This window comes from Micromonospora sp. NPDC047707 (assembly GCF_040704235.1).
In the GTDB taxonomy this organism is placed as follows: domain Bacteria; phylum Actinomycetota; class Actinomycetes; order Mycobacteriales; family Micromonosporaceae; genus Micromonospora.
Window position 1 is genome coordinate 86,821 of sequence record NZ_JBEYSU010000015.1, and the last position, 57,671, is coordinate 144,491.

Below are 57,671 nucleotides of genomic sequence, written 5' to 3' on the forward strand. Positions count from 1 at the left end.
CCGCACCACCAACGGCACCCTCGCACACCGCTTCTTCAACGACAACAACGGCACCCTCGGCACCGACAACTGGGGCGGCTCACTCCCCACCTGACCGCCGGCGGCAGCGAACGGGTCCCGCCACCAGGCGGGACCCGCGACGCTACGACCCGCCGAGCTCATCGCCGGCCATGCTCCGGTCGAGCCGCCCCACTCCGGGACTCCGGTCGGCGCGGCACGCTGATCATCGAACGATCCGCAGAGGACGACGAAATCTAGTGAATAGGAGCGGTGTGATGCGAGATTGTGGCGGGCGCCGGGGCGCCCAGGTCCGGCGAGTTCTTCTGCTGGCAGCCCTGCTGGTCATGGGGCCGCTTGCCTTGGTCGCGCCAGTCGCCGCCCCGACGGCCGTGTCCGCGGCGGGACCGCCATCCGCAGCGGCGATCGGAAAGAAGCCCGAAGCCGCGGACGCTGCCCGCCCGACCTCTCAGGTGGTTCCCGCACCGCTGCTGCGCGACGGTGTCGGCCTGTACCCGCGAGCGATCCGGCTGGCGCACTCCGGGTCGGCCAACGGACGGGTGATCGCCAGCGTGGTGACCTTCGCCGGGAACAACGGTCGTGGCGCAATCTACGAGAGCCGCGACGACGGAGCCAGTTTCACCCTGATCGGAACGGTCGCCGACGCCGCCGCGTCGAACGGCCGGGGGCTGTGCTGCGCGAGCATCTACGAGTTGCCCGCTCCCGTGGGGCGACTGCCCGCGGGCACACTTCTGTGGGCCGGTTCGGTCGGCGCGGACACGCCGAACAGGCGGATGCAGACCCGCATCTCGGCGAGCTTCGACCACGGCCGCACCTGGTCCTACCTGACAACCGTGGCGACGGCGGGCAACGACCGGGGAATGTGGGAGCCGGAGCTGACGATGTCCAGCAACGGGCAACTCGTCTGCATCTTCTCCGATGAGACGCAACAGCCCAGGCACAGCCAGACGCTGGTGCGTTCGGTGTCCTCGGACGGGGTGAATTGGAGTACGCCCACGAACGTCGTGGCACTCGCGGACCCGAGCGCACGACCGGGGATGGCCATGATCCGCCGGCTACCGAACCGCACCTACTACATGACCTACGAGATCTGCGGCCCCAACCACGGCTGCGCCGTGTACTACCGGACCTCCATCGACGGCATCGGCTGGGGCGTTCCGGCGAACGCCGGCACTCGCGTCCGTACCGCCACCGGTCGCTACTTCGCCCACACACCGAGCATCACCTGGATCGACAACGGCACGCCCAACGGCCGGATCGCCCTGGTCGGGCAGATCCTGCGCCGGCCGGACGGGTCGGTTGCACCGGAGAACGGCAACGCGGTGTTCCTCAACACGGAGAACGGCACCGGGCCGTGGTACGAGATCCCGGCGCCCGTCGCGGTGCCGAACCCGTTCAACAACTACTGCCCGAACTACAGCTCCGCGCTGCTGCCCACCGCCAGCGGCACGGCACTACTGGAAATCGCCACCAACTACGCCGCAGACGGCGTCTGTAAGCCGTACTATGCGACCGGACCGAGCGTGGGTAGCGGCACCGCCGACGGCATACGGTCCGGCGCCCTGTACCGCCTGATCGGCGTGGGCGGCGGCAACTGTCTGGACGTTTCCGCCGACTCGCGGAGCCCGGGCGGCAACATCCAGGTGTGGACCTGCAATCGACTGGGCCCTCAGGACTTTCTGTTCAGGGCGAGCCAGTCCGGCACCTTCACACTACGAGGCCGAAACAGCGGCCTGTGCGTCGGCGTGACCGGCGGATCGACGGCGCCGGGAGCGAACGTCGCACAGTACCCGTGCGACTCCAGTCGGGGACAGAACTGGCGGGTCGTCGGCGTGGGCCGCGGCTACTACACCCTGGTCAACCAGGGCAGCGGTCACTGCCTGGACGTGGCGGGCGGGTCCCGACTGCCGGGAGCGAACGTTCAACAGTGGCTCTGCAACTCGCTGTCGCCACAGATCTGGTACGCGGATCCACGGTAGCGGCGCCGCCCCGACGGCATCGCCAGGCGTTGTCCCACAACCGGATCACCGCCGGATATCGACGCGCCACTTGTCGGCGAGGTCGTCGGACGCCCCGGGCCGCCGTCCGTTGACGGCGGTGTGGCCGGATTGATGTCGCTACAACCTTCAGTTGGGTCTGCTGGGATGACCTGCTGCCGGATGACCGGGTTTAGGTACGGGTTAACCGCACCCTCGTCGGAGTGCCTGTATGGGCAAATGGCGCAACACGAAGTCACCTCACATCGTTCGCCTGGCCTGCGCCGGTTTGATGGCGAGTCGACATCCGCCCTGAAGTGACGCGCTCCCACGGGCATACCTCGACTTGCGGGTTGCACGAGTCGGCGTAATGTGCCGTTCGCGCGATTCGCCTCATGAGTCGTGACCTTTAACGAAGACGCCCCTGCCGGGCTCTCCGTAGATGACGCCCTTGGCGTGAAGCACCATCAGGGCGCGCTGCACGGTGGCGATGGAGACGCTGTAGAGGACGGCCAGTTGGCTGTACGACGGAATCTTCGACTCGGGTGGGTACTCGCCAGTGGCGATTCTCGCGGCGATGTCATCAGCGATCTGGCGGTAGGTCATTCGTCGGGGCATGTCACTCCTGGGTTGGCGCCCCGATGAGATCACGCGCACTACGTTCACTCAACCTCCCCGTTGACTTACTGAACTAAGTGCACATACCGTAACGGGCGAGCGGCCGTCCTGTGTACCTGGGTTGGCGCCAGAGGGCCACGGGGCCCGCTCAACGGCCGGGAGTCGGGTCGGACCCGGCTCCCGGTCCCGCCTCTGCGAGGAGTCCTCAGCAAATGTCCTACCGCTCAGCTCCGCCGCCACCGTGGCAGGCACCCGGACCTGAAGATCCGATCGCGCCCACGGTTCCCGAGGTGCCGCGCCGGCTGGCACGGGCACCCGCACCACCGCGACGAGAGTGGTGGCCGTTCGCGTTGTTCGGTGGCATTGTCCTGCTGGTCCTGGCATTCACCTCGCTAGTCGTCGCGCTGGCGGCCAAATGACCGCTGGCCCGAGCCACTCACCACCCCAGCCGACCCCTGTAGCGATCTCGGGTCCACACCACCCGCGCCGGGGCCGTTGCTCCTGACATCGACCGGATCCTCCGCAATCGCGAACAGGGGATGCCCACCGTGTACGCCTTCAATGTCAGCCTCACCTTGTGGGTCACCCCGACCGGTGACATGGCCCTACCAGTGTTCGTCACCCGCCTGCAGCGAGAACTGCTGCGGCTACAGGGCTCTGGCGGCGTCGGTACGCCGCTTGTCACCGGCGACATTGGCACCTACACCTGCGAGGTGACCGTCAACGTCCAGGCCATGGACGTCACCACCGCTCCGATCGTAGCCGGAAGGACAATCGCCTTCGCGGCCGACAACGCCGCCCCGAACTGCCGAATCGACATCGTCCGTGTCGCCGTGCAGAGCGCCGAAGCCCCATCCAACATCCACGCCGATTCCCCTCCGGCATCCTGACCGCTAGCCGAGAGGCCGACGCTGTTCGCGCCCTCTGTCCACCGCCGGCAGCCCCAGGGCTTGGCCAACCTGTCGCCGTACAAGACGCAGGACTTCACCGCGCTCCCGCTGGTCATCCTGACCGTGACGCGGGACCATCTCGCTAAGGGCTGTGGCACGGATTTCGGGGAGGTTCAGACCTCCTTCGAAGAAGCCCTGACCAGCAATTTTCCGCTGGTCAGGGCTTCGCATCTGTCGGGACGGCCGGATTTGAACCGACGACCCCTTGACCCCCAGAGAACTAGCGTGCCTGCCGGCGTCTGCCGGACGACACCGGCTCATGCCGAACATGCAGCTCAACGGCCAGGTCGGGTCCGAGACACGCCAAGCCTTCTCGGGCCTTCCCGGACCGTCCGTGAGATGGCTGTGAGATATCGCACCGACGGTGAGGTGCTGGAGAACATGAGCTAGCGCCTCTCCGCCGTGGGGTAGACCTGCGTCCAAAAACCCGCCCCGAACGCTCGTGCAAGCGCTGCGGAACGCAGCTACAGCACTTCCAACACGCCTTAACTGTCCTGTCTGCCGTCGACCCGCCCACCGGGGAGCGGGCCGTCGCCCGGCCCGCCTCACCCGGCGGACCGTGACGCCCCGCTCGTACGCTGGCAGGCCGGGTGGCGGTCTGCTCGGCTTGCCCGGGTCGACGGCAGACAGGAGGAAGCACCGCCACCACCGACGGCGCCGGCGGCTGCGGACGGCCTCCCCCGCCTGGAGCCGGAGTGCCCGCCGGAGGCGCCGTAACCGTAACGAAATCACCCCCGCCAACTCGCCGACGTACGCTCTCCATTGGCGGGGATCCAGGAATGCAACCAAAGGCGTGTGTAGAGAGCTCTGGCTGCGGCGGCTGGGCGTGCGGGTAGACACAGGTATTGACGATTTCGCCGCATGACCCTTCCCTTTGTCTCGTCTACTCCTGAAACCAGACCCTGTTCGTCCGGCCGGCGGTGTCGACGCCATAACGACGGAGCATGTCGGCCTCTTCACCTCGACCAATCACGCGAAGAAGGGCGACGAGGCCGTCCAAGGCCGACTCCCCTGCGCCGGCAGCCAGGGCTAGGCGCCAGTGTCGCTCCGCCTCCGCCGTGTCGCCCTGCTTCTCGAGGAAGGGGGCGATCCAATAGTGGGTCATCGAATGGACGTCTGGTGCAGCCTGGCGGAGGATCCTTAGTGCTTCCTCTGTCTGACCGTGTTCATCGAGAAACCGAGCGTATTGCAGGACAACGGCGTTCGGCTCCGCACGGTGAGCCTTGGCATAAACTGCCATCGCCTCGTCCATGCGGCCTGCAGCCTCCAGCATCCACACGAGGCCGAACCAGGCGTCGCGGGCGCCAGCCTCGAATCGCTCGCGGCACAGCGCCAACCCCTCTTCGGCGCGGCCATGGTCACGCATGGCCATCGCCAGCGAAGTGACCTTGACAGATGAAGGGTTGTCACGGAGTGCCTCTGCCCAGATCCGAAGCCCTTCGTCGGCCGCTCCGTTATCGGTGAGAAATCGGGCCAGTTCGAGACGTGCGGCCACATCCCCACCAGCGGCGGCCGCTCGCAAGACTTCCTCCGCCTCATCCAGGCGGTCGAGCTCCTTCAGCAGTTGTACGAGCTCAGACCTGGTCCATGGCCGGTCGTCCGCCACAGCCTCGTACCGAAGCCGAAGCGCCTCTTCGACTCGTCCCAATCGGAGGAGGAACGGGACCAGATTAAAGTAGGGATCGCCTTCGGAGGTACCGACCGTGCCGTAAAGGAGGCGCACCGCGTCATCGGTCCTGCCGGCCTCGTGCAAAAACTCTGCCAGGACGTTTGTCGCGAGAGAGGAAGCATCATCGGCTGTCCTCTGGAGCAGCTCGATGGCCTCTTGGAGCCTGCCTTGTTCGCGCAGCAGCTCCGCGAGGACACAGCGGAAGACTTCATCACCTGCCGCCGCGCCCGCGAAGATCACCTTTTGGGCTTCCTCAATCCGCCCCAGATCGTGGAGAACCTTTTCGAGCTCACGCCACGACTCGGGTTCGCCGAGGTGGGTGGCCTCCCGCCACGTCTGCTCGACCTCTCGGAGCCGGCCCTGGCCGCGCAGCAGCTCGGTCAGCTCATGGCGAGCGCGTGCGTATCCAGCCGCGACGGCCGCTCGTAGGAGATGTTCGGCATGCTCGAACAGACCTCGGCGGCGCGCGAGGTGGGCCGCCCGGACCAGTTCTTCTCCATTGGTAACGCACGTCCGATAAGCGAGCCAGGCCGACTCCGGTGGGACGCTCACCTCTCGAACGCGCCTCGCATGATCGAAGAGGAAGTCCTCGACGTGGTAACCCGTCGCCGTCCCCATCCCCGTGCTCGACGGGGTTAGCGCCGACGCAGCGCCACGCACTTCTTCCATCGCGTACCGCAGCGCAACTTCGAACCAATCGCTGGTGGCCCGCGCTCGCTGCCCGGCCGACAGGTAATCCGGCACGGCCGTGCGCAGCAGCTCCGCCGACAGCGGTGACCAGATGCCCATACGCCGAGCGTCGATCGCCGCGGTGAGCAACGCACGCGCGTAGGGATCCGGTGCGCCCTCCCACCGCCCGATCAGTTCGGGTCCGGCCGCAAGGGCCTGGGTCAACCCGTATTCGGAGTCAATGACAGCGGCCAGCCGGGGGTCGGCAGCCGCCTTGGCCACGGCACGGTCTCGCTCCGACGGAGAGAACTCCGGCGGGACCATGAACGTCTCAGCGAGGTCCAGGACCTGCTGGCCATCGCCGGCAGCGCTCTTCATAGAGTGGAACAGGTCCGGCCAGAGTGTCGCGATCACGAGCAGCGGACCCTTGTCGGCCTGCAACCGGCGCACCGTGTCCGGCGACAGGCCGCCCGCCAGATAGCGCTGGATCTCATCCAGCCAGACGACCGAGCGTGCTACGGGTTCAGCAGCGAACGTAGCGCACTCCGCCGCATCAGCCGGATGGAATATCCACCAGTCCGGAACTTCGGCACGCAGCGCTTCAAACGCGGATCGCGTCTTGCCGACGGACGAAGGTCCGACGAGCAGCAGGAATCTGCCCGCCCCCTCCGAGCCGGCCCGGATCGAGGCACGCAGGCGCGCATCCAGGTCGCGCAGGACGTAGCTCGGCAATTCACCCTCGGCACCCGGAATCTCGATAGCCCTGTGCACGCCGATCAGGCGTGGCCGCGCATCCCGGACCCGCGGCATCCGCCATCGCCCGGGCTCTTCGGCCGTGAACGCTCGATGGCGCGCACCAAGCCACTCCCTGGTCCCGGACGGAGGGACGCCGCACATCTGGAGGAACTGCAGCAGCGAGCTCTCTTCCGGCACGACCTTCCCACGACACATATCGTGCACCGTGGACTTCGCCAAGTTCGTTGATCCACTGCGAGCCAGTCGTTCGATCTTCGGGTAGGTCAACCCGGCTGCTATCCGCAGCGCGTCGAGGCGATCGGCGAGCTCGCGGCGGGTCTGAATCTCCTCTGGTCCCATCCATCTCCCCGGATCCGGCAGCGACCGTCGGATGCTTCGGACAGCGTACGGGATCGCCCGCCGTCACCTCGAAATCCGGTTAGTCGGCGTCCGGATCTGTCCGGGACTGCTGCCGGATCCGGTCGGCGCCACGAATCGTGATGGCATTCCGGCGCCGAACAGCACTGCCGACCAACGATTCGTCTGGAGGAGTCACATGAAGAGGCGGCCCCGCCCATGCAAGACCGAACGCGACCACACTTCCGCAGCGATCAGTGGCGTCCTGTCCGGCGCTACCCGGGCAATCTTGGAGTGGCTGATCCGGACTCTGGCGAGTTGAGCGGCCATCAGGCGCAGCGGCTCGATAAGGCGGCGCAGCACCGCCGCGGTCAGCTCGTCGGCTGGGAGGCAGACCACGATCCGCTGTTGCCATCGACCCGCCCTCCGGGGAGCAGGCCGGCGCCCGGTCCGCCACTGCCCGCGGACCTCGGCGCCTCGCGCGTACGCTGGCGGGCCGGGCGACGGCCTGCTCGGCTCGCCCGGGACGATGGCAGACAGGATCCCGCACCGCCACCACCACGGAGCCGGCGGCCGCAGACGGCCTACGCCATCCTGGAGCCGGAGCGCCCCCGCCGGAGGCGCCGTAGCCCGAGTCCGCGCGGCGCGCCAGCACGCTGACGCAGGCGACACCCTCCCCTACACCGCGCCTGGTCATGTCTTATAGCACCACCTCCCGACCTGAAGGCGTACGTGTCGGCGGCTGCACCAGCAGAATCTGTCGGGTGGCCGCTCCTCGTGCGGGGACGACCCGAGCGCGCTGTCCATTATGGTCAGCATGGACGGGCAAGCCGCGTACGAGGACGACGCCCCGGCCGGACTGCATCAGTGTGAACGACGAGGGGTGGCCCCCGCGCGTGCGGGGCGACTCGCTGGGGACCGACAGGCTCGGCTGCCTGGACCTGTGCGGGACTTTAGATGAAGGCCGGTGTGAAGACAGTCAGATTGACAGTCTGCTCAGACTCGTGACTCAGCTCGCTGATCCCGATTGCCCCTCGGATTCGGTGAGGAGCAATTCCCATTCCTTCTCCAGCGCTTGGCTGATGCGATGGTCGCGGGCGATGGCTTCGTTGAACCAGGCGATGGTGGCGGGGGCCATGGCGAGAATCTGGTTGTAGTTGAGGGCAGCCGGGTTCATGCCAAACAGTAGCCCGGTCTTGAGAAGCGTGCCTGAGGTGGCGATGGTGTGCCCGAGCAGCAGCATGGACGTGAGTTTGGCGTGCTCCAGTTTCCGTTGCGGTGCGGTACCGCCGGTGGCGTAGCTTTTGAGAAGCCAGTACCCTCGGATGATCGCGGACACGACGCCAGGCGTGATGCCCATTGTGAAGAAGTGGCGCAGGTCGTAGCCGTTCGTATACATGTAGCGGGCGACGTCGGTCCAGGGCACCTTGACGCCGGAGGGGCCTAATGCGAATGGGGAATTGATCTGTCCGAGTTGAAGCAGGCTGAAGAACGGGGGCTGCAGGCCGGCAGAAGTGTAGACGTCCGAGAGAAGATGGCGCACCTGAGTGATGAGAGCGTTGATCAGGTCGATCGGGGTGGCGTCGGTGGCGACCTGGATCAGTTGCCCTGCCTTGTCGATGTAGGTGCCGGTGCCGTGCATGAGATCTGCCACGCCGTAGAGGAAACCCAGGGCCGGATCGCGGCCGAGGCTCTGGAGCCGGTGGGTAGCCGGCCGCATGCCGCTGACGAGGCCCCCGGTGGCCTTCGTGGTGGGGGCGTCGTAGGGTACTTTGGCGAGCTTCTCGAACCTCTTGAGGAATCGGGCGTGGATGTCTTGTGCGCGGTCACGGTCCTTGAGCCACGTGGTGAGGGGCGAGCCCGCCTGCTCCTTGCCGAGGAAGGTGGAGTCCTGGGGGATGCGGACGAGGATGATGTCAAGGAGGGTCGCGAGGGCTCCGGCAACCAGGACGACTGTCCAGTCGGTCTTGTCCCAGCTGACGTCGCCATGTTCCTCGGCGTAGCTGCGCAGGCTGCGAGCTATCTGGCTGGAGGGAAGAACCTGTTGGAGCGGGTCCCGGGTCAGATCGATACCCAGCAGATCCAACCGGGCTTCGGCAAGCCTGACGAGCTGATCGAAGTCGTCATCAGTCGGGACGATGGGCACGGCGTAACGGGGGTTGCTCGGTGCTTGGACACTCACGGTGGTCGCTGCGCTCGACGGGGACTCGGGGGCTGGTACGAGGAGGCCCATTGCGTGGAGGCGGGCGCGCACCGCGTCGAACTCGGAATCGACCGAGTCCAGGGTGTCGCTGACGCGACGTTCGCGTTCGAGGACATCCTTGAGGTCGAACTCAACCTGGTCGAACAGGTTACGCAGTTCGGTCAGCGTGACGGCCTGGTAAGCCACGACAGCGGCGGCAGCCGAGAGCTGGTCACCCGACACTGAGCGGCTCCCGCCGTTCGAAGGCCTCCTGACTGGTCTGCAGATTCACCAGGGCCAGCTCGAAGGCGGCCAACTCAGCCCTGAGCGCGGCCAGTCGCTCTTCGTTCCTCGTGGTCTGGGTGAGGTAGGCCTCCATCCGTCGAGCGAGCCCCGCGATGTCATCGGTGAGCTCGGCCATCGCCTGCTGGTGATTCTTGATGACTTGCTGAATCAGATGCTCGCGCCGATTCTCTCGTTCACGCTCGTTGGTGGCCAGCACCCAACGCGTCCCCTGATGGACCGCGACGCCGAGAATTACGACCGTGCCGATCCCGGTGGCCATCGCGCTCAGGCCCAGCAGGCCGCCGAACCCCAGGGCCGCCAGACCCGAGGTGATTCCCGCTCCGCTGAGGCCGGTGACGCTGCCAGCGAGACTGATCGCGGCGATCGGGGCGCCGAACGCAGCCGCTTTGGCGGCGATGTCCTTGGTGGTGGTCTCCAGCTGGCTGGTCGTGATCTTGCCGGAAGCGAAGTCCTCTTCGGTGATCACGAACCGTTCGGTTGCCTCCACCACCTTGTCGGCTGACTCGGCGAACACGAGTCCGGCGACCAGCACGATTCGCTCGCGCTCGGCGTCCGCAGCATGCCTGTCAGCACGCGAAATTCGCACCAGGTCGCGCACCAGCACCGTGAACACTGGCTCGCGCTGGTCCTCCTCGAGGAGGTCACGCAATTCCCTGGACAGCTCCACCGTGGCGTCGAGAACCCCTGCGCCGCTCGCTGCATCCCGTTGCGCCCCAGTGATGTCCCTGCGCAACTCCGATCGCGCTTCGCCGTCGAGGCCAATCGTCGATGCGAACAAGTACAGATTCGCGATCTCGCGAGGATCGAGGAGGCCGTCGACCAGCGCCAAGCTCACCAACACCCGGCAGTAGAGCAACTTCCCGTCGGCGCTGAGCGCGGACAAGTCGCCGAAATCGGCGGGGTTGCGGGACGACCAGGCCGACAGGCCGTCCTTGACTTCTTCGACCTTCGCCATCACCTGCTCGGCGGACTGCTTCACTTTCTCCTGTGCATCGCCAGCAGCATCGGCGACGAGCTGCCTCGCGACGTTCGTGCTGTCGGCAACCATCCGTCCAGCGGCGTCGGCGACGCCCTTCAGCCGTCCAAGCCCAACTTCACGAAGGTCCATCGCGATCCCTTTCACGTCTTTGGCGAGAGGCTATCGGTGACCACCGACGAGACGACGTCCTCCCGGCGGCCCTAGCCCATGTCCTCATCGGCCAAATTTCGATGCCCTACGGCTATGGCGCCGCCACCTCGCCGAGCGCCTCTATGCCTAGCCAGCCACTCGGAGCCGTGCCGCCGCCGTGCTCATCTGCACCACGGCTTCTGATGCGAGGGCACCCTCTGCGGGCTCGTCGCGCTCAGTGAGCTGTCGCGCTTGGTCGGCCTCGTCACCTCGCCACGCACCGCGCCGCCAGGTGCTCGTCGGACCCGGTCTGCGCCGGCAGCACGCCGCCGGACCCGGAGGACTCCCTGCACGGAGCCGCCTGCCACTGCTGCAGCGTCGCCTCCGAGACGTTCGTTTTGCAGGCCAACCGGTTCCTGGACCGCCGGTCCTGCTCACCCTGCCCTCCAGCGACGCCGGCCAGGTGCCCGGCTTCTTCGGCGCGGTGCTCGTGGTGTGATGGACCCCTTCGAAGGCTCGTGAGCTGCTCACCGAGTCAGAGTGCGACCGGCGCGCTGCGGGCGGGTGAGACGACCATTTGCTCGAGGACGGTGTCCCTGTCGCGCACCTGGCGGACGCACATCTCACGCCATTCTGCGGCAAGTCGGCTGAGCGGAGCCCCGCCGACGCTCACCACGCCATCATCACAGATGGCCACGCGCCAGAGCCCCACAGGCCGCTCCCTCGCGATCTTGGCCGCAGGTCACCTGGCAGTCGCGACACGGCGACGAGGGTGCCGTCTGGCGTTCGCCGGGCAGCACGATGATGTTGTCGTACAGCTCGTTCGCGGCAAACCACAGCGGCGTTCATGTGCAGCTGAACGTCTCGCGGCGACCATCGATTCGGATCATATTCAACCGAGCCCGACGCACCTAGAGTGGTGCGGTGCTAACCCTCGGCGTTGACCTGGCAGCCGCAGACGAGCGTACGGCGATGGCCATGGTCGAGTGGCTATCGGACCGCGCGGTGGTGCGGGACCTGGTCCTCGACGTCAGCGACGCTCGGATCGTTGAGGCGAGCCCGGACGCGGACAAGATCGGGCTGGATTGCCCGCTCGGTTGGCCGGAACCTTTCGTCGCGCTCGTTACGGCCCACCAGTCCGGCCACGTTACCGCTGGCGACGGCGGGGGTGCAGGGTGGCGGCGCCGCTTGGCCTATCGGCAGACTGACGAGGTGGTGCGCGAGGAGACGGGCATCGTTCCGCTCAGTGTGGCTGCGGATCGCATCGGACACACGGCGTTCCGCTGCGCAGGGCTCCTGTCGATGCTGGCCGCCGCTGGGCAGGATGTCGACCGCTGCGGCGACGGCAAGATCGTCGAGGTGTACCCGGCAGCGGCCCTAAGCGGCTGGGGGTTGACGCACCGTGGTTACAAGGGACGAGGTCAGCATGTCCAGCACGTCGACCTCGTGACGGCGTTGTGCGGGGCGACGCCCTGGCTGGAGCTGGGGGCGTTCGAGGCGCTGGTCCGGCGCAGCCACGACGCGTTCGACTCGGTGATTGCGGCGTTGGTTGCCCGTTCCGCTGCGATCGGCAAGGCCACCCGCCCGGACGAAGAGCAGCGGGTCATCGCGCGTTCCGAGGGGTGGATCGCTCTGCCTACCTGTCCTCCCAGCGGCCTTGTCGATGCCGCAAGAGCGTGAGCGGAGGGCATCCATGGCTTCAGGACTGAGTTGGCTGGACAGTTCTCGCGACGATCAGCAGCGCATGCGCGAGTTACTCAAGCTCTTCAGCGACACGGAGAGCCGGGACGAGTTGGGCATCGGCCAGGTCCGGGACGCGTTCAGCGACCTGCTGTTTCCGGGTACTTCCGTTATCCAGACCCGGGCTCGGTACCTGCTGATCGTGCCGTGGTGCTATCAGGAGGCGCAGCGGCGTGGGCTGCGCGGTGAGCGCCTCGCCGCGCAGGTCGAGCGCAACGAGCGGAAGGTGATCGACGCCCTGTTGCGCGGCGACGACACTGAGGGTGTGATCGGCCGACGGGCCGGTGTCGGGGTGCGGACGTTACCGTCGAGCATCTATGCGGCGGCACTGCTGCGGTACGGCATCCGCACTGGCGACGACAACACCGAATCCGATCGACGGTTGGCGGCCGGTCTGGTTGAGGCCGACGAGCTGACCGAGCGGTCGAGCGGAACCTGGCATCCGACCCTGCCAGCGGCACCGGGGAAGTTCCCGAACGAGGTCGTGGGTGGGCTGCGGCTGCATCCGGACGAGGCCCGTTGGCTGCGCGAGCGAATCCTTGCTGCCGCACCGAGCACGCTGTTGGCGTACCTTCTCGAGCCCGAGCATCGCCCCGGTTCAGACAGCGAGGCGCCGTGGAATGAGTCGGCAGCACTGGCCGCGCCGGAGCCGATCGGCTCGTTGGTGCGGGATGCCGCGTTGTTCTCGCTGGCGATCCACGGCGCGGCGTTGCTGTACAACCTGCTCATCGCAGAGCGGTACGAGAAGGCCGGATTGACCGAGCACGAGCAGCCGGTGGCCTTTTACCGCGACGCGCTGCTGGGGTGGAGCGATCGGGTGACGGCGGAACACGGACTCAAGGCTTGGGACCGATCGGGCATGTGGGGTCGGCTCATTCAGCAGAATCCGCGGATCGCAACGAATGCCGCAGCACGCCGGTTCATCGACCGATGGCTCGACGCGGTAACCAGCGGCGCCGCGGGCGACGCCGCCACCGACCAGAGCTTGCGAAACCTCGTGGCCGAGCGGGAACGGTCGGTAAAGAAGGGCCAGTCGCGGCTGGTCAACGACAAGCTGCTGCGCACGTGGAGTGGCGCGTCGGGCAGCCGGCAGCTGGTGTTCCGCTGGCCGCAGGTGCGCCGGATCCTTACCGACATCCACGATGGCTGCGTCGCCAACCTGCCGGAGGCTGCCGGTGCTCTCGCCTGATTCCCGCTCGTTGCTGCTCGACGCGCTGCGCCCACCGCCGGGCGCGCAGCTGTCCCGGGCCGTGGCGTTGACGTTCACCCTGGACCTGGAGAGTCTGCTGGTCACCCCCCTGGCGTTCGCCGCGCACGGTCTGCGTGAATCGACGGACCCGATCGCGGTCATGGAGGGCGTACGGCACTGCGCCGACCGCATCGACGTGTTCTGTCAGACGGGGCAGATCGTGGTGCCACCGACGAAGTCGGCGCTGTTGGCGTTCGTCGAGCCGATGGTGCACCAGGTGCGCCGGCCCAGGGCGGGTCACCTTTTCCACCCGAAGCTGTGGGCGCTGCGCTTCCACGACGAGACGACCGGCGAGACGTCGCTGCGGCTGCTGGTACTCAGCCGCAACCTGACCAAGGATCGCAGTTGGGACGTGTGCCTGCGCCTGGACGGTAACCCGGGCACTCGCCGGGTGGCGGGCAACAAGCCCTTGTTCGGCCTCGTGCAGCACACGTTGCACCTGACGGTCGCGCCACTGCCGGCAGACCGGCGGGCGGCGATCGAGGCGCTGGGCGAGGATCTGCGTCGGGCCGAGTGGGAGTATCCCGAGGGCGCGCGGGAGATGTTCTTTCATGCGCTGGGGGTGCCCCGTGCTCGTCCGCCGGACTTCGACGGCACGCGTCACCTGGTCATCTCGCCGTTCTGTACCCCAGGCGGTCTGGACCGGTGCGCACCGAGCGGCCAGCTGGCGCTGGTGAGCAGGCAGGAGACGCTCGACTGCCTGCCCGACGAGAGCCTGGCCGGATCCGAGGTGCTGGTGGTCAACGCCCTGGCCGGTTTACCGGCGGAGGGGTCGCCGTCTGGGCAGGAGGTGCTCAGCGGGTTGCACGCGAAGGTGTACGTGGTGGAGAAAGGTCAGCAGGCACGGGTCCTGCTCGGCTCCGCGAACGCCACCGATGCGGCGTTCGGCGGCAACGTCGAGCTGCTGGTGGAGCTGGTCGGTGGCCGTACCCAGTACGGCATCGACGCACTCCTAGGCCCAGGGGCGGGATTCCGGGAGATTCTCGAACCCTACGAACGCCACGACGTCACCGAACCAGAGCCTGACGCGGCCGACCTTCGCGATCTGGTCCGCGACATCGCGGCCATCCCGCTGTCGGCCACCGTCACGTCCGAGGCCGACGGCTACCGGATCCGGCTCACCTCTGAGGACTCCCTGCCCGATGCGCCGGGCGTGCGGATCACCGCGCAGCTGCACACCCGCCGCGGTGAGGCGGCCGTGCTTGCGCCGGGACAGCCGGTGGACGCCGCGTTCAGCGGCCTTGCTCTGGTCGACATAACCCCGTTCGTCGTGATCACCGCGGAGGACAGCACCGGCCGGGAACAGACCGTTGTCCTCGCCACCCTGGTCGGCGATCCCGCGCACCGGCTCGACCATGTCATCGCCCAGCAGATCGACACGCCGGAGAAGTTCCTGCGGTTCCTGCTGCTAATGCTCGGTTTGGGCACCGAGGCTGCCGCCGCGGTGAGCGGCGACGCCGGCGGACACGGCACCTGGCGCACCAGCGGCACGGGGATCCTCGAGCTGCTGATGAATGCTCTCGTCGACCGGCCAGAGCAGCTCGACGACCTGGCCCGGTTGGTCACCCGCATCGAAGCCGGCGGTGACAGCGAGCGGCTGCTTCCGCCCGGCTTCGTCGAGCTGTGGGGAGTCATCAGGCAGGCGCGGGACGCGATGACGGAGGCGGTGAGCGCGTGAAGCGGTACGACGCTGGCCCGGTCATGGCCGGCTTGAAGGACTTCCAGCGCGCCACCGTCGCGCACGTCATCGATCGGTACTTCGGCGCTGATCCGACCCGCCGGTTCCTGGTCGCCGACGAGACCGGGCTCGGCAAGAGTGTCGTCGCCCGAGGCGTAATCGCGGAGACCCTGCAGCGGCTGCAGGACGACGACAGCGTGGAGCGGGTCGACGTCATCTACGTCTGCTCCAATCAGGACGTGGCGCGGCAGAACATCGGCCGGCTTCGGGTCACCCCCGACGAGACCGTCACCCTGTCCAGCCGGCTCACCTTGCTCACCAAACATACGGACAAGCTCAACGCCCAGACCGCCGCCGCCGGCAAACCGATCAACCTGGTCGCCTTCACCCCCGGCACCTCCTTCGACCAAGGCTGGCGCACCGGTACGGCGGAAGAGCGCGCGCTGCTGTTCCTGATCCTCGAACAGGCGAGCTCCTGGAACGGTTGGCGGACTCGGGCCGCGCTGCGGGCATTGCAGGCGGGCGTCGCGTCGCCCGAACGGTTCGAGGAGCAATGCGACCGGCTGTGGGACCACCTGGACGGGAAACTCGACCCGACAATCACCGGCGAGTTTCTGCGCCGGGCCCGAAAGCGAGGCCTGCTCGACGACTTCGATTCGCTGCTCGACGGCATCGGCCGGCGCCCCGCCCTCCCCGACGCACTGCGGGAGAACGCCCGCAAGCTCACCGGCGATCTCCGTACGGCGCTGGCCACCGCCGGCGTCGAGGTCCTCGAACCCGACCTGATCATCCTGGACGAGTTCCAGCGTTTCCGGGAGCTGCTCGACCCGAACGGCGGCGAAGGTGCCGAGCTCGCCCGGCACCTGTTCGACTACCGGGCCGCCCGGGTGCTGCTGCTGTCGGCCACCCCGTACAAGCCGTTCACCTTCGCCGAGGAGGCAGCCGCCGGCGAGGACCACTACGCCGACTTCCGGCAGGTGCTGCGCTTCCTCAGCGACGACGAATCTTGGCACGCGGACGTGACGAAGGCGTTCGAGGCGTACCGGGACGCGCTGGTACGCGGCGAGTCCTGCGGCGACCTGCGCGACTGGCTTCGCGGCCTGTTGCTCCGCTTCATGTGCCGCACCGAACGGCCCCTGCTCGGCCAGGACGGGATGCTGCGCGAATACCTCAGCCCCGCCGACGATCTCGAGGCCCGCGACGTGCGCAGCTACATAGCGATGCGCAAGATTGCCAAGGCCGTCGGTGCCCCGATGACCGTCGAATACTGGAAGTCCGCACCGTACTTTCTGAACTTCCTCGACGGCTATCAGCTCGGCCACAAGGTCCGGGCGGCGCTCGACGGCCAGCCACATCCCGAGGTGCCCACGCTGCTGGCCTCCGCGCAGCTGCTCGACGCTGGCGCGATCAGCCGGCGAGAGCCGGTCAATCTCGGCAACGGCCGGCTGCGGCAGCTCGCCGCGGACACGGTCGACCGGGGCTGGTGGCAGCTACTGTGGCTGCCCCCGTCCCTGCCCCACCACGCGCTGGGCGAGCCGTTCGCGCCGGCGGCGCGCGACGGCATCACCAAGCGGCTGCTGTTCTCCTCCTGGAATGCCACCCCCACCGCGGTGGCGGGGCTGCTCAGCTACGAGGCGGAACGCCGGCTGGGCCGCCCCGGGGAGGGGCACCGGCACCTCGACTACCGCGTGGAGCAGGGTCGCCCGGCGGCGATGAGCGTCCTCGCGCTCTTCTGGCCGCATCCCGCCCTCGCCGCGCTCTGCGACCCGCTGGCCCTGGCGCGGCAGCGGCCGGACGAGACCGTACCCCTGGACGTGTTCGAGCGGGAGATCCGGGAACGTCTCCGGGCCCACGCCGCCACCGAGGTGGCGCCCACCGCAGCGAACCCCGCCGAGCCGTGGGAACTGATCTTCCGGTGGCCCGGCGCCGATCCCGGCGTCGAGGACGCGGCCGGAGCCCTGGGGGCCTCCGCCGACGGGGAAGGTCCGGTCACCGGCCTGGACCGGCACGTGGCCCTGGCCCGCGAACTGGCTAGCCAGGCCGCCCACCCGACCGTAGGCCAGCTCGACAGGCTGCTCGACAACGTCGCCGCGATCGGTCTGCACGGCCCCGGCAACATCGCCTGGCGGGCGCTGTCCCGGCTGACCCACCCCGACAGCGCCGTCACGCCGGAAGGGCACTGGCGGGCCGCCGCGCACCTGGCAAACGGGCTGCGCTCCCTGTTCAACCGGCCGGAAACCGCGCAACTGCTCGACGGCCTGGCGATGGGCCAGGTCTACTGGCAGGCGGTGCTCCGGTACTGCGCCGCCGGGGGCCTGCAGGCCGTCCTCGACGAGCATATGCACACGCTGCGCAGCACCGCGTCCGACACCCGATTGGACGACGACGGGCTGTACGACCTCGCCGAAGAGGCGCGGCAAGCGATCGCGAGCCGCCCGTCGACGTACGTCGCCTTCGACCCGCACCACCCCGGTCAGCCGATCAAGCTGCCCGGCCGGTTCGCGCTTCGCTACGGCGGCCGCGGCGAAGAACAGTCCCAGGTCGACCGCAAGGTGGCCGTGCGCCGGGCCTTCAACAGCCCGTTCTGGCCGTTCGTCGTCGCCACAACCAGCGCAGGCCAAGAAGGCATCGACTTCCACCAGTGGTGCTCGGCCGTCGTGCACTGGAACACTCCCGCCAACCCCGTCGACTTCGAACAGCGTGAGGGCCGGGTGCACCGCTTCGGCGGGCACGCCGTACGCCGCAACATCGCCGCCGCACACCGCGCCGACGCCCTGCGCTCCCCCGAGCCCGACGTGTGGAAAGCCCTGTACGACGCCGCCCGAGCCAACTCCGGGAAATTGGGCGACTTCGCCCCGTACTGGGTGTTCCCCGGTTCTGCGAAGATTGAACGGCATGTCCTGCCCTATCCACTCAGCCGCGACAAGGCAAGGTTCGACCGACTCAAAGCGGACCTGGTGAGGTACCGGCTGGCGTTCGGCCAGCCCCGGCAGGAGGACCTGCTACTCCTCCTGCAACGGCACGCCCCCGGCGAGGTCGGCGTGCCCGACATCCTTGATCTGCGCCCCAAGCCGGAAGATAACCGGCCGTGAGGGACATGAGCGCCCCCATTTGATCATCAGGGACGGTAGTCGTCGTGAAGGGCGACGCGGGAGAGTTCGTAGCCGTCCTGGGTGCGCCAGTAGTGCAGCCGGCGAGCGGCGGCTGATTCTCGCTGTAGCGCCACCCGCCAGCAGATCGCGCCGTCGGAGCGGCGGACGTAAGGGCTGCCCGCGTCGCCGGTGCGTAGTGGGTGCGCGTCGCGCCCGGGGAGGTGCTGCGCCTGACCTGTGAGCACCTCGACCACTACGGCGACGACCTTTGCCCGGCTGATGCCCTCAAGTTGTTCCACGGAGTCGAGGAAGCCAGCGGCCAGCGTGTACTTGGCGAGGGGCTTGTCGGCCTTCTCGGCGGCGGGAATGCGCTGCGCCCACTCACAGGTGACCTCGTAACGGAACTGTTCCTCTCGATCGAGGAACAGCGGGCCCTGCACGCCGGCTGTCTGGTCGACGCGGCCCTGTGCGCTCCTGAGCTGCTTGCCTAGGCGCTGCCGAGCCAGGTCGGCGCCGCGGTAGCGGGTCTGGAGCTGTTCGATGGTGCGGGTTGCCTGTGCGAGCTCGGCCTCCAATTCCCCGGCCCGAGCGCGTAGACCCGCCAGTTCGCCGGCCAGGGCCTTCCGGGTCGCCCGCTCGGCCGCGAGTTCATTGCTCAGTTGCAGGACCCGCGCCTGGTCTGCCGCGGGTATCGCATCCGCCCGTCGGGCCATCGCGGTCGGTTGCGACGGGGAGAGGCGTTGGGCCAGGTCAAACGGCGTCGGCTGTCGAGGCACGACGCTGGGCAGGTCCCCTAACGGCGGCGCAACCTTCGGGGACGATGACGGGGGCGGACCTGCAGCCTGGGGTTGCGTTTCTGGCTCGGGCAGGCGCAACCACGGAGGCCCACCCGGCAGCAGGCTCGGTGGTGGCTTCGGCACCTCCTCGTCGTCGATGTCGTCCAACCGCAACCGCAGCGGCTCGACCACAACGAGGCGGCAGGCGACGACTTCCCCGACGCTGAACAAGCCAACCAGGGTGTCCTTCTGATTGCTGGTGACCGCCTCCCGGCCGATCTCGACTGAAAGGCTGGGCAACAACCGCACGGTGACGATCTCGTCAGCCACGGCCACCACCTCGGCCAGAACGACATCACCAGCCTGATACGCCTCTCGAACGCCGCTCTGGGCGCTTGCGGCATCGGCGAAACGCAGCGCGGCCCGCAGGTCCAGCCGCCGCGACTCCGGGTCGTAGCTGCCACATACCTGTTGCCCCTTGGCCAGCACCCGATCAAGCGCAACGCCCGGAACGGTCAGCTCTTCCCACACCGTCGCCACGGACATGTCGTCGAACATGACCAGCGCTCGCGACCCGATGAGGCCCTGCACCCGCCCGGAGCGTTGCTGCGCTCCTGGACGAGAGCGGGGTTCGACCAGTCCGGCTGCCATGGCTGCTTGCAGCGCGTCGCTGATCAACTGATCGGTGATGCGTTTGCGGTCGTGCGGCGAGTAGGCGAATCGCAGCCGGCTGCGCTGAGGGTCGGAAACCCAGGCATGGTCGACCGGGTACACGCGACCCGCGCCGCCGTACACCTGGGTCATGGCCGGCATCACCCGCGAGAACGCCCACGAGATGTCGCTCGTGGGCATCAGCACGACCTCGGCAAGGTCACCGACCGCCTGCTTGATTTCGTCCGGATCACCGAACGGCTCGTCGTGCTCCCCCGGAATGGTCAGCACCACGACCGGCCACCGCCGCCCGGGCATCAACAACCAGTGCGCGAGCTCGCTGGCCTCAGCCTCCGAGGCGATGCGCCGCACTTCCGGCGGCGGCACGGCGGCGCCAACGCCCGACTGTCCCATCAAGCTCGACCTCCTCCCGGGAGGAATTCACTACGGATAAGCCGACCTCTGCAGTCGCCCCGCATCATGAGACGGCTGCATTCGGCGGGAAGCGGTGAGTGAGACACCGCCGACCGCACGTCACAGCACTGCAACGCCGATCAGCGTGAGACCGTCTGCTTCGCCATCCAGTGGCGCTCCAGCGATTTGTTGCAGCCCTGCACCGACGATGCCGTGCGCGTCGCGTCGCAGCCAGAGCCGTCCGACTGCGGCTTTGCCGTCGCGGCTGGCGAGGACGACGCGGCCCTCGTAGAGGTCGAGCTGGCCGGAGGGAACCGGTTCGAAGACCTCCCCGGGCGCCTCCGACACCAGGAATCGGCGGGTCGCCGTCAGGGCGGGTTGAACGTCGGACAGGGAGATCCGCAATGCTCCGGCCGGCGCGTGGTCGGTCTTGCCGAGTAGGCGGCCGAGGACGTCGGCTGCGACGCCACGGCGTAGTTGTTCGTGGTAGCGCTCGTTGCGGAACACTCGCAGGCATCTGTAGCAGCTGGTTTCGGGTCCGCACTCGCAGTTGCGGACTCGTCTCAGGGCCTTGTCGAGTACGTCGCTCAGTCGCTCGGCGATGCGCTGGACGTGGCCGGCTCCGCCCGGCACGGTGTCGTACAGCATGAGGACGCTGCGTCCGGTGTCGGTTTGGTAGATGGTGGCATCGATGTCGTCGCGGCTGATCTCGAGTGCGAGGACGGCGCCTTCGACCAGGGTGTACGCGATCGACCGCCAGGCGCTGTCGTCGAGTCCGGCCGTGGCTGTTCCGTCGATGCTCAGTTCGAGGACGTCTGTCTGGTACCTGTGTGCCAGCGACAGGTTCTCCACGCGACCGCTGCAGTCCCGTCCGCTGAGCGGGCTCTGGTGGCTGGACACTCCGTCGATGGTGGGGCGTCCGGACCCGCAGATCACGCAGATGAGGAAGCCGCGGCCCGCTGATCCGTCGCTGATGGCGATGAGTTCGCCTCTGGCGCCGGCTCTGATGGTGATGGTGCCGCCGGTCAAGTTCAGTTTGTCTTCGTAGAGTTCCGCGCCGGGTGAGACGACGTAGGTCGCGCCATGCCAGGCTCGCCGCGGCGCGCTGGTGGGCCGCCGGGCGCTGTTGCGGGCGGCGACGAAGCCGAAGACCGGGATCGTGTACTGGCGGGGCGCGCCAACGGGTGCGGCGCCACAGGCCGGGCAGGCATGGTCGAGGCGGTCGATGGAGTCGCGGTAGTGGCCGCAGCCGTCGCAGATGACGTAGTAGCGCCGTTCCAGGTCCCTACCGGGTAGTCGGTAGACGCCGGCGGACTTCCAGGTCAGCCCACCGGCAATGACCTCGGCGCCGGGCGCGTACTCGTAGATGGCCGAGGACAGGTCGCGGGACAGTTCCAGCTGCTTGGCGTGGTGGGCGTCGGCGAACGCCAGCCGTAGCTCCACGGTGTCGACCGGGAAGCCGTACTTCGGTAGCACGTTGCGGTTGGCGAGAAGCCCGAGGAGCTCTCGGCTCGTGATGGTCCTCATGACTCGGCTGTAGCGGGCGGCCTGATCGTCGTGTCGGGCGGCGAACGCTTCCTGTCGTTTCTGCTCGTAGGTGTAGACGTCTTGCTGCAGCTCGGCCCGCACCGATTCGAGGAGGTCGAGCAGGTGCGCTACCCAGTCGGCGGAGTCGACGCCGATCGCCGCCTGCACGTCGGTGGGTAGGACCTGCCGCAGCGAGTCGGTGATGTCCGTCGGCGCAGGGGTGAGGAAGTCGCGGACCAGCGTTACCGGAGCTATCCCGTTGTCGTCAGGCAGGAAGAACTCCCCTGCTGTGCGCCAGATCGTGCCGTGGATTCGGAACTGGTGGCGGAAGAAGGCGGCCATGGCCACGGAGTGGGCGTGTCGCCGGTCGATCCGCACGTTGTTGAGAGGTACGTACGGTGCGCGGACCTCGCCTGCGATCATGCGGTCCGGTTCGGCGAAGCGGGACAGGTCGTGTGAGCGTCGTTGGGCGTAGGTGACGACGAGAGCGGCGGCGTCCGTGCGGCGACCGGCACGGCCGGCTCGCTGAACGTAGTTCGCGGTGGTGGGCGGCATGTTGCGGAGCATCACGGCCTGCAGTTCGCCGACGTCGACGCCGAGCTCAAAGGTCGTCGAGCAGGACAGGGCGTTGATCTCGCCGCGGACGAACTGCTGTTGGATCTCCGCGGCCCGTTCGCTGGTCCACTGGGCGGTGTGTTCGAAGACGCGTAGTGGCACCGGGTTCATTGCCCGATAGACGGTGCGGTAGTGGTCGCTGTCGGTGTCGGCCGCCGGTTGGCTCCAGGGTTCCAGCGTGCCGTCGCATGCCATCGTCGGGCAGGTGCCGCGGACGTTGAACGGGGTGAGCTTGCGGCAGGTCGAGCACTGCCAGAAGGCGCTGTCGCCGCCGACCGGGGTGCAGGTGATCAGAGCAGGGTCGAGTTGGTAGACCTGACCGATGCCGCGTTCGGTGCTGCCGATCAGCCATTCCTTCTGCGGTCCTCTGGTCAGCAGCTGCCATACCCCGTCGAGGACCTGGAGGGGGTCGGCGTTGTTCGCAAGCCGGTTGATCAACCGGCGCAGGTAATCCAGGCGACGGTTGACGCCCTTGGTGGGCAGCCCAGCTGAGGACCTTTCGGCGGGCATCGGCGCCGGTGCCACGGACGTAGATGGGGCCGAGCCTGGGTGCGAACGCTTCGTCGCGGGGGTCGACCCCGTCGAGTACGGCGACCGCGCCTTGAAGCCGGATCGATCGGACGAGCTCGCCGATCAGTGCCCACGATTCGTCCGCCTTGAGGCCGAGGTCGGTCAGGGGACGGGGCGGCGTCCACGCCGGGTCGCCGGACATGTCCCATGCGAGGAGTCCGCGACCTTCGAGGGAGTTGCGTTCGTCGACGCCGACGACTTCGACCTGCGCCCACAGGGCGACCTGTCGTTCGCGTGCCTGCCGTGATTGGCGGCGTTCGAAGAGGCCGTAGCGGTCGGCAGCTCGGTTGGTGTGGTAGATGACGTCTTCCAGCCGGATTTCACCGTCGGTTTCGGCGGCAGCGAGGGCACCCTCGTGAAGCAGTCGTCGGTGCTGCACCCGGTGGTAGGAGTCTTCGAGGTAGGGCGCGAAGTATGCCGCGGACTGGCGGCTGTCGCTAAACAGCAGAAGCTTGCGGCCGCCTCCTGGCAGGCCTTGCTGAATGGGGTCGGGCGCTACCGGCAGCTTCTGGTAGAGGGCGGTGGCGAGGACGGCGGCGGAGGCCTCGTTTCCGCTAGAGAAGAGGCGGATGAGGCCGTCACCGCGGCCACCGCAGGCCAAGCAGGCGGTGAGTTCGTCCGTACGGTGCCGCAGGAAGCGAACCTGGCGCATGGAGGCGTTCGGGCAGCGGGGGCAGGTGGTTGCTGGGCCAGCCTGGAAGACGCCGCACCGGCTGCACATAGCGCCCAGCTCGCCGGCGGAGTTGCCAGCGTTGGTGGTCGTCTCTTCGTCTTCGTCGGTTGCCACGGTGTCGACCAGCGCCATCCATACGCGCTGTTCATCTCGCGAGCGTCGGGAACGGAAAACCATGTGCGCGCCGACCTGCTCCAACGTGCCGGCGAGGTACACCGTGCCGCAGCGGCGGCACGTGCCGAATTCGAAGGCAGCGTCGGCGCACTGCTCACACCGCTCGTGTCTGGTGAGACTGACGTGTGGGCCGTGGGGTCCGAGACAGGTGAAGGCACCCTCGGTGGCGCGGGCGAAGAGGTGGTAGCGGGCGGACAGCACAGGCGAGCCGTCGCTGTCGTGGATGCTGTTGGCCAGGGCCACCAGCGCTGCACAGGCGGACTGGTCGCCGGTTGTGAACAGCGCTCCTGCTGCCTCGGGCAGCGGTACCGGCCCGTGCGCGAGCAGTGCCCTGAGCCGGCGGACCCGCTGCTCGCGGGCCAGGGCGTCCGACGGGTCATCACTGACATAGCCGTGTTGCCGAGCGCGGTCCAGGATGGCGGCGGCGGGGTCGCCGGCGTGCAGGAGTTCGGCGTAGGCCGGCGCGGGCAGAGGTCCCCACTCCGGTCCGGACGGGTGCTCGACTCGGTCGGCGGTGACCACGTCCTGCCGGTTCTCGTCAGCAGGGTCGTACTCGAATCGGGCCGGGAACAGGGATGCGGCGAAGTCGGCGACCGCTCTCATGTCGCCACCGACGGTTGCGCTGGTGGCGATGCACTGGATCGGCCGCTCGGAGCCGACGCGGTCGACCAGGCGGCGTAGCAGCATGGCCAGTTCCGCGCCCCGGGCGCCGTCGTAGACGTGCGCCTCGTCGACGACGATGAACTGCCAGTGCCCGGCGTGTTCGCCCTCGAACAGGTCCATGTCGAGGGGACGCAGCAGCAGGTACTCGAGCATGGCGTAGTTGGTCAGCAGCAGGTGTGGCGGCCGCCGCTGCATCTCTTCGCGGCTGAGCAGTTCGTTGGGCAGTGGTCGCCCGTCGGGGTTCTGCCGCTCGAACACCTCGGCGGCCTCACGGCGGGTCTGTCGGGTCTCCCCCGTGTACCGGCCGAAGGTGATGTCGGGAGCCTCGGCCAGGAGACGGCGGAGCCGTTTCATCTGGTCGTTGGCGAGGGCGTTCATCGGGTAGAGCAGCAGTGCCCTGACGCCCGGGCCGAGTGTTCCTGCCGAACGTTCGGCCATGATGCGGTTGATGATCGGCAGGAGGAAGCTTTCGGTCTTGCCCGAGCCGGTGCCGGTGGCGACGACGAGGTTCCGGCCGGCGGCGGCCTTGCGGATCGCCCGCTCCTGATGCCGGTACAACGGTCGATCAAGGTCGAATCCGCTGCGGAGCGTGGCGATCCCGGGGTCCAGGACACCGGCATCGATGAGCTCGCGTGGGGTGGACGAGGTGACGTATGGCGGTGTCGCCTCCAGCAGAGGACCCTTGGTGATTTGCTGGTTGATCGCCTCGCTGATCGCAGCGTCCAGGGCCGCCGCCAGCCGCGGGTCCTTCGGCTCGACCAGGGTTCGCAGGTAGCGCTGGTAGGTGCCGACGATGGCGTCACTGGTGGCGATGGGGTCAAGGATCATCGGACGTCTCCGGATCCGATCAGGGTGAACTCGGCGAGCAGAAGGTCGATGGTGACCAGGCGGGGTGCGCTTCGAGCGAGGGTGGCGTGATGGGGCAGAGTGCGCGGCAGCAGCCGCTCGCAGCCGGTGTGTCCACGGGCAGCCAGTCGTGCGACGAAAGCCAAGACGAGCGACAGCGCGGGGAGTGCGCGCCAGCCCGTGGTGGGCCTGCGCGCTTGGACTGCGTCCGCTACGCGTTGCCCGCTGACGGCGTGCACCTGTTGACGCGAGACGAGGAGTAGCTCCTTGGCGGCACTGGAGACTCTGCCGAGGCCCGGCTGAACCCGCACCTCGAACAGGTGCCGGGCTGCCGTCAAACGCTCGTCGGCGTCGAGTAGACCGCCCGGCACGACGCGCATCGCCTTCCACAACCGGTTACGTACCTCGATCGGAAGCTCGGCCAGCCGTAGCGCGGACTCGTCGAACCGGCCGACGGTCTGGTAGGGGTCGTTGCCACCATCGAGCAGGTGCAGCGCCACTTCACCGCAGACGGCCGATACCTGCTCGCGTAGCTCCTCATTCCCACCTTGCTCGCCGAGTCGATGGGCGGTGGCGAGCATGCCGGCCAGAGGGCTAATTCCCCACAGCTTGGTCTCGTCACGCTCCCCGACGTACGCGTCGGGAGGCACGGCGATCAGGCCGGAGTGTACGAGCGGGGCGACCAGCCGGTCGGCCGAGGTCCTGGTCTTCGCCAGCGCGGCGAGGGCGTGTGCGGGATAGCGCCGAAGGATGGCGGAGAGCCCACGGACATCACAGGTCACCCTGCCGCGAAGGCCGTCCGCCCGGTGATACAGGTCAATCAGCAGTGGTGCGATGTCCGGGCGGTCGGGCAGGTCGCCAGCTCCCGCCAGGTAGCCCGACAGGGCGTCGTCGGCGGTGTCCTCTCCGCTGGGTTTCCACTCGCGGTCGGCGATGTCGAAGGCATTGTCGTCGGCGGCGGGCCAGTCGGGCCACTCTGCCGGCACCCACGGGTCCTCGATGCGTAGCATCGCCACCAGAGGCCCGGCGGTGGTGACCTCCTCGGGAAGCGGATCACTGACCAGGTCCTGGTTGAAGGTCACCACGTGCGGAGGCCGCCACGGCGCGTATACCCGGTAGAAGCCGGCGACCAGGCCCTCTGCATGCACGCCGTCGACGAGGACCAGCCGGTCTCTGTCGAGGTGGACGGAGCTGGCAAGGCGCCTCGGGGTGCAGCGGGCTACCGGGAAGTCCTGGCCGTCGACGCGGACATCGAGCTGTGCGATGCCGTGGACGCCGACGGTGTCGGCGATGGCTGCCAGGGCGAACCGTGCCAGGGGCTGCCCGTACGTGGCACCGGAGACGACGGTCTGCAACTCACGACCGGCGGCCTTGACGACGAGTTGGGCGTCTGCCACCTCGGGAAGTCGGACCAGGAGCTCGCCCTCGCCGACTGTCTCGCTGTCCAGACGCAGCGGCTGCAAGGACCAGGCACCGCGGCCGTTGCCGCCGAGCCGCTGGATCGCCATGTGCGCTGGTGTCACCCGCACGGTCGTTGACCCCGTCCGGCTGTCGATCTGCACCTCAGCGGTGACGTCCTTCGGCCCCAGCTGCGCCATCGCTGGTGTGACGGTCAGGCCGTGCAGGCTGGCGCTGGCCCGCACGGTCGCCGGTTCCAGACCGTCGGCGCGGATCTCCCGCCAGGAGGGGTTGGATCGGGCGTTCAAGCCCTCCACCAGCTCGAGGGTGCGGGACAGGCCGCGGCCGAGGGGCCCGCGGACGATCACCTCGTACGTGCCGACGAGGGGTCGGGGCAGCCGATGCCAGGTGTCGATGGTGGTGTCGCGGGTGACGGTGACGACCTCGGTGATCAGCTGGTCGGACCCGGGTCTGCGGATGCGGACGGACCACTCGGTCGTGACACCGGGGTCGGTGGGCAGGGTCAGCGTCGGCGCGGCCGTGACGACCGGGACGCCGGTGAGACTGGACACGCCGGGCAGCGGCGGGTCGAGGTGCAGCTGAGCGCGTCGAGCGCCCTTGACTCGTCGGGGCGTGCCGTCGCCGAGGCGCAGCTCGGCCACCTGACGCAGGTCGACACGACGGAGGGTCCAGCCGAGCCAGCCGTAGGGGGCGGGGACATCGCCGAGGTCGTGCAGGTCGCCGGTGACGTGAAGCTCCAGCGGCGCCCCGGTGTCGGTCTCGTGAGGGTAGAGCAGCCAGGCGGGCTCCGGCGGCAGGCTGGAGGTGGCCGGTACGCGTCGACCGTCGTCGGTGAACACCAGCAGCGGGTCCCGCGGGTCGACCACCTCGATCTCGTGTTCCTGGTCGTAGGCGGCGAGCTCGACGGTCAGTTGTCGCGCGGGACGTGCGATGGGCAGTGCCGTCGCGGGTACGGTTTCCCGCACGCCCGGCCACATCGACCGGCTGACCACGGTCTGCGCCTCACCGTCGATGCGTACCTGCCACACCACGTGGCCGTCCGCCGCGTCGGGCACCGAGGGCAGCCAGAGTAGGAGTCCGCGTCCGAAGGGCTCAAGTTCCAGGTGGGGGCGCGCCTGGGTGATCCGGGTGCCCGATTGGACGCGGTCGATGGCACCGGTCCAGTCGAGCTGGCCCGACTCGGCAAGGTGCTGCGCCTTGGCGATCAATGTGGAGGGAGCCCGAGGCCGTCGGCGTGGAACACCGGCTGGCGGAGTCGCTCCAGCAGGTCGATGCAGCGGTCGATGAGGTCCTCGGCGTAGTCGCCGCCGTACTGAAGGAAGCGCTGCACGGGCTTGTCGAGCTCGAACAGGCGAGATTCGCGGCCGGGGGTCAGTGCCCAGGCCAGGAAGTGCTGCGCGTTCATGCCCGGGTCGCGAGCCAGCCGCTGTAGCAAGAGGTTCAGCAGGTCGCCTATGCAGTACGCGGGCACGCCGGCGTGCATGAGGATCTCCCCGACGTTGACCTGGGGAAGCCCGGGGAATCGGGCCAGCTTGAACCGGTCGAGGTTGGCGCGGAACAGCTCGCCCCACAGGCTCTGGTCGATTCTGCCCGGTGCCAGCTCGTGTACGGCGCTCCAGTAGTTGCCGTGTTCGTAGCCGACCGCGCCGATGCCGACAAGGCCGGTGACCAGGCACGCAGGGTAGCGGTGGGCGAGCAGCCGGCGGCGCTCGTACAGGTCGACGTGTCCGCAAATCCTGCCGAGTGCCCGAATGACCTCTTTCACCTCGGTCTCCGGGGCACCGAGTTCGGAGACAAGGGACACGGCATTCAGAGCCGGCGCCCAGGCGATTTCCCGGTCGCGGAGGAACTCAGATCCTTGTAACACGTTCTTCCCCTCTAGAACGCGGCGGCAGCCGTAGGGCGACTATGCAAGTGCGCCGGGGTCGGCACAAGACGAGCAGCAGGTCAGAGCCTCCGCCCTGTCCGATCGGCCCATCAGGGCCACCAAGATCGTTCGTGCCGTCGCCCCGGTCGGCGGAACGACAAGTTGTTATCGCTGTGCAATGGGTTGCCCTGCAGCGGCTTAATCAGAGTCGCTGGTGTTATCTGCGAAAGTCGTGGCATAAAGCTGCGGTAGGAGGCGAGTGACGTCCCGGTGCCAGCCCTCAAGTTCCGCCACAGTAGGCGCCAGCTCGTACACGTGGTGATGCATGGCGCGGGAGAGGCCGTGCCAGGCCGTCCTCGCGAGGAGCGCCGTCGAGGCATCGACGAAGGCCGGCAGGGCCAGCAGTTGATGCCGCATCGGGCATCGGGTGACGCTGGGTGCGACCCGATCCCAGTAGATGCGCAATCCCTGTTCGAGTGCGAGGCGGGTGAGGCAGGCGCAGCCGCGCTGCCAGCAGCGGCGCATACTGCGGCTGGGACGATTCAGCAGGGTGAAGGCTTCGTCGAGAAGCTGCTCGGGGGTCATGGGCGGCGCAGCCTCCCCACCAGGTCCCGTGCTTCCTCGATCAGGACCGGGAGGTCGCTGGTGGCACCGCCGTGCGAACCGTTGTTCGCCGCCCTTACCACCCGAGCGGCGGTGGGACCGAGCTTGCGCAACTCGGCAGGCAGGTCACCGACGCGCTTGCGGTCGCCCAGCAGAGCGAGGGCCAGCGTGGGCCGCAGTCCCTCGGTCTCGCTGATGGCGGCTTCCGTGTCGGCGATCGAGGTGCCAGCGCGGAAGCCACGGATCCGGATCCTTTCGTGGCAGGCGTACTCGAGGGCGTCGCGGATGAGGTTGCAGACGATGGTGGCCTGCACGGTGCCGGCCATGTTCTCGTCGTGGGTGATGGCCAGGGCGTCGGTGAGGTAGCGCTGCCCGGGATCGCCGTCTCGGTCACCGGTGACGGTGACCTGGGAGCGGGCGAGGCGGCTGACTGCGAGGATCCGGGCGTCGAGCTGCAAGTGCCGGACGGCGGCGGGGAGCCGGTCGTCGTGGGTGAAGACGATGACCTGCCGGTGCTTCGCGACCTGGGCGAGGACCTGGGCAAGGCCGTAGACCTTGGCAGGGTCCATGGACTGCACCGGGTCGTCGATGACAAGGAACCGGAACGGGCTCTCGGGCATGGTGGCGCGCGGAAGGAACAGCGCCAGCGCGAGGGAGTGCAGTTCGCCCTGACTCATGACGCTGAGGGCCGCTCCGGGGACGCCGTCGACCTCCACGTCGAGGTCGACCCGACGGGTGGTGCCGGTGCCGGCCAGCTTGATCGCGCCAAGCTGGACATTGCTGTCCTGCCGCAGCGTGTTCCAGATGGTGGTTGCCTCCGCCGCGACCGGCGCCAGCTTGTCGGCGCGGATCTCCTTGCCGAACTCCAGCAGCTTGGCGATCGCCGCCTTGAGGGCGGCGAACATGGTGCCGGCGTGGCGGCTGGCACGTTCGGCGTCGATCCAGGTGCGGAGGTGGTCGGCGACCGGCTGCCACGCCTGCCGGCGACGCGCCAGGGCCTCGCGGGCGGCGGTTTGCACCGGGGTGAAGGTGGTGACCAGGGTGTCGAAGACGCCGATCGCGGTGTCGGCGATCGTGGTGGAGTCCGCAGTGGCGAGCAGGTCGTCCCAGCTCTGCCAGGCCGCCCGGGCCTCGCCGGTGTGGACCTGCTCGCAGGAGAGGTCGAGGTTCAGGGCCGCAGGCAGGGCGGGCACCAGTTGGCGCAGGGCGCGTCGGGCCTCGCTTGCGGTGCGGTAGGCGGCGTCGAGCTGCTCGGCGCGCTGGGTCAGCCGCTGTAGCTGCGTCTGCGCCTGGGCGGCCCACTCCTCGTCCAGGGTGCGACCCCCGCACACTGGGCAAGGCTGATCGGGGTGGTTGGCGCGGTGGCGCAGCGCGTCGCGGAGCAGCCCGGCCAGTGCCCTGGCCTCCTCGGCCGGGGTGCCGGCCAGGGCGTCGATCTGGCGCAGCGCGGTGCGGAGCCGGTCGACTGCCGTGCTGAGTTCGGTGTGGCTGGGCAGGTGCAGGACGTCGAGCTGGCGCAGCGGCACGACGGTCGCGTCGTCGGTCGCTTCGCCGCTGGTGGTCAGGGTTTCGAGCTGGTCGAGATCGGCGAGCCGGCCGGTGAGTGCGTGCTCGGCGAGGCGGGCGCGGGGGTCCGGGTGCTCCGCCAGTACGGCCTTGAGGGCCGGGAGGCTTTCGGCGGCCCGCTTGCGCTGCTGGTCCATCTCCCGGCGGGCGGTCTTGAGCATCGTTTCGATCTCGACGAGGCGGCCGAGTCCGAGGATGCGTTGCAGGGAGTCGTACATCTCGCTGTCCTTGCCACCGAGGAGACCGCCGAGTTCCGAGTAGGAGAGGAACGGTCGGTAGAGCTCCAGGGGCTTGGCCCAGCCGAGGTCGGCGACGCTCTGGCGGCGCTGTCCGGTGGCCTGCAGGAAGGTGGTGCAGTCGGTGAGGTTCGCGTCGCTGGCCCAGTGGCATTCGACGGTGGCGCCGTCACGGTGGCCTTCGACGCCCAGGCGGACGCGGATATGCGGATCGACGCTCCCGTGCAGGTTGCGCCAGCCCTTCTGCCACACCGCGGTACGGCCGGCCCAGCGCTTGTTGTTGCCGGTGAGGGCGAACTCCGCGGCTTCGGCGAAGCTGGACTTGCCGGAGCCGTTGCGGCCGGTGACGATCGTCAGCCCTGGCCCGGGGATGAGGTTGAGGGTGGCGGTGGGGCCGATGCCGCGGAAGCCGGTCACCTCGATGCTGGCGAGATAGGTGCCGATCGGCTCGGACGCCTCCTCGTATGCGGCGGGTGGTTCGGGCCGCCGCGGCGCGGTTCCGCCGAGTACGGCAGCGAGGTCCTCGTCGCCGAGCAGGGCGGCGACGATGAGGTCCTCGGCGGTGTCGGGCAGGTCGGCGCGGTCGAGGTGGTCGAGGATGAGCTGGTCGACGGTGCCGGTCTGGTCGTCTGTCACGTCGTTCCTCCTCACGGGGGATGAGGCGACGGGTGGCCGCGCCACCAGCGGGTGGCTGGTGGCGCGACGCACAGCGTCTCGGGGGTGGCGCGGGCCGGGGTGGGTTACTGGCCGCGGATCTTGCGGCCGCTCTCGGTGTCGGGGTACAGGACGGCGTCGGCGACCCGGCCGCCGGAGTCCTTGGCGCCGCCGCCGAAGTTCAGGACGCCGGCGGCGTTGGCGCTGGCGGCGATGCCGTCCCAGTAGCGGGCCTCCCGCTCCCAGCGGATGCTCGAGAGCAGGTTCAGCAGCTCGGTGTCGGTGAGCGGGATGCTAGAGGTGGCCCAGTCGGTGGCCTGGTGAGCGGCGATGCCGATGCCGGCCAGGACGGCCGGCGCGGAGGCCGCGGACCGGGCGGCGAGCTGCGGGTGCAGGTGGGTGAGCAGGTTCGACAGCAGCGGTACGACGCGACGCTCGATCCGCTCGGCGGTCGCGCCGGTGGGCAGGTCCGTCGGGCGGATGGTGGTCGAGGACAGGCCGAGCCCGGCCCGGCCGTAGATCGTGGTGATGACGAGGACCCGCAGCGCGGAGAGAGTGATCAGTTCGGGGTCGGCCTTGGTGAGCTGCCGCTTGCGGGACTGGACGAGCTTGCTGAAGGGGATCACCTTGCCGTCGTGTTCGACCTTGACGGCCTCGGCGATGCGGTGCGCGAGCTGGGTGCCGAAGTCCCGCTGGTCCATAGACATGGCCAGGTTCTTGGCCACAGGGACGCCTTCGACGTTGCGGTCGTAGAAGATCTGCCGGGCGTCCTCGACACTGAGTCCCCAGTAGAGCTCGAACGGCAGCCGGACCGCCCCGAGGGCCTCGTAGGTGGTGCCGTACTGCTCGGGGTCGTCGTAGAGCTCGTGCAGGGCCGTTACCTGGGTCTCGCCGTCGATCGCGACGACCGGGGAACCGGCGAGGAGGGTGATCTTCCGGATGCCGCTGCCGGGGATGAGTTCGTCGCTGACCGCGCCGGGCTCGCCGGCGAGCCACAGCGTGATCGGCGGGGTGGACCAGCCGGAGCCAAAGTCGCCGTTGACGCCGGAGGCGATGTAGCGGGCGTAGCCGGTGACGTTGCGGCCCTTCTGGGTCGACTTGAGAGTGCGCTGGACCAGGGACCGGATCTCGGCGTGGCGGCGCATCGCTCCGGGCGAGAACTTCATCGCCCGCTTGTCCTCCTCGAGCTTCGGGTTGGGGACGAGCTGCAGCAGCGCCGGCAGCCCGATCGTGCCGATCACCGCGTCGGTGCGGAAGGGGGTGACGGTCAGCTGGATGCCCTCGACAGCAGCGGACGGCATGGTGATGGACACGGAGAGTCCTCCTGGTGGGGGGTGACAGGCCCGGTGGTCGTTTGCGGGCAGGGGGAGTCAGCGACGGCCGAGCAGATCGATCCGCCTTGGTGAAAGCAACACTAGCACAGTCGCCAGTGAAAACGCTGTCAAAACGTTTAAACGCTTCCGAGATCGTGTAGGGTGAGCGGCGAACAGCAACGCAACTGACAGGACGCCCATGCCACAGCCCACCGAGGTGACCGCCGCCGAGATCTCCCGGCTGGCCGGCGTCACGCGCGCCACCGTGAGCAACTGGCGTCGGCGTCACCCCGACTTTCCCACCCCGTCGGGTGGGACAGAGACCAGCCCGGCGTACGACTTGAACGCCGTCCGGGCCTGGCTCTCCGCGCGTGGGCAACTACCTGCCAGCTCCCCCGCCGATGACCTGCGCACCGCCCTGCGGGTCAGCGCAACCGACCTCGCCCACCGAAGCAGGCTGCTGCCGCTCGTTGTCGTGGCGAGTCGCATTGCCGACACCGAGGTGGAGAAAGCCGTCGGGCTTCCCGATGACCAGCTGCCCACATGGGCCCAGAAGACAAGCCGGTCGTACGCCGTCGACATCCCCGGCACCGGCGACCTCAGCTATCGACCCGAAGAGGCCGAGCTGCTTCGCGCGCTGCTGCGCTGCTGCGCTGAGGAAGGCGCGACGCAGACGCTGGAGGTGCTGGCCGAGGGCGAGGTCACCGACAGCAAGGCCAGCGGCGCCTACCGGACACCAGCGCCCATCGCCGATCTCATGGCCGAACTCCTCGCCGACCCAGGTGAGCCGTACCCGGACAGGGTCTTCGACCCCGCATGCGGGGTCGGTGGCCTGCTCCTGGCCGCCGCCTCGCACGGGGCGCGCGAGTTGTACGGCCAAGACCTGGTACCGGCGGTGGCCGCGCAGGCTGCTGCTCGCCTCGCCGTTCAGGCCGATGAGGCGAAAGCACAGGTCGAGGTCGGCGACACCATGCGTGAGGACGCGTTCCCGACGTTGGCCGCCGACGCAGTGCTCTGCGCGCCCCCCTACGGCCACCGCGAGTGGGGTCACGAGGATTTGGCGTACGACCCGCGGTGGGTGTTCGGCCTACCACCGAAGGGCGAGTCGGAGCTGGCATGGCTGCAGCATTGCCTCACGCACCTGGCCCCTGGCGGCCGCGCTGTCCTGCTCATGCCGCCTGGTTCCGCCTTTCGGCCGTCGGGCCGGCGGATCAGAGCCGAGATGGTCCGTCATGGAGCATTGAGAGCCGTCATCGCCCTGCCCGTGGGCATTGCACAACCGCTCCACATCGGCCTTCAGCTGTGGCTGCTCGAACGACCGCACCCGCAGGCGACCCTGTCGTCGACCGTTCTCCTGGTCGACACCGCCGGACCTGAGACCACCAGCACCGATGACACACCGGGCAGGCGCTCAACGCCGGACTGGTCCACGGTCCGCAGCGCTGCGCTCGACGCCTGGAAGGACTTCGACCGGCATCCGGACAACTTCGACCCCATCCCGGGGGTGGCGCGGGCTGTCCCGGTCGTTGACCTCCTCGACGAGGCGGTCGACCTCAGCCCCGCCCGCCACGTTCGTGCCACTCCCGTGCCTGCGAAGCCCGACGAACTCGCCGAGATGGCGTACGAGCTGAGGAGCCGGCTGCGGCGGGCAGCCACCGGGCTGGTGGCGCTGAGCGGCGGTCACACCTGGCCTCCCGCCGGAGCTGATCCGCGGTCCTGGCGGACCGCCAGTGTCGCTGATCTGCTGCGGGGTGACGCCCTCACGCTGCTTCGCGCGCCCGCGGCAATTCGCAGCTCAAGCCCTGCCATGGCGGAATCCGAGCTACCCCGAACACTCACCGCCCGGGACGTGGTGTCCCGGCGGGCAGCCTCGGGTGCCGCCGAGGAGGAACCCTCGGACGAGGACGTCACCATCCAAGCAGGGGACGTCATCCTCCCCGAAATGCTGCAGGAAGGCGTGAGCATCGCCCGCGTCGCCGACAACCGCGACGCCGGGCATCTTCTCGGCCGCCACCTCCACCTCCTGCGTCCCGACCCCGCCCGCCTCGACCCGTGGTTCCTCGCCGGATTCCTCGCCGCAGAGGACAACCTCAGCGCCGCATCGTCCGGCACCACCGTGGTGCGCGTCGACCCTCGACGCCTGCGAATCCCCCTGCTCCCCCTAGCCGAGCAACAGCGGTACGGCAAAGCGTTCCGCCAACTCCAGGCGCTCCGAACCGCGGCGGACGTCGCCAACCGCCTCGCCGACGAGGCAGCTCGCACCCTGGCCGCCGGCCTCACCGGCGGCGCGCTGCTCCCACCAGACACTGCCCCACCCTCGACCTGACACCGGTCGAATCCGGAACGAGAACATCAGTACCCCACCCGCCCCGAGCCTGGCGGCACAGCGGAAGGAACCCGTTGAACAGCAGCAAGCACACCGAACTGGCGAACCACGCCTGGTCGGTAGCCGACCTCCTCCGCGGCGACTACAGGCCGTCCGACTACGGCAAGGTGATCCTGCCGTTCATCGTGCTGCGCCGCCTGGAGTGCGTCCTCGAGTCCACCCGCGACAAGGTCCGGACCGAGTACGACCGGCTCAAAGATCAGAACGTCGACATCGCCCGGTTCCTGCGCCGAGCCTCGGGGCACAGCTTCTACAACGTGAGCGGCTACACGCTGAAGTCGATCGCCAACGACTCCGCCCAAGCCGCGAAGCATCTGATCGCGTACGTCGGCGCCTTCTCCGAGAACGCGCAGGAGGTGATGGAGCGTTACGAGTTTCCCCAACAGATCCGGCGACTCGACAGCGCGGGCCTGCTCTACCGAGTGGTTGGCCGCTTCGCCGACCTCGACCTACACCCCTACCAGCGCGACAAGAAGACGGGCGAGGTGATCCTCGACAAGGAGACCGGCAAGCCCATCCCCAACGTCTCCAACCATCAGATGGGGTACATCTTCGAGGAACTGATCCGGCGCTTCGCCGAGCAGTCCAACGGTCCTGCCGGTGACCACTTCACACCGCGCGAGGTCGTCGAGCTGATGGTCAACCTGCTCATCGCTCCCGACGACGACGCACTGAGCATCCCGGGCACCTCCCGTACGGTGATGGACCCGGCCTGCGGCACCGGCGGCATGCTCTCGGCGGCAGAAGAGCACATCATCAAGCACAATCCGTCAGCGACCGTCACCGTCTTCGGCCAGGAACTCAACCCCGAGTCCTGGGCGATCTGCCGATCCGACATGATGATCAAGGGTCAAGACCCGGAGAACATCAAGTTCGGCAACTCGTTCAGCGACGACGGTCACCGCGGCGCCCACTTCGACTACCTGCTGGTCAATCCACCATTTGGGGTGGATTGGAAGAAGGTCAAGGACGAGATCGAGACCGAGTACGAGACGCTCGGGGAGAGCGGCCGGTTCGGCGCCGGGCTACCCCGGATCAACGACGGCTCGCTGCTCTTCCTCCAGCACATGATTTCAAAAATGAAACCGGTCACCGCCGACGGCAAGGGTGGCAGCCGCGTCGCCATCGTCTTCAACGGCTCCCCGCTGTTCACCGGCGCCGCCGAATCCGGCGAGTCCCGGATCCGGCAGTGGATCCTGGAGAACGACTGGCTCGAAGGCATCGTCGCCCTTCCTGACCAGCTCTACTACAACACCGGCATCTCCACGTACTTCTGGATCCTGACCAACCGCAAGGCAAGGGGCCACCAGGGCAAGGTCGTCCTGCTCGACGCCCGTGACCAGTTCGCCAAGATGCGCAAGTCCCTGGGCGACAAGCGCAAGCTCGTCACCCCCGACCAGATCAAGCAGATCACCCGGCTGTACGCGGAGGCGCTCGACGCCGCCAAGGATCCCGAGCACCCGCAGCACAGCAAGGTGAAGGTCTTTGCCAACGAGGACTTCGGCTACCGCCGGATCACCGTCGAGCGCCCGCTGAAGCTTCGGTTCGAGGTCACCGACGAGACGTTGACCGCGCTGGCCGCCTCGAAGCCGATCCAGAAAGTGTCGGACGCCGACGCGCTGACCACCGCACTGAAGCCGCTGGTCGGGCAGGTGTGGACGACGAAGCGGGCGGCGTGGGACGCGCTCCGCTCCGCGATGGCCGAGGCCGGCGTGCTGTGGCCCTCCGGCACCGCCTTCCAGAAGGCGGTGCGGGACATCATCGGAGTGCGCGACCCCGAGGGCGAGGTCCAGCTCGTCAAGGGCAACCCCGAGCCCGACCCGGAGCTGCGCGACTACGAGAACGTGCCGCTCGACGAGGACGTCGAGGAGTACCTGCGTCGTGAGGTGCTTCCACACGTCCCCGACGCCTGGATCGACCACGAGAAGACAAAGATCGGGTACGAGATCCCCTTCACCCGCCACTTCTACGTCTACAAACCCCCGAGGCCACTCGCCGAGATCGACGCCGAATTGAAAGCTCTGGAAGCCGAGATTCAAGCTCTGCTCAGTGAGGTGACCGAGTGACTGAAGTTTTCGGGCTCCCCCTGCCGGCGCACTGGACGGTCTCACCGCTCAAGCGTGCAACTCCGTTGCTGAACCGCGGATCGGCACCGGATTACGTTGAGGCCGGCCCGGTTGTCGCTCTCAGCCAGGCATCAAATCAAGACGCCGGGATCGATTGGTCGCGTACAAGGTTCCATAGTTTCTGCGGTGACCCCAGCAAGTTGAAAGGTTACCTCAAATCAGAAGACATTATCATCAACTCGACCGGCACGGGCACGCTCGGGCGAGTCGGATACTTCCGCGGTTCACCGAACAACACCCCATGCATCGCCGACAGTCACATAACAATCGCTCGCTTCTCCCCGGACATCGTCTATCCGCGATTCGGCTACTACTGGTTGCGGTCAGAGCCGTTCCAACGGCACATCCTCTCGGCACTCGTCGTCGGAGCCACCAATCAGATCGAGCTGAACAGCGAAAGGCTCGCGCGAGCACCAATCCCCTTGCCGCCACTCGAAGAACAGCGCCGCATTGCTGACTTTCTTGACGCCGAGACGGATCGCGTCGATGGCATGCAGTTGAGGACAAGAAGCCAGGTCATCCTCCTCAGCGAACGCCTGAACGAGTCGATTCGGCTGGCAACGACAACCGGCAACGGCCCGCGTCGAGAAACCGGCATCGCGTGGATGCCGGAGATGAATGAGCAATGGCAACTCTTTAAGGTGAGCCACGCCTTCAGGTCAGGGAGCGGCACCACTCCTACCTCAGATCGCCCCGAATACTATGGCGGACCCTACCCGTGGGTGAACAGTGCGGACATCAACGATGGCCAGATAGAAGAATGCGACAAGTCGGTGACCGCCGCAGCGCTAACAGACTTCCCGGCATTGAAGATTCATCCGGCAGGATCCCTTGTAGTGGCCCTGTACGGACAAGGCGCAACCAAGGGGAAGGTTGGAATTCTCCGAATTGATGCGTGCTTGAATCAAGCATGCTGCGTCCTGATTCCGACTGGGCCGATCGCCGAGGACTACGCCGCATACTGGTTCCGTGCTCACAAGCAGGGAATCGTAGGACTCGCGCTTGGAGCCGGACAGCCAAACCTTAGCCAAGAGCTCATCAGACAACTTCGAATCCCTGCACCCGACCGCCCAGCCCAGAATAAAATTGTCACGGCGCTCAGAAAGCTCGAAGACGAAGTTCGAAATGAATCGACACTTCTTCGAGCTAGAGAGCGGTTGCTTAGTGAACGTCGAACCGCTCTGATCACTGCCGCCGTTTCTGGCCAAGTCGATGTGTCCACCGCCAGCGGTCGAGGAATCGAGGACTGACGCACCTGTCACCCGGCCCACGAAGGCTGCGGCTCCGTCCACGAGACGAAGCTACGGAGAGGATTTCATTGCTTGCCACGCTCGGCGAGGCCGATCTCGCCTCGCTCGCCGCCGACCGAGCCGCCGCCGGTGACTCCACCCATACCCGCACCACCATCGCCGTCGCGCAGGTATTGCGTGCCGCGACCGCCTCGCCCTTTACGGACCCCGCCGCCGACGATGGGGCACACGGAACCCTGCCCCCCAGGCCACGACGGCCGCGTAGCGTGAGTGGATCCCGGCGCAAGCTATGTGCTCAATTCACGACAGGGCCTTCTCGGCGGGCCCGGAAATCCACGATGGCCGCTACCATGGGTGGCGCACGCGCGCCAAGATCAATAGCCTTAGTGATCGGCGCACAAGACGCTGCGCGTCGCATGCCAGCCCGGCCAAGACGCATCCGCCCTGCCGCATCCCGGCGCGCTCGGTCCGCCCGACGCGACGTGCGGCAAATGACAGTGACGGTCGGCAGTGAGGGAATTGAGTGAGCGAGAAGCCCGCGGCGCCTAACGCGCTGCCCCAAGAGACGGCCCCGAAGACGCAGGTCCGACAGGTCCGGGACGCACTCCTGCGGGAATTCGACGGGCTGATCGACGTCGAGGATCTTGCCAACAAGTCAGCCGTCGATCGCGAGCAGGCATTCCTGTCGAGGGCACTGGCCGCGCTGACGGTCCGCGACCTGACCGGCTGCGACTCGGTAGCCGCCGCCGAGGCGGTGATCGACGGCCGGGACGACATTGGCATCGACGCGGTGGCCATCGACAAGAACGCGTCGCATCTCTGGTTGGTCCAGTCGAAGTGGAGTGACAGCGGCAAGGGGAAGTTCGCCGTTGCCGACGCGCTCAAGTTCATTGAGGGGCTTCGCCTTATCGATGCGCGGAAGTTCGACCGCTTCAACGTCCGGTTCCAGAACCTCGCGGACCAGGTCGCCGCCGTGCTCAGCAACCGAGGGTCGAGGATCACCCTGGTGCCGACCGTGATGCGGACCGAGCCACTCGCGGACGATGTCGTGCAGCGGCTCTCCGACGCGCAGGACGAGTTCAACCAGTTCGGCAACATGCTCGACCAGCGCACCTACCTGGCCCGTGACATCTGGGGGGTGGTCTACAACGACTTCGCCGAACCGCCGATCCCGCTGACCGCCCGGATGCACGACTGGATCAGGGTCACCGAGCCCTACGAGGCATTCCAGGGGATCGTCTCGGTCGCCGACATCGCTGAGTGGTACGACACTCACGAGGACCGCCTCTTCGACCGCAACATTCGCAAGCCGCTGGGCATCACGCAGGTCAACCAGGGCCTGATCGACACGCTGACCGCCGATCCGCACAACTTCTGGTTCTTCAACAACGGCATCACCGTGCTCTGCGAGACGGTGGATCCCGAGTACTTCCAGCGTGCGGCAAAGCGGGCGCCGGTCACGCTCAAGCTGGACGGGGCCAGCGTGGTGAACGGTGCGCAGACCGTCCACGCCATCCACCGGGCGTTCCGCAAGGATCCCGAGGCGATCACCGACGGCTATGTGACCGTCCGGGTCATCTCGCTCAAGAACTGCCCGTCGGGCTTCGCCGACGCGGTGACCACGGCCACGAACACGCAGAACCGGGTGGAGCGACGAGACTTCGTCGCGCTCGATGCCGTGCAGCGGCGCATCAAACAGGACTTCCTTCTCTCGCTCCAGAAGACCTACGCGGTGAAGCGCGGTGAGGAGCCCGCAGCCGAAAGCGGCTGCTCGGTGGAGGTCGCAGCCGTCGCGCTCGCCTGCGCGCACCGGAACTCCGATCTCGCGGTCCGCGCCAAACTCGGCGCGGAACTGCTGTGGGAGGAAGGCTCCCAGGGCGCCTACCACCTGCTTTTCAACGCCCAGGATCAACCTTCCGCCTACCAGATCTGGCGCAGCGTCCTCGTTCTGCGGGAGGTCGACGCCACGCTCTACCGCACGGCGAAGAACCGGCAGGCGCGGGCCGAGGCGATCGTGGAGCGCGGGAACCGGCTGATTGCACACATCGTCTTTCAACACCTGGACCTCGACGGCATCGACGAGCCCGACACCGACTGGGACGCGGTCCTCGCCCAGGTGCCAGAATTGGTCCAGCGTGCCACCGACCTGCTTGTTCACCACGTCGACGCCGAGTTCAAGAAGCAGCTCGTGTCCAGCACGCTCTCCGAGCCCGAGCCCTGTCGCATCCTCGCCGGGCTGGTGCTGCGGGATCTGCGAAGCGGTGCCCCGGTTCCCGACTTGCCGCAGGAGTACCGACCGGTGCGGAACGTCCCGAGGCAGCGCCGGCGCAACGCCGTCCCCACCCTGGTCGACGCCAACCGGCTTGCCGAGGGCACGCCACTGACCTTCCGGGCTATCGGCCAGCCCGAGCGGGAGGCGATGGCCGCCTGGCTCGCCGCAGATCCGGCTCGGTCTACCGCAACGTGGGTCAACCAACGGGTGCGACCACTGCTTTGGGCGGCCGACGGGAAGCGTTACTCCCCCTCCGGGCTGGTGCAGAAGATGTGGCAGTTGGCGGAGTGGAGCAAGGCGCCCGTCGCGGCCCAGGGGCCTGCCCGGTGGTGCGACGCGGAGGGGAAGTCCCTTTGGAGGCTGGCACAGGACACCCGAAACGACGACGACCTCAGCGAGGACGCATGAGCGCCATCCATCATGAGGCCACGTTCGGCGACGCGATCGTCGCTTCTCTCCTCGCCGGCGGATGGGAGCTCGGCAACGCCGCCGATTACCGAGCCGATCTCGGCTTGGACACTGGGCAACTCTTCAACTTCATCGGCGCCACCCAGGCGGCAGAGTGGGAGGACCTGGTCATCTCATACGGCGGCGACCGGGACGCCGCGCAAGGCGGTTTCGTCAAGCGCCTCGACCAGGCGATCGCCACCGACGGACTGCTCGACGTGCTCCGCAAGGGCGTGAAAGACCGCGGGGTACGGATCCGGGTCGCCTACTTCAAGCCGTCGTTCGTGGAATCGGAAGAGATCCTCGCCGACTACCGGCACAACCGCCTCACCGTCGTCCGGGAGCTGGCCTACGCCACCAAACAGTCCGACCGGGGCAACCGGCTGGACCTCACGCTGTTCCTCAACGGCATCCCGGTGGCCACGGCGGAGCTGAAGAACCCGCTGACCGGTTCGGGCGTCGAGCACGCCAAGGAGCAGTACCGGACCGAGCGCGACCCTACCGAGCTGATCTTCTCGCGTCGGGTGATCGCCAATTTCGCCGTTGACCCGGACCTGGTCTTCGTCTCCACGCAACTGCGCGGCAAGCCGACCCGGTTCCTGCCGTTCAACACCGGTTCGGAGGGCCCGGGTCGACCGGGCGGCGAGGGCAACCCGCCGGCCACGGAGTACGGGAAGTACGCCACCTCCTACCTGTGGGAGGAGATCTGGCAGCGGGACAACTGGCTCGACCTGCTGGAGCGCTTCGTCCACCTGCACAAGGAGAAGAGTGCGGACGGGCGGACCCGAAAGTCCTTGATCTTCCCCCGCTACCACCAGTGGCATGCGGTGAAGAAGCTGACGGCGCACGCGGCGCGGCACGGGGCCGGTCACAACTACCTGATCATGGCCTCGGCGGGGTCGGGCAAGTCGAACACCATCGCCTGGCTCAGCCACCGCCTGTCGTCCCTGCACGCGAACGGTGACGTGGCCAAGCTGGACCCGGACGCGGTGCAGGCCGGCCTACAGCCGGGCTCGCCCGTCTTCGACAAGGTCATCATCATCACCGACCGGCGGAACCTCGACGCCCAGCTCCGCGCGACCGTCGGCAGCTTTGAGCAGACCGCCGGCCTGGTGGTGAAGATCGACGAGAATCACGGGTCGAAGTCCGAGCAGCTCGCCAGGGCACTCTCCCGCGAGACGGGCAAGATCGTTACCGTCACGCTGCACACCTTCCCGGCGCTCGAGGAGTACCTCAAGCAGAACCCGACCGAGATCCAGGGCCGGCGGTTCGCGATCGTCATCGACGAGGCGCACTCGTCCCAGTCCGGTGATGCTGCCGCCTCGGTCCGCGCGGTGCTGCGCGACCTGGGCCTGGACGCCGACTCCGACGACCCGGGTGCGACCAGCGCGCCGGCCGCACCGGACGTCGAGGCTCAGCTCAAGGCCAACGCGCGCAAGCGGCAGCGGGCCGCGAACCTCTCCTACTTCGCGTTCACCGCCACCCCGAAGCACAAGACCCTCGAAGGTTTCGGCACGCTCGGCGAGGACGGGAAGTACCACCCGTTCCACACCTACTCGATGCGGCAGGCCATCGAGGAGAAGTTCATCCTTGATCCGCTGCGCAACTACGTCACCTACAACACCTACTGGAAGCTCGTCAACGGCAACCCCGACGAGCGGAAGGTCGACCCGGCCAAGGCGAACCCGCTGCTGGCCCGTTACGCGCTGACCCACGATTCAACCGTCGCCCAGCACGCGCAGGTGATCGTCGAGCACTTCCGGACCCACACTGCTGGGAGGCTGGGCGGGCGGGCGAAGGCGATGGTGGTCACCGCGGGTAGGCCGCAGGCCGTACAGATGGCCCGGTCGATCAAGAAGTACATCGGCGACCTCGGCTATCCCGACCCGGGGGTCCTGGTGGCGTTCTCCGGCACCCTCAACTACGACGGGGAGGAGATCACCGAGGCGAAGGAGAACGGCGGGCTGCCCGAGAGCGCCCTGCCGAAGGCGTTCGCCTACACGCGCGCCGACGACAAGGCCGCCCAGGCCGGCGGAGCCGGGCAGCCCGAGTACCGGATCCTGGTGGTCGCGGAGAAGTACCAGACCGGCTTCGACCAGCCGCTGCTCACCACGATGTACGTCAACAAGACACTGACCGGCATCGCCGCTGTGCAGACTCTGTCTCGGCTCAACCGAACCGCCGAACGCAAGAGCCAGTCCGACCTGGCGGTGCTGGACTTCGTCAACGACGCCGAGGACATCAAAGAGTCCTTCCGCCCGTACTTCGAGGAAGCCGCCACCCTGCCTTCGGACCCCAACCTGCTCTACACCGCGCAGAGCAGGGTGATGTCCGCGCCGGTCCTCGTCGACGACGAGATGCAGGCGTTCGCGGCGGCTTACCTGGCCGCTCAGCGGCAGGCCGCCGGCAACACGGCGAAGTGGGAGAAGCTCCACGCCGAGCTGTACCGGCATCTCGATCCTGCAGTGACCCGCTTCGCCGACCTGCTCAACGGCGACGACGAGGACGACCAGGAGACGGCCGAGACCTTCCGGGCCGACCTGAACGACTACGTCCGCAAGTACAGCTTCCTCTCCGGAATCGTCACCTACATCGACGCCGAACTGGAGCGTCTCTACCTCTACGGGCGGCACCTGCTCAACCGGCTGCCCCGCGGTGAGGACGGTGGCGTCGACGTCGGCGAGATCGACCTCAGCCATCTGCGGGTGGAGAAGACGGGTGAGCACGACGTCAGTTTGATTCCCGAGGGGCCGGCGGACATGAAGGGCTTCGGCGACGGATCCGGCGGCGCCAAGGAGTCGGAGAAGTCTCTGCTGTCGGAGCTGATCGACCGGTTCAACCAGAAGTACGGCACGGAGTTCACCGAGCAAGACGTCATCAAGCCCTTCAACGAAGCGCTCGCCGACCCGAAGGTGCGACTGGCCGCCGTCGCCAACGACGAGGAGAACTTCGGCCACGTCTTCGACCCGGTCTTCGAGGACAAGATGATGGACCACTTCGACACCACCGCCGACCTGGGGCACAAGTACTTCGACCCGCAGCAGAACTTCCGCAGCTCGCTGAACCGCAGCGCCCGCAGCGCCGCTTGGCGGCTGATCCGGCGGCAGGAGGGAGTCGTCGACGACGAGGCTGCCTGACCGCCGGCGTCGCCACGGCGCCGGCGCGACGCGCCGTGGCGGCAGCCCTGGACGGTGATCCGGACAACAGCAACACTGACCTTCTGGCCGGGGCAATCGGGGCGAGACGGAGGCAGCGGTGCGGGCAGAGCCGATCGCCGGTCGGTACGAGCGGGTCGAGGAGATCGGCTCCGGTGGCATGGGGCAGGTCTGGCGCGGCTACGACAGCGTCCTCGACCGCGAGATCGCCATCAAGCTCATCCGCCCCGACGCCGTACACACGCCGGAGCAGGCGGAAGAGCTGGCCAAACGGTTCCGCCGCGAGGCCCGCGTCACCGCACGCATCCAGCACCACGGCGTGCCTCAGGTGTACGACGCGGTCCTCGACCGCTCCTACGACCGGCTCTACCTGGTGATGGAGTTTGTCCGCGGCACGGCCCTGCGGGCCTTCATCGACCCGCAGCAGCCGCTACCGATGGCCTGGGCCGCCGCGATCGCCGCGCAGATCTGCACCGTGCTTTCCCACGCCCACGCCATCCCCGTCGTGCACCGTGACCTCAAGCCCGACAACGTCCTGGTCACCGCGGACGGTGCGGTCAAGCTTCTCGATTTCGGCATCGCCGCCATCCTGCGCACCGACGTCACCCGGCTCACGGCGACGGGCAGCCCTATCGGCACCCACCACTACATGCCTCCAGAGCAGATCCAGGGCGCGCAGATCACGCCGCAAAGCGACCTGTACGCCCTCGGCTGCGTCCTGCATGAACTCCTCGCCGGGCAGCGGGTGTTCGCCGGCCGCAGCGACTTCGAGCTGTGGAGCCAGCACGTCAGCGAACCGCCACCACCCCTGCGTACGCTCCGCCCCGACGTGCCCGCAGCGATCGAGGAGCTGATCCTCGAACTGCTGGCCAAAGCCCCTGAGGACCGGCCCGCCGAGGCCTACGACGTCTACGAGCGGCTGCTGCCGTTCCTGCCCCTACCCGGATCGCCCTCGCCCGCCTCCGATCCCGCACGCAGCACAATGCCCGACCCGACGCTGGTGTACCGCCGACCCAACTCGCCACGTCGCCGGCCCGAGCCCGCGCCCGTGGTCCCCACCCCACGGAGCGAGACGTCGGCCGTTGATCCAGCGGCGATCCTGCGCACCGGGGTTCGAGACGCGATCAAGGCGGCCATCGCGCAATCCGACGATCTGCTCGACGACGAACGCTTCGCCCAGGCGGCCGAGGTACTCGAGCAGGTGATCGGGCCCGCCAGCGCCGCGCTCGGCGCCGAAAGCCCCCGCGTGCTGGGGCTGCGTTCACGTCGCGCCGCCATCCTCATCATCGGCGGGGACTTCCGGCGCGCGCTACCGGAGTTCGACGCCCTCGCCGCCGCGTACGCCCGTACCGCCGGCCCCACCAGCGAGGACGCGTTGGAGTGCCTCCGGCAGGCAGCCCACTGTCGGGCCGAACTCGGTCAAGCCACCACTGCCCTGCGCCAGTTCCGGCAGGTGCTGACCCACGTACGCGCCGCCTCCGGCGACGCCTCGCCCACCGCTCTCGACCTACGCCGCAACATCGGCATGCTGTTGCTCTCCGAAGGTAAGGCCGCGGAGGCCGTCGATGAGCTGCAGCCGCTGTACGACGACCTCTGTGTCGTGTACGGCCCGCAGCACGAGGAGACCCGGGAAGTCGCCGACGTGCTTGCCCGGCTCCGATTCGCCGCCGGCCGATAGTCCGTCCAAGGCATCCGCTCGCCGCGGTCATTGCGTGCCATCGCCTGCCTGACTCCAGGGTTGCCGCCGTCGTTGATGATCTCTACGCTGATCCAGCGTCACGAGTGGTCAGCGTCAAGCCTCCCGGCTTGCTGACCCGGCAACCGCGCGGCCCGCGCACGGTGCCCCCGGGAGAAGACCAGGCCGACCGCAAGCTGCGGTCCGGCAAGAGCGGGTGCCTCGGGGCACCGGAAGGTGAGTTCGCTGTGCCGTTCGAAGAGCCGGACCTGGCCGCTTTCGCGGTCTGCTTGACCTGCGGGGACCTCCAGGGTGGAATCCCGCGCGAGCAGCGGTGCCGCTGTCAGCCGCGTACGCCAGACTGGGAGCAGCAGTGGCAGGGGCAGGACATCGCCAGTGACCTCGACCTGTGTGTGTTGTGCGTCCGGGACATCGTGACCACTCGCACCCGGTGGTCGTGGCTGGGCTGCGGCACCTGCCGGAGGGTGTCGCAGGTCGTCGGCGAATGGTACGGCCACCGCGCCGCGCTGCCGCTGGGACGGCACTCGATCATGAACGGCGACATAGTCGAGCTACCGGCGACGACGGCCACCGAGGTCGCTGGCTCGCTGATAGCCGCAACGCAACGTTGGAACGCACTGCGCGAGTGGCAGCAGGGGGAGTTCGACCGGCTCGCCGAGCCACTGCGCGCAGCCGGCCCGAGCGTGCCCCTGGTCGAGTGGCAGCGGCGGTGGCCGCCATCGCTCGGGGCAAGCGTCGATGCGTTCGACCGCTATGGCGTCGTGCCCGTACCCGCCGATCTCAGCACCCTGCGGCAAGCACAGGTCCGGTTCCGCTCCTCGGCGCGTTGACCCCTAACCCTGCCCGATGGGCCCGCTCGCCCTGTTGGGCCGATCAGTACAGCGCCCGCCATACAGCGCCGGAGCTTTCACTGCGGACTCCTGCCAACCGCTCCCGCAGCACTTCGGCGAACGCTGGGCTGTCTCCGGCTCGGCGCAGCGGCCCGGTCAGCTGTACCAGGTCCCGCATGTGAAGGAGCGTGGCGAAGCCGTCCCAGCGCGCCAGGTCATAGCCGTACACCTCAGCGAACGCATCAGCCCAATCCTGCCCGCGCCCGTAGCGGATGGCTGCGTGCCACGATGGGATCAGGTCAATTTCCCGCGGACCGTAGGACACCCAGTCCCAGTCGCCGAGAACAACAGCGTCTGGACCGGCAGCGGTGTCCCACAGCAGGTTTCCCGCCCAGGCGTCACCGTGGATGACTCCGTACCCCAGCGGCGAGTCCAGGGCCCGCACCTGGCTACCGACATCCTCAAGGTGATCAAGGAGCCAGGCACGCTCCTCGGCCGACAGGTTGTGAGCGGCGCCGGGCTCACGAAGCGCCCCATGAAGCGAAGCCAGCGGTTCCCAACGCTCCAGGCTGAAAGGCACCTCGTCGACGTCATGGAGCTGGCGTACGACGCGGGCCAGATGCGCCGAAGTGAACTGCCGCCCCGATGACGGCTGCGGGTAGTGCACCCAGAAGCTCACCGTCGTAGCAGCGTCAACAACCGGCATCACCCCCGGCAGCGGCACCGTGGCTGACACCTGAGCCTGCTCCACCAGCCACCGCGTAACTGCCTGGGACCGATACACACGATCGGGTGCGCCCATCGTCAGTCGAGCGACAGCGCGCTCCGCAGGCAGCAGGTAGACGGCGTTGCTGTAGTGATGAATGAGTTCCGCCCCGACCGGTGACAGCCCTACCTCTGCGCACGCCGTTTCCAGGACGCGGCGAAGCTCCGGCGTGTCCCTGGGCATTTTGACGGGGTTGGGGGGCTGGGACGCCATCTATGATGACTCCAGTTCCCTGTGGCGCAGACTCACGCCGCCGCTCCGAGGATCGGCTCGAGCGAAGCTTCCAACTCTCGTACTGGCGGCTGACCGGCGAACGGCTTTAGCCGCCGTCGCACCCCGTTGACAGCCTCCACCCCACGCCTCGTGGAGAGAATCCGCACTAGCGGCACGGTCTGTCTGAGCACGGCGCAGGCTGCCTCTACATCGGCCTTCGAACCGTGGCACTGCTCCAGGTCGTTTGCTGGCAGGTACGAGCTGGCCAGCGCCGCGGACACCAGCACCTGGCGCCGCTCCATGCCGTCTGACGCTGTCAACACGGTCGATGCGAAGCGCTGGACCTCAACGACTCGACCCAGGTCCGCAGCGGCGTAGGCGAACTCGGCGTGAAGCTGTTCCAGCGTGAAGAACCCGATCCAGAACGGCTCGTCCTCCGGCCGAACCCTGGCGAGGGCATCTTCTGCACGGGCCATGGCATCACCGCACCGCCGACCGTCGCCGGCGAGCGCGTGGGCCCGGGCTTCCAGTGCGCAGCACCGCGCCAGCGTGGAGTAGGAGCCTGAGGCTCGTGCGCTCCGCTGGCCAGCACGGGCCAATGAGCATGCCTCGCTGCTGTTGCCGAGGTAGTGAGCCTGCATCGCCATGTCGGAGAGAATGTGAGCACCGAGGGCATGGTCGCCGGCAGCCTGGGCCAACCGCAGCGCCTGAATGTAGTACCGCTGCGCAAGTCCCTGCTGCCCGCGGCCGGAGTCGAAGGCCATGAAGCCCCCGAGGTCGCACAACCTGGCTACCGCTGCCATCAGTAACCGGCCGATGCGGTCGGGATAGGTGCCGTCGAGTAGCGGCAACACGATCTCGTTGACGTAGTGCACCAGCGTCGATCGGGCGTAGCCGCCGCCGAGACGATGATCAGTATCGGCGAACGTCCGCGACATGGACCAAATGACCTCGACCTCGGCCTCGCCGACGCGGCGACCGCCGGCGTGGCTGGTGTCCTCGTCGAGCCAGTCGAGCAGCCACTCCCGGGTGGGCGTGGCGAATCCGCTGGCAGTCCAGGCCGAGCCCAGCAGCAGCGACCGCCGCTCCATGTCCGCCCTCCACAGCGTCGCGACCGTCTTCACGGTAGCGCGCGCTGTAGTGCCCCACGCCAATCCGAGATCGACGGGAACGTCCTCTGGTAGCCCGAGCTCCCGCAACCCGATCGGGCGGCGTAGCCCGTCGGTGAACAGCTCCGCGAGGACGCGCGGCACCGGTTCCGTCGGCATCATCCCGCTCAGCCAGTTGGCGACGGAAGTCGCCGTGTAGGAGCGCGTATCCCGAGCGCCGCACACCGCGCGTTGACCCGCTTCGCGAGGCCGGCGTTGCTCCAGGTCGTCTCGGCCAGCAACGCACCGAGTGCGTCGTTCGGCTGCCGCTTCATAAACGAGACCCCCTGGCACAAATCCCGTGCCGCAGCGTAACAGGGGTCACACGCCGGGTCGACGTACGTGGGAACGTGTGACGCCCATGAGACCTGCCGCTTTGCTGCCCGGCTCACGAAGCTGAAGTCACGGCGCGGGCCGATGCCAGCGGGCACTCGAAGGCCACTCGGGGTGCAAAGCCTCGGGTATACCCGCTTCTCTGGTCCGACGCCGGGCCAAGGCAAGGAGCGAAGCCAAGGAGGCAGGTCCGGATGACCATGAGCGGCACGTCGCGGAGTTCGTCGTGGACACGTTGATCGAACGCGACCAGGCGCACACGATCGCCTCGGCCGGCTCCGAACTCGTGAGGGTGATTCCTCGCCTGCGTACCGCCATCGGGGCTGCGTGGGCGGGTGACCGGCGGGACGCTCCCAACCGCCGCCTCGCGGTGGTGGACCCGCTGGCCCGCCGGCGGGTCCACCACATAGCTGTGAGACGCGAGCGGGGCGGCAGCTGGCCTGGCTGGTCCGCGCCCTGTCCAGCTCCATCAGCGACGGGCCGGCCGTGACGCTCTACGTCTCACGCAACGCCGCCATCCCGCGGCGCACCGGTGCCGGACAGCCGGCCTCTGCCCATCAGGTGCGGGCGATAGGCCGAGCCGAGATCCCCCGGACCGAACCACCTCTGCTCACGCACGCGTGGCGGCGAATCTTTGCCGAAGCAATGACTGACGTAGCGCCCGGGCCACCGGAACCTCGATCTCCGCCTCAACCGGCGGTAGCGGCGACCGTTCGAGAGGTACGGCCGCCGAGTGTCACAGCGGGTCAGGGTGACCCGCGGAACCCGAGGAGGAACAGATGACGAACGGAACGCTGCAGCTCGACGCGACCGGCAGCGACGACGAGTTCGACCTCGACGTCAGCCTGCTGGAGGTCGCGGACCTCGCCGGTCTGGTGAACCTGACCGACGACGGCTGCGGCAGCACCTGCACCGCCTGCACCACCAACGTCGCCTGATAAACGCGCTCTGCAAGACCGGCCGGCGCCGGCACGACCGCCGGTGCCGGCCGGGCGCCCCTGTCTCGTCGAGGTGATCACGTGAGCCGTCCCGTGGACTCCCCCGCCTACCGGGCAATGGGTACGGCGCTTGTCCGCGCCGTGACCCATCCAGCTATCGCGCTGCCTCCGTGGCCCGACCTGACCGAACCCCGCCCGGATTTGGTGCCGTCCTGGGTCGATTGGCTGCGGCAGGTGTGGGCCGTCGACGTTGTGGCTGAGGCGGTGACGCTCTCGAGCCCGGTGCTCGCGGGGCAGGTCGCCAAGGTGTGCACGGGGGATTCCTCATCGGTACGCGAGACGCGGCGTACGGTCCACGCGGTCGCCCGGTATGCCCAGCGCCTGCTCGGTCGACCCACACCGTTCGGGTTGCTCGCCGGCGTGGCGCCGGCCGTGTTCGGCTCGCGAGCACCGACCCGGTGGGGTACCGCGCATCAGGCCATCGCCCGCGCAGGCGCTGGCTGGCTCAGCGACGTGATCGCCCATCTCGAACGCTGTCCGGAGCTGCTGGCCCGCCTTCCGGTGGTCGCCAACAGCACGTTGACGGTTCGCGACGATCGGCTGGTCGTCCCCTACCAGCCGCATCCCGGGCTCGACGGGAAGCTGGGCGCGGTGGAGGTGTCCCTGCGCCACTCGGCGCCGGTACGCGCCACCGTCGAGGCAGCCCGCAGCCCGATCCGGGTGGAGGTTCTCGCCGCCCAGCTTCGCGGGACGTTTCCGCAGGCGTCGGCCACAGCCGTCATGGCGATGCTCACCCAGTTGATCGCGCACGGCGCTCTCATCACCGGCCTGCATGCGCCCAGTACCGAACCGGACGCACTCCGGCACCTGCTGTCCCAGTTGGACGAGGCCAGCGCTGAAACGACTCCAGCCGTCGCTCGCGTCGTCAGCGGACTGCGGGAGGTCCATGCCGGGCTCCGGCGGCACAACACGGCGAAGCCGAGCGACGCCCCAACGGCGCGGCGGCTGGTCGCCTCGCGGATGCGGAGTTTGGGGCTGTCCGAGCAGGAGCCGCTTGCGGTGGATCTCCGGCTGGACGCCTCGGTGACGCTCCCCGATCAGGTAGCGACAGAGGTCGAGCGGGCTGCGCTGGTGCTGACCCGGTTGAGCCCGTACCCGTACGGGACCGCCGCGTGGCGGGCGTATCACCAGCGTTTCTACGAACGCTACGGCATCGGCTCGCTGGTGCCCGTGCGAGAGGTGGTTGACCCGGACAGCGGCATCGGCCTGCCAGACGGCTACCCGGGCAGCCCTGCCCCAGAGCCTCGCTCACCGATCTCGACGCGGGACGAGTTACTGCTGCAGGTAGCGCAGCGAGCGGCACTGGACGGCGCGATGGAGGTTGTCCTCGACGAGGCGCTGGTCGCGCAGTTGGAACTGGGTCCACAACGGCTGCGTCTGCCTCCACACCTGGAGGCAGCCGTACGTGTGCAGGCAGCCGACGAGAGGGACCTCGCTCGTGGCAGGTTCACGCTCGAGGTCACGTCCGTGTCCCGGACCGCCGGCGGACTCACCGGCCGGTTCCTCAGCGTGCTTCGACCGACCGATGCCGGACGGCTGGCCGCCGGCCTGGCCGACCTGCCCGCCGGCGACCGGGACACGATGCCGGCCCAGGTGTCGTTTCCGCCGCTGGACCCGGCGACCGCGCACGTAGCGCGCTCCGTTCAGGTCCTGCCGACGGTGATCAGCCTGGCCGAACACCGCTGGCCGAGCCCATCGGTCCTCGCTGTCGACGACCTCGCGGTGGGCTGCGACGGCCGACGCATGTATCTCGCGGTGCCCGACCGAGGTCACCGGATCGAGGCGGTCGGCATGCATGCGCTGAACCTGCGCACCCACACGCCGCCGCTGGCCCGGTTCCTCATCGAACTCGGGCGCGCCCAGTGCGCACAGGTCACGGCCTTCGACTGGAGCGCTGCCGCCCGGGCGAGGCTGCCCTTCCTGCCGCGGGTGCGGTACGGGCGGGCGATCCTGGCTCCCGCGACCTGGCGGCTGGAGGCCGGCGAGCTGCCCGACCGCCACCAGCCCTGGTACGCCTGGGACGACGCCTTCGACCAGTGGCGGGCGCGCCGGCGGCTGCCACGCCTGGTGTACCTGGTCGAGGCCGACCGGCGGCTGCCGCTGGATCTCGACGAGTCGGCCCACCGCGTGCTGCTACGTACCCATCTGCTCACGGCGCCACGAGCGGTCCTCGTGGAGGCGCCCACTCCGGAGGCTCTCGGGTGGTGTGGCGGCCGCCCGCACGAGGTCATCGTTGCGCTGCGCGCCACCGAACCGCCACCGTGGCCGCCGCTGCCCGCGCCGACTGCCGCGCGGGTCATCGGCCGCGACCAGGGGCAGAGTCCGGCCGCCTCGCGGATCCTGCTCGCGAAGTTGTACGGGGACATCCGCCGCCAGGACCTTCTGCTGGCCGAGCACCTGCCTCGGTTGCTCGCCGAGTGGGATTCGCCGCCCGACTGGTGGTTTCTCCGGTTCCGCGACCCGGATCAGCACCTACGGCTGCGCATCGCTCTGCCCGACGCATCGGCGTTCGGGCCGGCGGCGCAGCGGGTCAGCGCGTGGGCCGACGACCTGCGCCGGCGCGGCCTCCTGCGGGAGGTGCAGTACGCCACTTCTTACCCGGAGACCGGCCGGTGGGGATCCGGCCCTGCCATGCAGGCCGCCGAGGCGGTGTTCATCGCCGACTCCCACGCCGTACTGACGCAGCTGCGCCAACCGGTACGCCCCAGCCGGCAGGCGCTGGTCGCCGCGCAGATCGCGGCCATCGCCATCGCCTACACCGGCAGCGTCGAGGCCGGCATGCGCTGGCTGATCGACCACGTACCTCCGGCAGCGCCACAGCCGGTCGCCCGGCCGCTGTTCCGCGAAGCCGTCCGCCTCGCCCACCCCGGCGGCGACTGGGCAGCGCTTCGCGCGGTACCCGGCGGCACCGCCATCGTCGACGCCTGGAAGAACCGAGACATCACCCTCGCCGTCTACCGGACCCACCTACCCGGCCCGCACACCGACGGCACCGACGTCAACGACGTCCTCGGCTCGCTGATGCACGCCCACTACATCCGGGCGGTCGGCATCGACTTCGACGACGAGGACCAGTGCCGCTACCTCGCCCGGGCCGCCGCGCTCGCCTACTTCGCCCGGAGCCGGTCATGAGCCTTGCGTACGAAAGCCACCAGCTGGCCGTCGCGGTGGCCGACCTGCTCGCTCACCCCGACGCCCCCGGACTCCCCGCCCACCAACCGTGGTGGCGGCAATCGCTCGCCCTCGGCGTACCCGGCATCGCGCTGCTGCACGTGGAGCTGGCAGCGGCGGGGCTAAGACCCTGGCAACGCGCCCAGCACTGGCTCACCGCCGCTACCAGCCAGCCGGTAACGGCGGGCGCCGACAGCCACCCCTTCCACGGCGCACCCGCCCTGGCCCACGTCCTCGCCTGCGCCGCCACCCACCGACCCGGCCTGTACGCCCGCGCACTCGAGGACCTCGACCAGGCGATCGCTGCCGACAGCCGGCGCCGAGTAGACGCAGCCCACGCTCGCATCGACGCCGGCGAGTTACCGGCCCTCGCCGAGTTCGACGCGATCCGAGGGCTCACCGGGATCGGCGCGTACCTGCTCCAACGCGCGCCGGACGGGCCGGAACTGCGTGCCGTGCTCCAGTACCTGGTCCGGCTGACCCAACCCCTGCACCGCGACGGCGAGGTGTTACAAGGCTGGTGGACTGGGAGCGGGCCCTCTGGACACATCGACGGCCGCTTCCCCGGCGGTCACGCCAACAGCGGAATGGCGCACGGCATCGTCGGACCCATGGCACTACTGGCACTCGCCGCTCTGCGCGGTGTCGTTGTCGACGGCCAGCTCGCCGCCACCTCGACCATCTGCTCCTGGCTCGACCGGTGGCGCAGCGACACCGAAGCCGGTCCCGTCTGGCCGTACTGGATCACCAGAGCTCAGCTGCGGGCGGACCGCGCGCAGGTCCACCGCGCCCAGCGCCCGTCCTGGTGCTACGGCACTGCGGGCCTGGTCCGCGCCCAGCAACTCGCCGCCCTGGCGCTGAACGATCCGGCCCGTCGCACCGCAGTCGAGCACGCACTCGTACGCGCGCTGGCCAACCCGCACCAGCTCACCGCGACCACCGACCCGTCCCTCTGCCACGGCCATGCCGGCCTGGCACACATCGCGCACCGCGTCGCCGCCGACGCCCTGCCCGCCACCGCGCAACGCCTCGGCGCCCTTGTCCCCCGCCTTCTCAACCGGATCGATCCGTTCGCCGCCGGGGCGCGGCGGACGGCCGTCGCGCTGGTCGCCGACGCGGCAGGACCGGGACTGCTCGAAGGCGCCGCCGGCGTCGCCCTGGCCGCACTGAGCTGCAGCACCGCAGCGGCGTCGAACAGCTCCTGGGACTCCTGCCTGCTCACCACCCGCCCCTGACAACGAGGACGTCGAGCCCGATGCCAACACCCGCCTGGCGCCAGTACACCGTCGAGTTCCCCAACCCAACCGCAGCCGAGGAGATCGCCACGTCCGTCCTGGCGCCCGCACTGGCCGCAGCGCAGGACGACGGCGCCCTGCACGGGTGGTGGTACGTCCGGAAGTACCCCACCTGGCGATGGCGGTACGTCGCCGACGACCCGACGTCACACCCGATCGAGGACGTGCTGGAGCGGCTCGCCGTCGACGACCGCATCGTCAACTGGACCCGAGGCGTCTACGAGCCGGAGACGTTGGCCTTCGGCGGTACAGCCGCCATGCACGTCGCCCACGAACTGTTCCACCAGGACAGCCGCCACCAACTGCTCCGACCAGCCACCGCGCCGCCCGCGCTGGGCAATCGTGAACTCGCCGTCCTGCTCTGCAGCGTCCTGATGCGCAGCGCCGGCCTCGACTGGTACGAGCAAGGCGACGTCTGGGCGAAGGTCGCCGAGCTACGCCCCTCCCCCACCCCAGACGTTGAGCAGACCGATGCCCTGACCCGGGCGATGAACCGGCTCATGACCGTCGACGCCCGCAGCCTCACTGGCTCGGGTGGCCCGCTCGTGGGGCACCACTCCTGGCTCGACGCGTTCGAGAAGGCCGGCCAAGCCCTCGCCGACCTGGCGCGGCACGGCCGCCTCCGACGAGGGCTCCGCGCGGTCATCGCCCACCACGTCATCTTCCACGCCAACCGAATGGGCCTGTCCGTACGGGACCAGTCCATCCTCGCCGCACTCGCGGTACGAAACGTCTTCCACACCACCAGCAGAAGGAGCATCGTGTCGACCCCAGAACCCACGCCCGCGACCACTAGCGTCGAGCAGGTGACCACCCTTGGTGAACCCGCCGCACTGCGAACCGAGCTCACCGACCGGCTGCTCGCCGAGAACGTCATCCGCACACCCGCCGTCGAGGAAGCGATGCGCCAGACCCCGCGGCACCTGTTCCTGCCCGGAGTGCCACTGCAGCAGGCGTACGTCGACGGTCCCGTCTACACCAAGACCGACGGCCGCGGCACCTCCATCAGCGCCGCCTCGCAACCCCGAATCGTGGCCATGATGCTCGAACAGCTCAACGCCCAGCCAGGCCACCGAGTCATGGAAGCCGGCGCCGGTACCGGCTACAACGCCGCCCTCCTGGCAGCCATCGTCGGCGACGCCGGGCACGTCGTCACGATCGACGTCGACGACGACCTCGTCGCCGGCGCCCGCGACCACCTCGCCGCCGCAGCCGTCACCAACGTCGAGGTCGTCCATGGCGACGGCGCGCTCGGCCACCCCAACGGCGCACCCTACGACCGGATCATCGCCACCGTCGGTGCCTGGGAAACACCCACCGCGTGGCTGGATCAGCTCGCCCCCGGCGGTCGCCTCGTCGTACCGCTCCGCCTCCGCGGCGCCGCATCCCGCTCGATCATCTTCGAACGTCACGACGGCGGATGGCGCGACGTCGGCAGCGAGCTGGCGGTGTTCATGCCGCTGCGCGGCATCGGCGACGACGCACGCCGCCTCGTCGCCCTCACCGCGGAGCAGGACGTGACCCTGCAGGTACACAAGGACCAGGACGTCGACGCAGCGGCACTGGTCGGCGTGCTGGACACCGAGCGCCACGAGATCTGGACCGAGGTTCTCTTCCCGCCGATGGTGCCGTACGAGTGGATGGACCTTTGGCTCGCCTGCCGCCTCGACAACGCCATCATGCGAATGAACGCCCAACCCGCGACCATCGAACGAGGCACCGTAACCCCGATGTTCCCGTGGGGCGCGATGGCCACCACCCGCGGCGCGGACCTCGCCTACCTCACCATCCGACCCGCGCCGCCGGCCGCGGACGGCAGCAGGCTGTACGAAGTCGGCGTCGTCGGTCACGGACCCGGCGGCAAGGACCTCGCCCAGCACGTCAGCAAGGAAATCCGCACCTGGAACGCCGACTACCGCTCCCGCGTCGTCCGCTTCGACATCCCCGGCGCCCCGGTCGAAGCGGACCCCTCGGTCGGACGCTTCGTCCTCCCCCGCCCGCACCACCCCATCACCGTCACCTGGCAGTGACGATGGACCCCAACAACCCGATCCTCCGGCGGTTCCCGCTCGTCGCCCGGCCACGGCCCATCGCCAAGGCCCTGACCGCCCGGGTCGACGACCTGTGCGCGCTGGCGGAACGCGCCGAGCGGGCGAACGACCTCGCTGCCGCCTCTGCCGTCTACAACCAGGCTGCACTGATTGCCTCCGACTGCGGCCAGCCAGACCTGGCCCGGCAGCGGTGCCACGAGCACGCCGAGGCTTATCTTCCCACTCTTCCTTGGGGCGCACAGGCCGCGCGGCATGCCCTCGAGCCTCTGGTCAACCTTGCCCGCCTGCATATCCGAGACGGCGACGGCGATGCCGCGCTTCAACTCCTCACGGACCTCTTCCACGCGGTCTCGACATGGACCGACACCTCGGTCGACGGCTATCCACTGCCAGCGAGCAGGCTCACGTGGAGCGACGACGATCATCGCGAAGTACGGCGATGGTTGTGGGGCGTGCTCATCGCCGATGGTGCTCGCGCGTTGACCAGCGCCGGCCGGTGGCAGGAGGCCTACGAGCATCTGAAGCGGCACAACGGCATCGGTCAGCGCATGCTCGACGGCCGCCAGGTGGCCGTCATAGCGCACGCCACCACCGGTGAGATCGAACGCGCACGCACCATC

At 68.5% G+C, this 57,671-nt stretch carries 34 protein-coding genes and 1 riboswitch (1 of these 35 running past the window's edge); of the genes, 20 read left to right on the top strand and 14 right to left on the bottom strand.

The genetic code is table 11. The features are described from left to right. Both AB0873_RS18310 and AB0873_RS18315 read left to right on the top strand, forming a co-directional pair. A partial coding sequence (locus AB0873_RS18310; RefSeq protein WP_366600934.1) for a hypothetical protein occupies positions 1-94 on the top strand: 94 nt, incomplete at its 5' end. 376 nt (positions 95-470) lie between these two features. Further along, on the top strand, positions 471-1,997 hold the full coding sequence (locus AB0873_RS18315; protein WP_366600897.1) for an RICIN domain-containing protein: 1,527 nt from the start codon (positions 471-473) through the stop codon (positions 1,995-1,997). Between the two features lie 390 nt (positions 1,998-2,387). Here the strand turns inward: AB0873_RS18315 and AB0873_RS18320 are convergent, their stop codons facing one another. Continuing rightward, positions 2,388-2,612, bottom strand: coding sequence for a winged helix-turn-helix domain-containing protein (locus tag AB0873_RS18320; RefSeq protein WP_366600898.1), 225 nt, complete (start codon positions 2,610-2,612; stop codon positions 2,388-2,390). A gap of 548 nt (positions 2,613-3,160) precedes the next feature. On the opposite strand from AB0873_RS18320, the gene AB0873_RS18325 reads away from it, so the two are divergent. Further along, a complete protein-coding gene (locus AB0873_RS18325; protein ID WP_366600899.1) occupies positions 3,161-3,502 on the top strand; it encodes a hypothetical protein in 342 nt (113 codons plus the stop codon). 943 nt (positions 3,503-4,445) lie between these two features. Here AB0873_RS18325 and AB0873_RS18330 read toward each other — a convergent pair. The 3 genes from AB0873_RS18330 to AB0873_RS18340 all read right to left on the bottom strand — a co-directional run bounded on the left by AB0873_RS18330 (position 4,446) and on the right by AB0873_RS18340 (position 10,603). Further along, on the bottom strand, positions 4,446-6,995 hold the full coding sequence (locus tag AB0873_RS18330; RefSeq protein WP_366600900.1) for a tetratricopeptide repeat protein: 2,550 nt from the start codon (positions 6,993-6,995) through the stop codon (positions 4,446-4,448). 1,006 nt (positions 6,996-8,001) lie between these two features. Then, positions 8,002-9,417 (bottom strand): hypothetical protein, encoded by a 1,416-nt coding sequence (locus AB0873_RS18335; RefSeq protein ID WP_366600901.1) that lies wholly within the window; start codon positions 9,415-9,417, stop codon positions 8,002-8,004. Continuing rightward, the gene (locus tag AB0873_RS18340) at positions 9,407-10,603 is read right to left on the bottom strand and encodes a TerB family tellurite resistance protein (RefSeq protein ID WP_366600902.1); all 1,197 of its coding nucleotides are present in this window, start codon (positions 10,601-10,603) and stop codon (positions 9,407-9,409) included. The genes AB0873_RS18335 and AB0873_RS18340 overlap by 11 nt, the downstream gene beginning before the upstream one ends. A gap of 909 nt (positions 10,604-11,512) precedes the next feature. On the opposite strand from AB0873_RS18340, the gene AB0873_RS18345 reads away from it, so the two are divergent. Genes AB0873_RS18345 through AB0873_RS18360 form a run of 4 tightly spaced genes read left to right on the top strand, consistent with a single transcriptional unit; the run spans position 11,513 to position 18,347 of the window. Beyond that, positions 11,513-12,268: a DUF429 domain-containing protein gene (locus tag AB0873_RS18345; RefSeq protein ID WP_366600903.1), complete on the top strand. Its 756-nt coding sequence runs from the start codon at positions 11,513-11,515 to the stop codon at positions 12,266-12,268. Between the two features lie 13 nt (positions 12,269-12,281). Beyond that, positions 12,282-13,517: a DUF6361 family protein gene (locus AB0873_RS18350; protein ID WP_366600904.1), complete on the top strand. Its 1,236-nt coding sequence runs from the start codon at positions 12,282-12,284 to the stop codon at positions 13,515-13,517. Further along, positions 13,504-15,255 carry a phospholipase D family protein gene (locus AB0873_RS18355; protein ID WP_366600905.1) on the top strand — a complete coding sequence of 584 codons (1,752 nt, stop codon included), beginning with the start codon at positions 13,504-13,506 and terminating at the stop codon, positions 15,253-15,255. Before AB0873_RS18350 ends, AB0873_RS18355 begins: the two co-directional genes overlap by 14 nt. Beyond that, positions 15,252-18,347, top strand: coding sequence for a helicase-related protein (locus AB0873_RS18360; RefSeq protein WP_366600906.1), 3,096 nt, complete (start codon positions 15,252-15,254; stop codon positions 18,345-18,347). The genes AB0873_RS18355 and AB0873_RS18360 overlap by 4 nt, the downstream gene beginning before the upstream one ends. A gap of 26 nt (positions 18,348-18,373) precedes the next feature. On the opposite strand, the gene AB0873_RS18365 is transcribed toward AB0873_RS18360, so the two are convergent. The 8 genes from AB0873_RS18365 to AB0873_RS18400 all read right to left on the bottom strand — a co-directional run bounded on the left by AB0873_RS18365 (position 18,374) and on the right by AB0873_RS18400 (position 32,914). Beyond that, entirely contained in the window at positions 18,374-20,188 is a 1,815-nt protein-coding gene (locus AB0873_RS18365) for a hypothetical protein (protein ID WP_366600907.1), read from the bottom strand. A gap of 120 nt (positions 20,189-20,308) precedes the next feature. Then, complete coding sequence (locus AB0873_RS18370; RefSeq protein ID WP_366600908.1) at positions 20,309-22,432, bottom strand: Zn-binding domain-containing protein; 2,124 nt, start codon at positions 22,430-22,432, stop codon at positions 20,309-20,311. Beyond that, positions 22,317-25,238 carry a DEAD/DEAH box helicase gene (locus AB0873_RS18375; RefSeq protein ID WP_366600909.1) on the bottom strand — a complete coding sequence of 974 codons (2,922 nt, stop codon included), beginning with the start codon at positions 25,236-25,238 and terminating at the stop codon, positions 22,317-22,319. Before AB0873_RS18375 ends, AB0873_RS18370 begins: the two co-directional genes overlap by 116 nt. Continuing rightward, positions 25,235-27,883, bottom strand: a complete 2,649-nt coding sequence (locus AB0873_RS18380) for a hypothetical protein (RefSeq protein WP_366600910.1) — start codon at positions 27,881-27,883, stop codon at positions 25,235-25,237. Before AB0873_RS18380 ends, AB0873_RS18375 begins: the two co-directional genes overlap by 4 nt. After that, the gene (locus AB0873_RS18385) at positions 27,880-28,440 is read right to left on the bottom strand and encodes a hypothetical protein (protein WP_366600911.1); all 561 of its coding nucleotides are present in this window, start codon (positions 28,438-28,440) and stop codon (positions 27,880-27,882) included. Before AB0873_RS18385 ends, AB0873_RS18380 begins: the two co-directional genes overlap by 4 nt. A 300-nt stretch (positions 28,441-28,740) precedes the next feature. Beyond that, positions 28,741-29,127 (bottom strand): hypothetical protein, encoded by a 387-nt coding sequence (locus AB0873_RS18390; RefSeq protein ID WP_366600912.1) that lies wholly within the window; start codon positions 29,125-29,127, stop codon positions 28,741-28,743. Further along, complete coding sequence (locus tag AB0873_RS18395) at positions 29,124-31,583, bottom strand: AAA family ATPase (protein ID WP_366600913.1); 2,460 nt, start codon at positions 31,581-31,583, stop codon at positions 29,124-29,126. Before AB0873_RS18395 ends, AB0873_RS18390 begins: the two co-directional genes overlap by 4 nt. A gap of 104 nt (positions 31,584-31,687) precedes the next feature. Next, positions 31,688-32,914 (bottom strand): DNA sulfur modification protein DndB, encoded by a 1,227-nt coding sequence (locus AB0873_RS18400; RefSeq protein ID WP_366600914.1) that lies wholly within the window; start codon positions 32,912-32,914, stop codon positions 31,688-31,690. Between the two features lie 199 nt (positions 32,915-33,113). Between AB0873_RS18400 and AB0873_RS18405 the strand changes: the two genes are divergently transcribed. From AB0873_RS18405 to AB0873_RS18435, 7 genes are all read left to right on the top strand, one after another. Next, positions 33,114-35,240, top strand: a complete 2,127-nt coding sequence (locus tag AB0873_RS18405) for an N-6 DNA methylase (RefSeq protein WP_366600915.1) — start codon at positions 33,114-33,116, stop codon at positions 35,238-35,240. 74 nt (positions 35,241-35,314) lie between these two features. Continuing rightward, positions 35,315-37,366, top strand: coding sequence for a class I SAM-dependent DNA methyltransferase (locus AB0873_RS18410; RefSeq protein WP_366600916.1), 2,052 nt, complete (start codon positions 35,315-35,317; stop codon positions 37,364-37,366). Further along, positions 37,363-38,676 (top strand): restriction endonuclease subunit S, encoded by a 1,314-nt coding sequence (locus tag AB0873_RS18415; RefSeq protein ID WP_366600917.1) that lies wholly within the window; start codon positions 37,363-37,365, stop codon positions 38,674-38,676. Before AB0873_RS18410 ends, AB0873_RS18415 begins: the two co-directional genes overlap by 4 nt. 523 nt (positions 38,677-39,199) lie before the next feature. Next, positions 39,200-41,356: an AIPR family protein gene (locus AB0873_RS18420; RefSeq protein ID WP_366600918.1), complete on the top strand. Its 2,157-nt coding sequence runs from the start codon at positions 39,200-39,202 to the stop codon at positions 41,354-41,356. Beyond that, entirely contained in the window at positions 41,353-44,532 is a 3,180-nt protein-coding gene (locus tag AB0873_RS18425) for a DEAD/DEAH box helicase family protein (RefSeq protein ID WP_366600919.1), read from the top strand. The genes AB0873_RS18420 and AB0873_RS18425 overlap by 4 nt, the downstream gene beginning before the upstream one ends. A 118-nt stretch (positions 44,533-44,650) precedes the next feature. Then, positions 44,651-46,228, top strand: a complete 1,578-nt coding sequence (locus AB0873_RS18430; RefSeq protein ID WP_366600920.1) for a serine/threonine-protein kinase — start codon at positions 44,651-44,653, stop codon at positions 46,226-46,228. Positions 46,229-46,324: 96 nt separating this feature from the next. Next, a riboswitch (SAM riboswitch) is annotated at positions 46,325-46,445 on the top strand. A 28-nt stretch (positions 46,446-46,473) separates the two neighbouring features. Beyond that, the gene (locus tag AB0873_RS18435) at positions 46,474-47,076 is read left to right on the top strand and encodes a hypothetical protein (protein ID WP_366600921.1); all 603 of its coding nucleotides are present in this window, start codon (positions 46,474-46,476) and stop codon (positions 47,074-47,076) included. 43 nt (positions 47,077-47,119) lie between these two features. On the opposite strand, the gene AB0873_RS18440 is transcribed toward AB0873_RS18435, so the two are convergent. After that, a complete protein-coding gene (locus AB0873_RS18440; RefSeq protein WP_366600922.1) occupies positions 47,120-48,055 on the bottom strand; it encodes an aminoglycoside phosphotransferase family protein in 936 nt (311 codons plus the stop codon). 32 nt (positions 48,056-48,087) lie between these two features. Beyond that, positions 48,088-49,326 carry a hypothetical protein gene (locus AB0873_RS18445; RefSeq protein WP_366600923.1) on the bottom strand — a complete coding sequence of 413 codons (1,239 nt, stop codon included), beginning with the start codon at positions 49,324-49,326 and terminating at the stop codon, positions 48,088-48,090. Between the two features lie 696 nt (positions 49,327-50,022). Between AB0873_RS18445 and amcA the strand changes: the two genes are divergently transcribed. The 6 genes from amcA to AB0873_RS18475 all read left to right on the top strand — a co-directional run. Continuing rightward, positions 50,023-50,319, top strand: coding sequence for a multiple cyclophane-containing RiPP AmcA (gene amcA / locus AB0873_RS18450; protein WP_366600924.1), 297 nt, complete (start codon positions 50,023-50,025; stop codon positions 50,317-50,319). Then, positions 50,316-50,474 carry an FxLD family lanthipeptide gene (locus AB0873_RS18455; protein ID WP_366600925.1) on the top strand — a complete coding sequence of 53 codons (159 nt, stop codon included), beginning with the start codon at positions 50,316-50,318 and terminating at the stop codon, positions 50,472-50,474. The genes amcA and AB0873_RS18455 overlap by 4 nt, the downstream gene beginning before the upstream one ends. Before the next feature lie 81 nt (positions 50,475-50,555). Beyond that, positions 50,556-53,666, top strand: a complete 3,111-nt coding sequence (locus tag AB0873_RS18460; RefSeq protein WP_366600926.1) for a lantibiotic dehydratase — start codon at positions 50,556-50,558, stop codon at positions 53,664-53,666. Beyond that, entirely contained in the window at positions 53,663-54,940 is a 1,278-nt protein-coding gene (locus tag AB0873_RS18465) for a lanthionine synthetase C family protein (RefSeq protein WP_366600927.1), read from the top strand. Before AB0873_RS18460 ends, AB0873_RS18465 begins: the two co-directional genes overlap by 4 nt. Positions 54,941-54,960: 20 nt before the next feature. Continuing rightward, positions 54,961-57,030, top strand: a complete 2,070-nt coding sequence (gene fxlM / locus AB0873_RS18470; protein WP_366600928.1) for a methyltransferase, FxLD system — start codon at positions 54,961-54,963, stop codon at positions 57,028-57,030. A 2-nt stretch (positions 57,031-57,032) separates the two neighbouring features. Then, positions 57,033-57,671: the 5' portion of a hypothetical protein gene (locus tag AB0873_RS18475; protein ID WP_366600929.1), read on the top strand. It continues 483 nt past the right edge of the window; the window shows 639 of its 1,122 coding nt (coding positions 1-639); it begins with the start codon at positions 57,033-57,035; its stop codon lies off the right edge, out of view.

Bases quoted from the DNA above. Each gene is read 5' to 3' on its own strand.
- AB0873_RS18320 (WP_366600898.1), bottom strand. From the start codon at position 2,612: ATGCCCCGACGAATGACCTACCGCCAGATCGCTGATGACATCGCCGCG.
- AB0873_RS18330 (WP_366600900.1), bottom strand. From the start codon at position 6,995: ATGGGACCAGAGGAGATTCAGACCCGCCGCGAGCTCGCCGATCGCCTC.
- AB0873_RS18350 (WP_366600904.1), top strand. From the start codon at position 12,282: ATGGCTTCAGGACTGAGTTGGCTGGACAGTTCTCGCGACGATCAGCAG.
- AB0873_RS18365 (WP_366600907.1), bottom strand. From the start codon at position 20,188: ATGGGACAGTCGGGCGTTGGCGCCGCCGTGCCGCCGCCGGAAGTGCGG.
- AB0873_RS18375 (WP_366600909.1), bottom strand. From the start codon at position 25,238: ATGATCCTTGACCCCATCGCCACCAGTGACGCCATCGTCGGCACCTAC.
- AB0873_RS18390 (WP_366600912.1), bottom strand. From the start codon at position 29,127: ATGACCCCCGAGCAGCTTCTCGACGAAGCCTTCACCCTGCTGAATCGT.
- AB0873_RS18405 (WP_366600915.1), top strand. From the start codon at position 33,114: ATGCCACAGCCCACCGAGGTGACCGCCGCCGAGATCTCCCGGCTGGCC.
- AB0873_RS18425 (WP_366600919.1), top strand. From the start codon at position 41,353: ATGAGCGCCATCCATCATGAGGCCACGTTCGGCGACGCGATCGTCGCT.
- AB0873_RS18440 (WP_366600922.1), bottom strand. From the start codon at position 48,055: ATGGCGTCCCAGCCCCCCAACCCCGTCAAAATGCCCAGGGACACGCCG.
- AB0873_RS18445 (WP_366600923.1), bottom strand. From the start codon at position 49,326: ATGATGCCGACGGAACCGGTGCCGCGCGTCCTCGCGGAGCTGTTCACC.
- AB0873_RS18455 (WP_366600925.1), top strand. From the start codon at position 50,316: ATGACGAACGGAACGCTGCAGCTCGACGCGACCGGCAGCGACGACGAG.
- AB0873_RS18465 (WP_366600927.1), top strand. From the start codon at position 53,663: ATGAGCCTTGCGTACGAAAGCCACCAGCTGGCCGTCGCGGTGGCCGAC.
- fxlM (WP_366600928.1), top strand. From the start codon at position 54,961: ATGCCAACACCCGCCTGGCGCCAGTACACCGTCGAGTTCCCCAACCCA.